The sequence below is a fragment of the Levilactobacillus bambusae genome, from assembly GCF_003124125.1.
Lineage (GTDB): Bacteria > Bacillota > Bacilli > Lactobacillales > Lactobacillaceae > Levilactobacillus > Levilactobacillus bambusae.
This window is the reverse complement of sequence record NZ_QCXQ01000002.1, coordinates 115344-157077: the sequence shown is the minus strand read 5'-3', so window position 1 is coordinate 157077 and position 41734 is coordinate 115344. Positions and strand designations below refer to the sequence as shown.

Annotated in this window: 42 protein-coding genes, 8 tRNA genes and 1 riboswitch (1 of these 51 running past the window's edge); of the genes, 41 read left to right on the top strand and 9 right to left on the bottom strand. The window is 45.1% G+C overall.

The features are described from left to right. The 3 genes from DCM90_RS10080 to DCM90_RS03545 all read left to right on the top strand — a co-directional run. A partial coding sequence (locus DCM90_RS10080) for an LPXTG cell wall anchor domain-containing protein (protein ID WP_225365955.1) occupies window positions 1–327 on the top strand: 327 nt, incomplete at its 5' end. Between the two features lie 400 nt (window positions 328–727). Then, on the top strand, window positions 728–1762 hold the full coding sequence (locus DCM90_RS03550; RefSeq protein ID WP_225365954.1) for a DUF4767 domain-containing protein: 1035 nt from the start codon (window positions 728–730) through the stop codon (window positions 1760–1762). Between the two features lie 396 nt (window positions 1763–2158). Next, on the top strand, window positions 2159–2374 hold the full coding sequence (locus tag DCM90_RS03545; protein ID WP_109249972.1) for a hypothetical protein: 216 nt from the start codon (window positions 2159–2161) through the stop codon (window positions 2372–2374). Here the strand turns inward: DCM90_RS03545 and DCM90_RS03540 are convergent. Beyond that, a complete protein-coding gene (locus DCM90_RS03540) occupies window positions 2369–2686 on the bottom strand; it encodes a helix-turn-helix domain-containing protein (protein ID WP_109249971.1) in 318 nt (105 codons plus the stop codon). The two genes, DCM90_RS03545 and DCM90_RS03540, sit on opposite strands and share 6 nt — an antisense overlap. A gap of 167 nt (window positions 2687–2853) precedes the next feature. On the opposite strand from DCM90_RS03540, the gene DCM90_RS03535 reads away from it, so the two are divergent. From DCM90_RS03535 to DCM90_RS03510, 6 genes are all read left to right on the top strand, one after another. Further along, window positions 2854–5580, top strand: a complete 2727-nt coding sequence (locus DCM90_RS03535) for an SEC10/PgrA surface exclusion domain-containing protein (RefSeq protein WP_109249970.1) — start codon at window positions 2854–2856, stop codon at window positions 5578–5580. Window positions 5581–5755: 175 nt separating this feature from the next. Then, the gene (locus DCM90_RS03530) at window positions 5756–6346 is read left to right on the top strand and encodes a hypothetical protein (protein WP_109249969.1); all 591 of its coding nucleotides are present in this window, start codon (window positions 5756–5758) and stop codon (window positions 6344–6346) included. Window positions 6347–6422: 76 nt separating this feature from the next. After that, window positions 6423–7469 carry a DUF4767 domain-containing protein gene (locus tag DCM90_RS10075; protein ID WP_225365953.1) on the top strand — a complete coding sequence of 349 codons (1047 nt, stop codon included), beginning with the start codon at window positions 6423–6425 and terminating at the stop codon, window positions 7467–7469. A gap of 20 nt (window positions 7470–7489) precedes the next feature. Then, the gene (locus DCM90_RS03520) at window positions 7490–7843 is read left to right on the top strand and encodes a hypothetical protein (RefSeq protein ID WP_109249968.1); all 354 of its coding nucleotides are present in this window, start codon (window positions 7490–7492) and stop codon (window positions 7841–7843) included. A gap of 44 nt (window positions 7844–7887) precedes the next feature. Next, the gene (locus tag DCM90_RS03515) at window positions 7888–8268 is read left to right on the top strand and encodes an MORN repeat-containing protein (RefSeq protein WP_109249967.1); all 381 of its coding nucleotides are present in this window, start codon (window positions 7888–7890) and stop codon (window positions 8266–8268) included. Further along, window positions 8258–10114, top strand: coding sequence for an acyltransferase family protein (locus DCM90_RS03510; RefSeq protein ID WP_109249966.1), 1857 nt, complete (start codon window positions 8258–8260; stop codon window positions 10112–10114). The genes DCM90_RS03515 and DCM90_RS03510 overlap by 11 nt, the downstream gene beginning before the upstream one ends. Window positions 10115–10190: 76 nt before the next feature. On the opposite strand, the gene DCM90_RS03505 is transcribed toward DCM90_RS03510, so the two are convergent. Together DCM90_RS03505 and DCM90_RS03500 are read right to left on the bottom strand one after the other, a co-directional pair. Beyond that, entirely contained in the window at window positions 10191–10730 is a 540-nt protein-coding gene (locus DCM90_RS03505) for a GNAT family N-acetyltransferase (RefSeq protein WP_109249965.1), read from the bottom strand. Window positions 10731–10811: 81 nt separating this feature from the next. Next, entirely contained in the window at window positions 10812–11237 is a 426-nt protein-coding gene (locus DCM90_RS03500; RefSeq protein ID WP_109249964.1) for a TetR/AcrR family transcriptional regulator, read from the bottom strand. 104 nt (window positions 11238–11341) lie between these two features. On the opposite strand from DCM90_RS03500, the gene DCM90_RS03495 reads away from it, so the two are divergent. After that, entirely contained in the window at window positions 11342–11653 is a 312-nt protein-coding gene (locus tag DCM90_RS03495; protein ID WP_109249963.1) for a DUF2316 family protein, read from the top strand. 53 nt (window positions 11654–11706) lie between these two features. On the opposite strand, the gene DCM90_RS03490 is transcribed toward DCM90_RS03495, so the two are convergent. Next, a complete protein-coding gene (locus tag DCM90_RS03490) occupies window positions 11707–12165 on the bottom strand; it encodes a hypothetical protein (protein ID WP_109249962.1) in 459 nt (152 codons plus the stop codon). Between the two features lie 23 nt (window positions 12166–12188). Further along, window positions 12189–12683: a methylated-DNA--[protein]-cysteine S-methyltransferase gene (locus DCM90_RS03485; protein WP_109249961.1), complete on the bottom strand. Its 495-nt coding sequence runs from the start codon at window positions 12681–12683 to the stop codon at window positions 12189–12191. Window positions 12684–12841: 158 nt separating this feature from the next. Here DCM90_RS03485 and DCM90_RS03480 point away from each other — a divergent pair, with 158 nt between their 5' ends. Both DCM90_RS03480 and recQ read left to right on the top strand, forming a co-directional pair. Further along, a complete protein-coding gene (locus tag DCM90_RS03480) occupies window positions 12842–13495 on the top strand; it encodes an NAD(P)-dependent oxidoreductase (RefSeq protein ID WP_109249960.1) in 654 nt (217 codons plus the stop codon). A 116-nt stretch (window positions 13496–13611) separates the two neighbouring features. Beyond that, the gene (gene recQ / locus DCM90_RS03475; RefSeq protein WP_109249959.1) at window positions 13612–15390 is read left to right on the top strand and encodes a DNA helicase RecQ; all 1779 of its coding nucleotides are present in this window, start codon (window positions 13612–13614) and stop codon (window positions 15388–15390) included. 75 nt (window positions 15391–15465) lie between these two features. Here the strand turns inward: recQ and DCM90_RS03470 are convergent, their stop codons facing one another. Then, window positions 15466–15654: a hypothetical protein gene (locus tag DCM90_RS03470; protein WP_165815188.1), complete on the bottom strand. Its 189-nt coding sequence runs from the start codon at window positions 15652–15654 to the stop codon at window positions 15466–15468. Between the two features lie 142 nt (window positions 15655–15796). On the opposite strand from DCM90_RS03470, the gene DCM90_RS03465 reads away from it, so the two are divergent. The 6 genes from DCM90_RS03465 (at window position 15797) to DCM90_RS03440 (ending at window position 20761) form a co-directional block, all read left to right on the top strand. Beyond that, window positions 15797–16099: a biotin/lipoyl attachment domain-containing protein gene (locus DCM90_RS03465; protein WP_109249957.1), complete on the top strand. Its 303-nt coding sequence runs from the start codon at window positions 15797–15799 to the stop codon at window positions 16097–16099. An 18-nt stretch (window positions 16100–16117) separates the two neighbouring features. Further along, the gene (locus DCM90_RS03460) at window positions 16118–17002 is read left to right on the top strand and encodes an RluA family pseudouridine synthase (RefSeq protein ID WP_109249956.1); all 885 of its coding nucleotides are present in this window, start codon (window positions 16118–16120) and stop codon (window positions 17000–17002) included. 71 nt (window positions 17003–17073) lie between these two features. After that, window positions 17074–17835, top strand: coding sequence for a DUF1003 domain-containing protein (locus DCM90_RS03455; RefSeq protein WP_109249955.1), 762 nt, complete (start codon window positions 17074–17076; stop codon window positions 17833–17835). A 178-nt stretch (window positions 17836–18013) separates the two neighbouring features. Continuing rightward, a complete protein-coding gene (locus DCM90_RS03450) occupies window positions 18014–18604 on the top strand; it encodes a GNAT family N-acetyltransferase (RefSeq protein ID WP_225365952.1) in 591 nt (196 codons plus the stop codon). Window positions 18605–18733: 129 nt separating this feature from the next. Continuing rightward, window positions 18734–19162 (top strand): hypothetical protein, encoded by a 429-nt coding sequence (locus DCM90_RS03445; protein ID WP_109249954.1) that lies wholly within the window; start codon window positions 18734–18736, stop codon window positions 19160–19162. A gap of 207 nt (window positions 19163–19369) precedes the next feature. Next, window positions 19370–20761, top strand: coding sequence for a cytosine permease (locus tag DCM90_RS03440; protein ID WP_225365951.1), 1392 nt, complete (start codon window positions 19370–19372; stop codon window positions 20759–20761). Between the two features lie 346 nt (window positions 20762–21107). Here DCM90_RS03440 and DCM90_RS03435 read toward each other — a convergent pair whose 3' ends face one another. Both DCM90_RS03435 and DCM90_RS03430 read right to left on the bottom strand, forming a co-directional pair. Next, entirely contained in the window at window positions 21108–21839 is a 732-nt protein-coding gene (locus tag DCM90_RS03435) for a DUF4811 domain-containing protein (RefSeq protein ID WP_109249953.1), read from the bottom strand. Beyond that, complete coding sequence (locus DCM90_RS03430; RefSeq protein WP_109249952.1) at window positions 21839–23326, bottom strand: MDR family MFS transporter; 1488 nt, start codon at window positions 23324–23326, stop codon at window positions 21839–21841. The genes DCM90_RS03435 and DCM90_RS03430 overlap by 1 nt, the downstream gene beginning before the upstream one ends. Window positions 23327–23495: 169 nt before the next feature. Between DCM90_RS03430 and DCM90_RS03425 the strand changes: the two genes are divergently transcribed. From DCM90_RS03425 to DCM90_RS03395, 7 genes are all read left to right on the top strand, one after another. Further along, window positions 23496–23945, top strand: a complete 450-nt coding sequence (locus tag DCM90_RS03425) for a MerR family transcriptional regulator (protein WP_109249951.1) — start codon at window positions 23496–23498, stop codon at window positions 23943–23945. Between the two features lie 452 nt (window positions 23946–24397). Next, window positions 24398–24946 (top strand): GNAT family N-acetyltransferase, encoded by a 549-nt coding sequence (locus DCM90_RS03420; protein WP_109249950.1) that lies wholly within the window; start codon window positions 24398–24400, stop codon window positions 24944–24946. 147 nt (window positions 24947–25093) lie between these two features. Beyond that, entirely contained in the window at window positions 25094–26023 is a 930-nt protein-coding gene (locus tag DCM90_RS03415; protein ID WP_109249949.1) for a cation diffusion facilitator family transporter, read from the top strand. A 19-nt stretch (window positions 26024–26042) separates the two neighbouring features. Continuing rightward, window positions 26043–26690 (top strand): metal-dependent transcriptional regulator, encoded by a 648-nt coding sequence (locus tag DCM90_RS03410; RefSeq protein ID WP_109249948.1) that lies wholly within the window; start codon window positions 26043–26045, stop codon window positions 26688–26690. A gap of 185 nt (window positions 26691–26875) precedes the next feature. Next, a complete protein-coding gene (locus DCM90_RS03405) occupies window positions 26876–27652 on the top strand; it encodes a threonine/serine exporter family protein (protein WP_109249947.1) in 777 nt (258 codons plus the stop codon). 12 nt (window positions 27653–27664) lie between these two features. After that, window positions 27665–28135 (top strand): threonine/serine exporter family protein, encoded by a 471-nt coding sequence (locus DCM90_RS03400; RefSeq protein ID WP_109249946.1) that lies wholly within the window; start codon window positions 27665–27667, stop codon window positions 28133–28135. Between the two features lie 79 nt (window positions 28136–28214). Further along, a complete protein-coding gene (locus DCM90_RS03395; RefSeq protein WP_225365950.1) occupies window positions 28215–28886 on the top strand; it encodes a phosphatase PAP2 family protein in 672 nt (223 codons plus the stop codon). A 129-nt stretch (window positions 28887–29015) separates the two neighbouring features. Here DCM90_RS03395 and DCM90_RS03390 read toward each other — a convergent pair whose 3' ends face one another. Further along, a complete protein-coding gene (locus DCM90_RS03390) occupies window positions 29016–29843 on the bottom strand; it encodes a lp_1002 family arylesterase (protein ID WP_165815187.1) in 828 nt (275 codons plus the stop codon). A 76-nt stretch (window positions 29844–29919) separates the two neighbouring features. Between DCM90_RS03390 and DCM90_RS03385 the strand changes: the two genes are divergently transcribed. From DCM90_RS03385 to rpoB, 16 genes are all read left to right on the top strand, one after another. Next, complete coding sequence (locus tag DCM90_RS03385; protein WP_165815186.1) at window positions 29920–30468, top strand: GNAT family N-acetyltransferase; 549 nt, start codon at window positions 29920–29922, stop codon at window positions 30466–30468. Between the two features lie 36 nt (window positions 30469–30504). After that, window positions 30505–30681, top strand: a riboswitch (Lysine riboswitch). A 109-nt stretch (window positions 30682–30790) separates the two neighbouring features. Then, window positions 30791–32314, top strand: coding sequence for an amino acid permease (locus DCM90_RS03380; RefSeq protein ID WP_109249943.1), 1524 nt, complete (start codon window positions 30791–30793; stop codon window positions 32312–32314). A 174-nt stretch (window positions 32315–32488) separates the two neighbouring features. Next, window positions 32489–33538, top strand: a complete 1050-nt coding sequence (locus DCM90_RS03375; RefSeq protein ID WP_109249942.1) for a tagatose 1,6-diphosphate aldolase — start codon at window positions 32489–32491, stop codon at window positions 33536–33538. Window positions 33539–33634: 96 nt separating this feature from the next. Continuing rightward, a complete protein-coding gene (locus tag DCM90_RS03370) occupies window positions 33635–34279 on the top strand; it encodes a deoxynucleoside kinase (RefSeq protein ID WP_109249941.1) in 645 nt (214 codons plus the stop codon). A gap of 274 nt (window positions 34280–34553) precedes the next feature. Then, on the top strand, window positions 34554–35840 hold the full coding sequence (serS, locus tag DCM90_RS03365) for a serine--tRNA ligase (RefSeq protein ID WP_109249940.1): 1287 nt from the start codon (window positions 34554–34556) through the stop codon (window positions 35838–35840). A 310-nt stretch (window positions 35841–36150) separates the two neighbouring features. Then, window positions 36151–36223, top strand: a tRNA-Val gene (locus DCM90_RS03360). Window positions 36224–36264: 41 nt separating this feature from the next. Next, a tRNA-Leu gene (locus DCM90_RS03355) sits at window positions 36265–36346 on the top strand. A gap of 37 nt (window positions 36347–36383) precedes the next feature. Continuing rightward, window positions 36384–36456, top strand: a tRNA-Thr gene (locus DCM90_RS03350). Between the two features lie 3 nt (window positions 36457–36459). After that, a tRNA-Gly gene (locus DCM90_RS03345) sits at window positions 36460–36531 on the top strand. 13 nt (window positions 36532–36544) lie between these two features. Then, a tRNA-Leu gene (locus DCM90_RS03340) sits at window positions 36545–36630 on the top strand. A 24-nt stretch (window positions 36631–36654) separates the two neighbouring features. Continuing rightward, window positions 36655–36728, top strand: a tRNA-Arg gene (locus tag DCM90_RS03335). 10 nt (window positions 36729–36738) lie between these two features. Continuing rightward, window positions 36739–36812: transfer RNA gene (locus tag DCM90_RS03330), tRNA-Pro, on the top strand. Window positions 36813–36854: 42 nt separating this feature from the next. Next, window positions 36855–36928: transfer RNA gene (locus DCM90_RS03325), tRNA-Pro, on the top strand. Between the two features lie 183 nt (window positions 36929–37111). Further along, window positions 37112–37579, top strand: coding sequence for a CtsR family transcriptional regulator (locus DCM90_RS03320; RefSeq protein ID WP_109249939.1), 468 nt, complete (start codon window positions 37112–37114; stop codon window positions 37577–37579). 17 nt (window positions 37580–37596) lie between these two features. Continuing rightward, window positions 37597–40077, top strand: coding sequence for an ATP-dependent Clp protease ATP-binding subunit (locus DCM90_RS03315; protein WP_109249938.1), 2481 nt, complete (start codon window positions 37597–37599; stop codon window positions 40075–40077). A gap of 300 nt (window positions 40078–40377) precedes the next feature. Then, on the top strand, window positions 40378–41734 hold the start of the coding sequence (gene rpoB, locus DCM90_RS03310; protein WP_109249937.1) for a DNA-directed RNA polymerase subunit beta. It continues 2249 nt past the right edge of the window; only the first 1357 of its 3606 coding nucleotides appear in the window; its start codon is at window positions 40378–40380; the stop codon falls past the right edge of the window.

Sequence of the window (41734 nt, the reverse complement as noted above, 5' to 3'; positions counted from 1 at the left end):
AGCAGTAGCAGTAGCAGTAGCTCTGAACCAGAAATAACTGATAGTTCTGATAGACAAACGTTGCCTGCTGCGAACACCAAACCAAGCGAATCTATGAATAGTCAGGAAACGCTAGTTATTAAGAACCGGTTGGATTCACAACTGCCTAGTTCTAAACCCATGGAAAAGCAATCAAATCAGACTACAAAAATTCCCACAAAAAAGCAGACAAGTTTACCTGAAACGGGTGAAACCAATCAAAGGTTTGTGCTAACTAGTTTAGGTTTAGTACTAGGACTTAGCCTCCTATTAGGGTGGTTGCGACAAAAAAGAAATAAATTAGGCTAAGTGAAGCAAAATCAATTTCAAAGAACTCCCAAAGTTTATTTTAGTTTTGGGAGTTTTTTTTGTGGGCACTAAATTAGAAATAATTAATGGTAATAACGTTTCGAGTCCATGAATGAATTAATTATTAATTTGGATTAGAGTTTAAGCCCTTAAAAGTTTCTGCAAAGATTTATTTAATGCGCTATTAAAGGTGTTTGATGAATAAACATACTAATTATTAATCTTTTTATTGTTAATATATGTATGCAATTACATTTTTATGCTAATATAAAAATTAGAGTAAGTTAAGGAGGAGTAAACGAATAACTTCAAAATAATTAGTAAGTTTCGTCGACATGGGTTACATAGGATTACTGGAACAATCGGTAATTTTAGTTTATAGACATAAGGAGATAGGTACGTGAAAAAACGGATTATTTTTTTAACTGCTATTTTAGGAGTAATTATGCTCTCTGCCTGTGGTAAAACAGATTCGACACATGAAAGAGCCAATCAATCAACTAGTTCTTCTAGTAGTTCAGTAGCCACGGAAGCCCCCGTAACCCCATCAACTTCATCTGAACAATCGGATGAGAATTCGAAAAATACGGGCACAACAAAAATGGATTTAAACCAAATTCAAGATGGGGACTATTCCAGTTTACAGGGAAAATGGAAACTGGAAGCCGCTGAAGCTCAGAGTAAGGATACAACAAATTCAACGCCTAATGATTTTAAGGTGACTAAGAATGAAATTACCAATGGAACCATTACTCTCAGCGATGCGGGGATAAAGTATAACGGTAACACGGAAGATGTCACTTATAATCAGGTATCAAGTACGGCAGGGAACGGATTCGGATTAGAGATAAAAACTGATGATCAAAACTCTAACCAGGTCTGTTCAGTCGAATTTTACCCAATTGGAACAACAGGTGGGTATACTTTAGATGGAGAAAAAGTCAATTCTAAAAATACAATTGTTATTTCGTCAAACTATAATTCACTGACTGAAGTATACGTTGAAGAGGAGACGAATGAAACAACAGTAAATGCATCTTGGAACGCAGCGAAAGATCAGCAATTAACTCAGTTTATGAGTCAATGGGGTCAGACAATGGATCAAGATTATGACAAATATGATGGTCGTCAGGAGCTAAAAACATCAACTGGTACAGAGTATCCAAGTGGATTAACTAAGGTCACCGTGCAAGGTCAGCAAGCTTCCATCGGATGGAGTGAGAACGGTGTGGGAAAGTATGATTATAACGTTGTTGCCATTTATAACCATGACGGAACAAAGCCACCACTGCCTAACCATATTACTTACTTTTTTGCATTCCATAATGGGCAACCGATCATTTTAGTCGATCAAAGTCGGGATGGTACACCAGATTTGGGAACGACGCAAAATGCTAAGTTAAAAGCTGGTTTTAACAGTATTGCTAAAAGCTAAGTCGGATCTATGGGGCATGTAATCTCAATTGGAGTTGTTAATAGTCAAAATATCTAATAAGGGAGTTTATGAAACTATATTGGCACCCTGTATTGTGACAATAATCCTGATTGGGGAGCTTCCAAAAGAGTTGACCGGGTCTTTTACCAATACCAGTAATAGTTTTTGGCAAGAAAACAAATACTATTTAAGTAGCAAATGACAAAGTGATATTAAGAATAAAACATACTGTGTATGATGTCGATTTCCCCACTAAATGAGTTATTAACGTGCCTAAATTAGATATTGTTCATGGACACCCGTGGAAATAAATTTCAAAAAACTACCAAAATTCATTTTAATTTTGGTAGTTTTTTTGTGTGTTATAAATGAAAAATTATTGGAGATGGATATCAAATGAAAGAAAAAATACAAACTAATTTAAAATTATTACAGGATTTAAAATTTCTAATTTACCAATTTTCCGACTACCGGGTTGATTTTTATGACTTTGGAATCTTAACGTTTCAGGTTCGTGGAACAACTATTAATTTAGACCAGATTTTAAGCCAACAAAAAAGCCATACAATTGAGGAAATTGCATGGTTAATCGTTAAAACTTATCAATTATAGGGTGACTAGCCTTAAGAGCAGTTCAGCGACTTCATGTCTTTGGGCTGGTTCAAGGTCAGTTAAGTAGTTAATTAAGTCTAAGACAGCCGGGTCTTGTAAATCGGGGAGAAGAAAGAAATCTTCAATGGTTAAATTCAGAGCCACTGCGATATCATTTAGTTTTTGAATTTTAATGTTATCTAACCGTCCTCGTTCAATTAAGGAAATCAGACTAGTTGATGACTTTGATTGTTCGGCCAGCTCTTCAATTGTCATATTCAGCGTCTTTCTACGCTGACGAATTAGTTTTCCAATTTCAACAAGATCTAGCATTAAAAGCCCTCCATAAGTCTATTTAATGCCATGTTAAATGAATTTTTTGAATGCTAACAGATTAATAAATACGTGTTTTATTAATAAAACATGTATGCAGTTATATGTTTATGGTAGAATATATGTTGTAATGGAGCATTTAAGGTAAATAAAGGAGGAATTAACGCATGACTTCAAGGATAACTAGAAAACAATATCAATATTTTTTACATACGAGTAAAAAGAATAGAATTAAAAAGAATCTTGCAGTAACTGGGACTGCAGTACTGGGATTAGGCATAGCGGTAACGTTAGCTAACCCAAATACTGCTGAGGCGGCAACAGTCAAAAATGATGCGACTAAAAAATCACAAACGGTTCAATCTAATGACCAGAAGTTAGATGATGACATTAATCAAGCCCAAGATGACGTTAATCATGCTCAAGACAATGCTGACCAAACGCAAAATGCGGCCGACAATGCTCATGACACGGCTGACAATTCTCAAGATAAGGCTGATGACGCGCAAAATAACGCCGATAATGCCCAAGACGCCTTAAACGACGCGAAGAACGACGAACAAGATGCCCAAAACGTGGCCGATAATGCCACGGATGATAATATTAACGATGCTCAAGGTGCGGTCGATGACCAACAGAATCAAAATGATCAATTAGGCCAAGACGTGGAAGACAACCAAGACAACGTCAACCATGCCCAAGATAACGTTGATGATGCCCAAAACAACGTTAACGATGCTCAGCATGAAGCTGATCAGTCTGATAACGCCGTTAATGATGCGCAAAACAACGTCGATCAGGCCCAAAATAACGTTGATAATGGCAGTGCCCAAGCCGATCAGAATTTGAGCAATGCGCAAAATGATCTAAATAACGCTAAAAACAAAGAACAACAGGCCCAGCACGATGCTGATCAATCGGATCAAAAGGTATCGGATGCGCAAAACAACGTCGATAATGCCCAAAAGGGTGTTAACGATGCCAATCAGGCCCAAAATAACGCGCAACAAAATGCAGACAATGCCAACAAGGCGCAAAACGATGCGCAAAACGCATTGGATCACGCTTATAGTCAACCGCATGAAAATCAAAACCAGATTCATATGAGTCAAGACTACATTGACGCTTTAAATGCTTATGCTAAGGCCAGCCCTAGCGATTCGAACTACCAACAAATTTTGGATAACCTGTTAAAGGCAACTCAAAATGAATGGAAGCAAAATGGTGGTTATATCTCCGACAGTCATGACCAAACGGTTAAGATTAACAGTCAAGCTGATTTGAACAAGTACATGGATGAATTAAATCAATATGCCCAACAATTGATTAATGGTGTCCGCGATCAGTTTGGCACTTCGGATGTCATCTTATCAGATGGTTCTAAGCAAGTGGGTCAAGATATGGGTGATGCTTATACTAATAATAATTGGGATATTCAAAACGGGCATGATAATACAACCAATAAGAATGTTGCACAGTCCAATGGATTGAGTCAATTAAGTGACCAAGATCTTGATTTAGTGATCAACAAGGTTATTCAAGATGGAAACTGGGGTCTTACGCTTGATGATTTCAAGAAGGCTGTCTATAACGCTATGATTAACTTGTTATTTAATGGCGAAGAATGGGATCATGCTACTAGTTTAGCCGGCAATCGTTTAGGCGCTAAAGACCAAGATGTTTACTTTGGTTTAGGGTTTAGTGAATTCCACCCAACAGGTGACACGTATCAAGGTGCCCCTCTTCAAAAGGGTCAAACCATTTTCAATGCCCTATTTAACTTCATGTATGATTATACGATTCAAGATTCATCGAAATTCGATTCCAATCCCATCAAGTCCAATGTCATTAGCCAAGATGAAATTAAGCAATTGGAAAATGATTTAGCCGCTAAGAAAACGGCCGCTAACGAGGCTAATGCTGCCTTAGCTGCGGCTAAGAGCAACACGGCGAAGGCTAACGATACGTTAACTAAGGCTAAGCAAGCCTTAACAAATGCTAAGACGGCCCAAACCAAGGCTCACACTGCGTTAACGAACGCTCAAAATGCCGTTAAATCTGCTACAGCTGCCGTTGAAGCGGCGCAAAAGGCGGCTAATGATGCGCATGCATCCATGGCTGATAGACAACAGGCCTTAGCGGATGCTAAAGTAGCTTTGAAAGCAGCTCAAGCAACTCAGGCCCAAAAACATGCCGCTTTAGATAACGCGAAAGCTAAATTAGCCACCGCTAAGCAAGCACTTAATGATGCCAAGACCCAATTGACTCAGGCAGAACAAGCGTTAAAAGATGGTCAACAAGCCTTGCGTGATAAGCAAGCGCATTTAGATGAATTAAAGAATGCCGACGCTAATTTAGCCAAGGCTAAGCAAGCTGTGGCCGATGCCCAACAAGCCTATGACGATGCCTTACGCGATGCTAAGGCGGCTCAAAACGTGGCCAATGGCGATGATGCTACCTATCAGATTTTGCAACAGTTAGCGGATAACGCAAAGAAGGCCCTAGCCGATGCCCAAGCTAAGTTAGATCAATTAGAACATCAAAAAGATATTAATGATGCAATTGACAATGCTGTTAGCGGTCAAGAATCCGCTACTGATACTGATGCTAGTTCAAATTATGATGACAACAGTAGTGCGTCAATAATTAGTAGCGATAATAAGGTGAATGGATCTAACGCTGTTTATCCTTTAGCGGAAATACCGGGGACAAAAGTCAATGGAACCGCTAGCGTTGATTTAAGTCATTCTCAAGTCGATAAGGATGTTACAGTACGTCAATTGCCTCAAACGGGTGAGAAACAGGGTTCATATCTTACCATGATGGGGATGGTTCTTATGAGTCTATTAGCTCTATTTGGTTTAGCTGATAAAAAATATCGTAAGTGGATGTAGAAAGCTAGCTAAAGCTAGGAAACAAAAGTAATTACAGTTTAAAAAAATAAGTTCGGTCCGGTTACCAGTCACTTATGATTTCAGTGTCGGATTGAAATTTGGTTTTTATAGTTAATAATGAGTTTTAAGAATTAGGATTATCGGTAAAGAATTAAACGGAATGAGGAGAATATTAATGACAAAAGATGAACTTTTGAATTACCTACTTGAAAAGCGAAGCGACACAGCGGGGGTGGCCAAAGCTAAGCAAACCTTGGCTACGGATCAAAGTAAATTAGCGAAGGGTAAGCAAAAGTTCCATAAAACGATTATTGCCAGTCTAATTATGGCAGTTTTGTTTATGTTCACGGATGAAAAGGGTGTAATGATGTTCTTTGCGGTTATAGCCGTTGCCTTCATCGGATTGAAGCTCGTTTTGTACATTATGCCTGCGAATGAAGCTATTCAAAAGGATCAGGCAGATTTGCAAACCGAATTGGATAATCCCATTTATCAAGCTGGTGCTAAAGGATTTCCAGAGAAATTCTATAATTATTCGGATGCCTTTCGCCTATGGAAATTAATCAGTGAAAATCGTGCAGGGGATCTTCAGTCCGCATTTAATCTTCTTGAAACGCAGCACTTCCAAGAAGATCAAATGTCCATTCAGGAAGAAATTAAAGGACTCCAAGAAGATATCGCAGAAAATGCACGAAAGACGGCTGCCAATTCTCGAACGGCTGCAGTTTCATCAACCATTGGGGCAATCAATTCATTTCGTAAATAGGTAAGACATTAGTCAGCATGAGCAGCTTATAAGTAGAACGTTATTTATAAGCTGTTTTGTAATGGAGGAAAACATAATGATGAAGAAAAGTGCTTTTATAGTAGGACTACTATCCCTTCTCCTACTGTCAGCCTGTGGCAATCATAATGATCAGAAGGCCACGGTATCAAGCCAAAAGACGAGTTCTAAAGCATCAGTCGTTTCTTCTAATCGTAGCCAAGTAAGTCAACAGGAATCTTCTAGTGCAGCTGCATCTTCGGTGCAATCAAATGAGAGCTCTAATGCTTCCACTAAAATGAACTTAGAGGAAATCAAAGCAGGCAACTACTCTAGTTTGCAAGGCCATTGGCGACTCAAGCAGGCGGTTGCCCAGCACAAAGATATCACTGATTCATCTGAGAGTTCATTAACCATTTCTCAGAATCGGTTAACCACCAGTCAACTAACATTAGATGCGAACGGCTTAAAGGATTCTGATGGAACTCACGCTGTGACAAAACGGATGGAAAATGGCGCGCTGGAAGAGTCACTTGCTGATGCTGCTCATGTTGCGATTAATTGGTCCGTCACATTTTATCCGGCTGGGACAACGGGTGAGTATGCCGATGCCGAGCACACTAACTCGGAAAATACAATTGTGATCTGGACTAGCAATATGTCTTCAACCGATGTCTTTGTGGAAGATAATGGCTCAGATAAGGAATCAACAACCCATGATCCGTCATGGAACGACCAAAAAGATCAAGAACTAGCGGCCTGCATGGAACAATTTGGTCACACGATGGATCAAAGTTACGAACGATATACCGGGGACCATGAATTAAAAACTTACGTTGGGGAAACGTACCCGGCTGCGCTAAAGAGTACGGTAGTCGACGGTCAAAAGGGTCAAATTGGTTGGAGTCCCACAGGAAAAGGTTCGTATGCCTATAATGTCGTGGCCGTTTACAATCACAATCCCGTACCCAAGAGTCAAATCGGCCGAATTACTTACGCCTTTGCATTTCACAATGGGCAACCCGTTGTGCTAGTCGATCAGAGTACGAATGGGGATCCAACGATGCAAGTCACCAAGAACGATAAATTAAAAACGGCGTTTGCAAACATTGCGGACAACCGTTAAACTGGAAACGAGGACATATGATGAATAAGAAAACAATTGTTTCAATTGCTGGTGTGATTGCGGTGTTGGCCCTTATTGGGGTGATTGCCTATCATAATTCAAAGAGCATGAGTGGTTCCTATACCCCAGACGCCGCTGGTGCTGCTACGACGACGTTAACGTTTAAAGGGAAGACCGTGACTGAAAATGATGGTGGATCAGTCCAGAAGGGAACGTACGAAATCGCTGACGGTGAATTGAAAATGAATTTTTCAGATCACAATATGACCGCAAATCTTGCACAGGACAAGAAATCTTTTACCATTAAATCTACGGGGAATGGGCTCATGGACCTCTTTGCGAAGGGAATTAAGTTCACTAAGTCCCAGAACTAATGGTTAGCTTCGGGTCAAGCAACCCCAAAAAATCGGAGGATGAGATGAAATCAAAGGGATTAGCAGTAATCGCCTGGCTCAGCGTAGGTCTGATTATTGCGTTGGGGATTTTTAGTCTGGCACCGACGTTTCACGGTGTAACAGATTTATCCCTTAACCAGCATAGAATTACATATCACGGTGAGGTAGCCAAAAATAAATTTAACGGTGCCGGACAGTTAACGTTTAAAAACCATGACGCCTACCAAGGCAACTTTAAGGACGGCCGATTTGATGGTCAAGGCCGGTTTACTTCGCATGAAGGCTGGCAGTTTACGGGCACCTTCAAGAAGGGAGTTCCAGTTGGCTCGGGACAGTTGCAAACCGAAGATAATAAGCAGGTATCGGGACACTTTAAGAGGGAGCGGTTTGTAAATGAGGGTTAAATGGTTTAGCTTTGTCCGGGTCGTGGGATTGACCTTAGTGCTGTCCTATCACTTCTTTCAAAATCAATACACGGGCGGCTTTTTAGGGGTGGACATCTTTTTCACCTTTTCTGGCTATTTGATTACGGCCTTGATGATTGATGAATTTGGCAAAACGGGTCAGTTTAGACTGTTTTCGTTTTATAAACGACGGTTCCGTCGCATTGTACCGCCATTATTCTTATCGGTTATTTTAGTCATGCCGTTTACGCTGCTTGTTAACCGGGATTACTTAACGAATATTGGCCGTCAGATTGCGGCAGCGTTAGGATTTACCACCAATTATTTTGAAATTCTCACCGGTGGCAGTTACGAAAATAAGTTTATTCCGCATTTATTTGTTCATACGTGGTCCTTAGCCATTGAAATGCAGTTTTACCTGGTTTGGGGACTGATTGTATTTCTGCTGGGAATTACTGTCCGACATTTTGTCCAATCACGGACTAGGGCCCTCGCCATCTTTGAAAATACGGTGTTGTGGAGTTCGCTATTATTATCCATTGCCAGCTTCGCCACGATGTTTTTACGGGCCCGGGGACTCACGGATTACTCCCAGGTGTACTTCTCAAGTATTACGCACGGTTACCCCTTCTTCGTGGGGAGCGTGGTCGGTTGTTTAGCTGGAATTAAAACGGTTCGGCCGGCCTTTGAACGAACCATTAAGAATTGGAATTTATCCGTTGCGGTGAGTGTAATGGTAATTAGTAGCGCGGCGCTGATTGGATTAGGCTGCTACCTGAAGTTTGACCACCTTCAAACGTATCAGGGCGGATTATTGTTATCAACGGTGCTTGCCGGTTTAATGATTTATGCGGCCCGGATTCTACACGAAAAAACACCTAATTCAGATGAGCCCCAGCTAATTACGTATATTGCCGATGTGAGTTACAGCGTCTACCTCTTTCACTGGCCCCTCTACGTTATTTTTTCACAGTTAATGCCTAATTTAGCAGCGGTTGCTTTAACGGTAGTGGTTTCGTTTGCTCTGTCCAGTCTTTCCTACTACGTTTTGGAACCCATTATGATCGGGCATACCGGCCGCTGGTTTAAGCATTCAGTGACCTGGAAGCAAGTCAGGGTACCGTTTATGACGGCGCTGGTATTGCTGATTGGAACGACAGCTTATGCTACTCGTCTGGCGCCTCAGATGACCACCCTTGAAAATAATCTTTGGGTGGGGGACCTCTATCAGGACGTTGACCAGATGAATATGCACCACTCAATGATTATGGCGGCTACTAAACCAACGACCCAAAAGGTCAATGGAGCCGGTCAGCCCGTTCCGGCGGGGATGCCTAAGGGAGTCTCAATTATTGGGGACAGTGTGACCTTGGGAACTCGGAGCTACCTTGGCGCCCACGTTAAGCAAAGTTCGATTGATGCAGAGGGAGATCGGACCATGGATCTAGCCTATAAGGTGATGAAGCAGGAGCAGCAAAGCGGTATTTTGCGGCAAACCGTGGTAATCTGTATTGGCACGAACGCACTGGACGATTATAAGGAACAAACCATGAATATCGTTCATGCTTTGGCGCCGGGGCACAGGCTAGTTCTCATGACTCCTTACAATGCCAAGGCGGCTCCTGATTGGAACTCTTCGAAGCTAGCGACGTATGAACGGACGTTACCCGCTAAATATCCGTACATTACCATTGCGGACTGGGAAACGGCAGCAGCAAAACATCCTGAAGTTTTTAAGGGAACTGACGGAGTACATTTTGGCGGTATTCATGCTGGTGACGTTTTGTACGCTCAAGTCGTTAATTCGGCTTTGCAACAGGCTGATAAGACGCCGTTAAAAAAGTAGCTTTACCCTTACAGATTGTGGCTAAGCAATCATGAAGTATAACAAAAAGTTGAGGCTGNNCAGCCTCAACTTTTTGTTATAATTTTTTAACTCGCCCATATAAATTTTCATCATGAAAACGACCGTCAGCCAGTCGTTCATTTTGGCGGAGAAGTCCCTCTAATTGAAACCCGGCTTTAAGGGCAACCCGGTTGCTAGCTTGATTTTCGACCGCGGCTTCAATGGTTAGGCGGTTCAGGGAGTAATCGCTAAAGCCGAGTTGGACCATGGCTTTAACGCTTGCCGTCATTATTCCGCGGCCCTGAAAGGGTTGCCCCAGCCAATAGCCAATGTCAGCAGAAGCCCGGGAATGGTTGATCTGGTTAAAGCTAATCATCCCGGCAGCTTGATTTTGAACCCAAATCACGAGGTTTAACGACTGAGCATGACCGGCCTGAACGTTAGCCAGTTTAAGAAATTGAACCTCGTCTTCCACGGACTTGAGATTTGCGACCCACGGTAAGTAGGGTGTAAAGGCCTTTCGGTTACGATCCAGGAGCGAAAATAGGGCGGGGCCGTCTAAAGTTGGACGGGGAAGAGCTAGACTGAGTTTATCGTTAACGGGGGTCATAAGCATGGGACGCACCAGCTTTCGTTTTGTTCAATAGCATACTGGAAGTTGCGTTGAAGTTCAATCGCAAATTTAAGGGCGGGCCCCTTAAACGTCGGGAATCAACTGGCGGACTAATAAAATATTTAAGACGGCGCCACTAATAATTTGGGCGCATTGCGGCTCGCATTGACTCCATCCGATTAGTTGAACCAGTAGCCGATTGTGCCAGATGGCATCTACAACCAGACGGCTCCCTGATTGATAATCGATATGGGAGAGTTGGTCGACGCTAGCTTCGAATTTACCGATGACTCGTAATAATTGGACGATGATAATATCCGTTATATCCTGGTGGTGCCGGTAAAACGTGGCCCGCGAGACCGAGGCGGCCTGGCATAACTGTTTCACGGTCAGACGTGAAAAGGGCAGGTCGGAGTGAAAGGCTTCGCACAGCGCTTTGTAAAGTTTGGCCTGGCTTTGAATGGAACGGTGATCAAGTTTAAGGGGCTTAGTGAGGTTTAATTTTACCATGCGATAAATGAGACACGAATGCCAATAATGTCTCATAACTTCCTTTCTATCCGGAATGATTGTTCCTATAATGTTGAGCATAATCAATGAAGGGGGCGTTTGGGATGTCGCTTAACCCACAGGAAATGAGCAACACGAGACGTGAATTACAAGAAAATTTTGAGTTAACGGGCCTTACGAAGGCTCAGGTGGCCTCTGACCTGGCGATCAGCGAGATAAAACTGGAGCGGTTGTTCTCACTTACTCAACGATCATTGAAAGATCCCTGGATCTTAAGGAATTATCTCATTAAAAAGGTTGAAGAAACTGGGCAACAGCCGGTGCCTTTTACTGCACTCAAGGGGGATTATCACCAATACTGGTTTTTAAACGGTCGGCAAATCGAACGGGGCAAAATGTCACGGGGCGACCAATAATAGTGCCAAAAAAGTGGCCAACTCCTTAGAAAGTACAGGGGTTGGTCGTTTACTTAACGGCTAAATTTAATGACGTAGGGGTAGTCAGGCTCAGAACTTTCACTAGCCAATAAATGAATGTAATGAATCATTGTCGCCATTTCTGGATCACCGTAAGTTAGGGTGTACCAATCAAACTCCAAGGATACGTCATTGAGGATTTCTTCAAGGTCAGCCAAAGAGATGTCACGTTGATGATCATATTGTTTAATCAGTTGTTTAATTTGAAACGTCGTTAGGGTAAACCGGCGAAGCCCCGTGGTTTTGACGGTTTTTAAAGCCCCAATGACATATTGAAGTGCATTTGGGGCAAATTCATTATAATTTGGCCGTATTTCTTTATTCATTGGGATTGGGACTAAATTAAGTAATTGCGCGAAGTGATTAGCAAACTGGTCATTGGTTTCTGAGGCAACAAGTTCTAATTCTTTTGTGTCTGGGTCCGTGGAGTATAGGTTAGTAATGATGGGCATACGCGATTCTCCTAGAAATAAACTTATAGTTGTTCAAGGTTCAGCAATTCACGCTTCAACTGTTCACCACCCCGGTATTGACCCACTTCTCCACTGCTCAAAATGACACGGTGGCAGGGGACAATAAATAGGAGGGGGTTGGCAGCGACCGCGCTGGCGACGGCTCGTACCGCGGTCGGACGGTTAATGGCGGCTGCCAGTTCTTGGTAGGAAACGGTTGTGCCATACGGAATTCGTTGGAGTTGACGCCAAACGGTACGTTGGAAGACCGTTCCGGTTATAAAGTGGTAGGGAATATCAAAGGTCTGTCGGGTTCCCGTTAGAAATTCCGCCAACTGATTTTTGACCGGGTCCAGTTCATGGTGAATGGCGGGCAGCCAATCAGCGGAATTGAGAAACTCCGTGGCTTCCGCGAGTGGGTTGTCGGGAGAACCAACAAATAACACACCTGTTTCATCTGCGATTAAGTAGTAGCGGTGGCCCTTGTGGCTCAAAACGTCGTATTTAAAAGTTGGCATTTCAGTTCCTCCCTAAATAATAAAAAGTTGTCCCCATTTTACCGCGTTTTAGCTGAAATAACGAGTGGTGAGACTAAACAGTAGCATTTCACCCGACTTCTTTTTATAATATTCTTAACGATTATTTAAACGTTAAGAAACGATATGGGGGAAATGACATGAACATTACAATCGTCGGAGCAACAGGAATGGCAGGATTATCGCTCATCGAAGAGGCCGTGCGACGGGGGCATCGGGTAACGGGGATTGCCCGATCGAGCGTTCATCTAAACGAAATTCAGGAGGAATTTTCCGAGGTGACGGTCTTACCTAAGGACGCCTTAGAGTTAACGAAAAATGACTTCTTGGATGCGGACGTCGTGATTGATGCCTTAGCGGCTGATCCGGAACATGCGGAAGTGAACCTCACGTTTGCCCAGCACTTGGTTAGTCTATTTCAAAATACCAATACCCGGTTATTCTTTATCTTAGGGGCGGGAAGCTTAGAAGTCGGTGCTGATAACCATCTCTTTGTGGATGACTTGGAAAAGGATCCCAATGCCGCCAGCTTTATTGCGATTCCTAAGGCCCAGGTTAAGGAATATGACTACCTAAAGTCAGTGACCGATGCTAACTGGTTAGGAATTTCGCCTTCCGCTGATTTTCACACGGGAATGGCCACGGATTACGTGATTGGAACCAATAACCATCTATTGCTGAACCAGAACGATGAATCAGTGACCACTTCAGGGACAATGGCTTTAGCTATTATGGATGAAATTAAATCCGACAAATTTAATAAAACCCGGATTACAATTTGTGATAAAGCGTAATCCGATGGGAGTTCCAATTTAACGAATTAAGTTAAGTTGGAACTCTTTTTTATTCCCTTGCAATTTAGGGCGGTTCCCACTACAATTGCAGAGTTAGCCAAAGAAGGAGGACCCACATGGATGCACAGGCAGTGTTAAAACAAACGTTTGGATATGAATCGTTTCGTCCCGGCCAAGCTGAAATTATTACGAAGGTTTTGAACGGGGAAAACGTTCTGGCTTTAATGCCTACGGGTGGTGGTAAGTCATTGTGCTACCAGATCCCGGCGGTTATGCTGCCTGGCATTACCCTTGTGGTGTCGCCCCTCATTGCCCTGATGAAGGATCAGGTGGACGCGGCAAACGAGACGGGAATTCCCGCCACGTTTATTAATAGTACGCTTACCTTTCCCGAAATGAATGACCGGATTAGTGCGGTCCAAGCAGGTCGGATCAAGCTGCTGTACGTTGCGCCCGAACGCTTTGAATCGCCCGCATTTATGGGGATGCTAGGCCAACTTAAAATCAGCCTAATTGCGGTCGATGAGGCCCACTGTATCTCCCAGTGGGGCCACGATTTTCGCCCCAGCTACTTACGGTTAGCGGATACGCTGGATCAAATTGCCGGTCACCCAAACGTGATTGCCTTAACTGCAACGGCAACGCCAAAGGTTGCGGATGATATCATGGATCGATTGGCAATCCCCAGAGCAAACGAAGTGAAGACTGGCTTTGCCCGGGACAACCTCGCGTTTCAAGTGGTTAAGGATCAGGCGGGCGACACGTTTATCGTGAATTATTTGCGGGCTAATCCGGAACAATCTGGAATTGTCTATTGCAGCACCCGTAAGGAAGTGGAACGGGTGGCCAGCATGCTGGCTAAGAAAAAGATCGACTGTGCCATTTACCATGGTGGGTTAGGTGAGGATGAACGCCGTCAAAATCAGGAAGACTTTCTGTTTGACCGGGTGTTCGTGATGGTCGCTACTAATGCTTTTGGGATGGGAATCGATAAGAGCAACGTTCGGTTTGTCATCCACGACCAGGTTCCGGGAAGTCTCGAAGCCTACTATCAAGAGGCCGGTCGGGCAGGCCGGGATGGATTGCCTGGCGACGCTATTTTATTGTATAAAGCCCAGGATTTAAACGTCCAGCGGTTCTTCATCGACCAATCGGAGATGGCCGATGACCTTAAGAATGCCGAGTATCAGAAGCTCCAGGAAATGAATGCGTACGCAAATACTCAGGATTGTTTACAACAGTTTATCCAGGCCTACTTTGGCGAAACGGCTTCGGCGTGTGACCGCTGCAGTAACTGCTTGGATGATCGAGAACAGCAGGATGTAACGGTGGATGCCCAGATGGTGCTTTCCTGCGTCATGCGAATGGATCAGCACTTTGGCAAGGGGATGATCGCCCAAGTTTTGACGGGGGCCCATAACCAGCGGATTGCAACCTTTCATTTTGATAAACTGTCGACCTATAATTTAATGAGCAACCGAACCCAAAAGGATGTCGGCCACTTCATTGATTATCTGACGGCTAGTGGGTTACTATCCCCAAGCGCTGGTCAGTATCCGACCCTAAGTGTCACTGCGGATGGCGCGGCCGTTTTAAAGGGCGAGCAGACCGTGATGCGGAAGGTGACGCGAAAGGTTGCCTCGCACGCTCCGGTTGCAAAGGACGAGGGTTTATTTGCCACCCTGCGTCAGTTACGGCGCAACCTTGCTGAAGAAGAGAACGTCCCACCGTTTGTTATTTTTTCCGATAAAACCTTACAAGCAATGTGCGAGGTTCTCCCGGAATCGGACGCCGAAATGCTATCCGTTAAGGGAGTGGGGGAAGCGAAGATGGCGAAATACGGCGCCCTCTTTCTCCAAGCTATTGCCACCTACCGGGAATCAGCGACAGCATAAAAATAAAAAAAGCGCCAATTATTTAGACCGATTAACCGTTGGTCCAAATAATTGGCGTTTTTATTAAGTGAAGAACTAGGCGAGGGTAATAATCCAGCCGCCGAGGCAGACTAATAGTAGGCTAACCCCGATGAAAATGGACGTTAACCAACGTCCATCTGTATCCCCTTGCTGAATAAGTCGGGCGAGGTGAATACAGAAGAAGCATAGAATAATGCCGATTGTAACGATTAGTGCGCCAGTAAAGAGATTTGAGTTCAACACCGATTCCTCCCAGGAATTAAATTTCTATTCCCATTATACGGGGCAGTATCCAAAATAACCAGAAAATGTCCCTGGTTTCTTCTTTTTGTTTTCCGTGGGATGATGGTAAAATAAAGCCATGTCATAAGCGAGGTGAACGGGAATGGATCAAAATGAATTTAGTGCAGAGGCCCTTTGGTTGTTGCCAGAGGAAAACGGTAACGTTCAAATGGGGTTAACTGCGGCCGTGAAAGAACAAGTCGGGTCGCTGAACCAGATTGAACTGTTGATGAAGCAGCACGTCCAAATGGGACAGGCCTTTTTAAGATTAACCGGGAGTTTAGCAACCGTTGAGATTGAGGCACCGATATCCGGTCGGCTCATCACCGTCAATCAAGCCTTAGTCGCCGATCCCTCCCGTTACCAGTTTGATCAGGATTCAGACTGGCTGCTTATTATTAATTAAAGTTAAGGGAGTCACAAAATGGGATATCAATGGACAGCATTAGGAACGGAACCCGTATCCGTTAAACGCTTAGCCGCTGAACACGGCGTTAGCCACCGGTTATTTTCGGATTTAAAACGAAACGGGTCCATTTTAATTGAGGACCAGCCGGCAACGTTTGATCAAGTTGTCCAACCCGGTCAGACACTCACCGTCACGTTCCCGACAGAGACGAGTGACCCTAACGTTGCGGTAAGTGACGCGGCCATTGAGGTGCTTTATGAGGACGATCATCTATTGGTCGTGAATAAACCAGCGGGGTTGAATACCGTTCCGGGGCCCGCTAACTCTACGGACACGTTAGTGAATCGAATTAAGGGCCACTGGGTTAGCCAGCAAAGCCCTAATTTGGTACCTCACATCATTACGCGGTTAGACCGATTTACCAGCGGTTTGGTCTTAGTGGCCCATGATCGATTAGCTAACAGCCTGCTAATGCAGCAACAGGGCAACCATGATATCGAGAAGACCTACCTTGCTCTGGTCGACGGGACCATAACGGCTGATCATGATCTGATTGATGCGCCGTTGGCTCAGTCACCCACGGGGTTTAACCAGATCGTGACGCCGGATGGAAAACGAGCGGTGACGGAGTACTGGGTGGTTAACCGGTTCGCTAATATGACGCTGGTCCGGGTTAAACTGCATACGGGACGGACGCATCAAATCCGGGCCCACTTTGCTAACTTGGGGCATCCGGTTGTTGGTGATGAACTATACAACGGCCCAATGGACCGGGGGATTGATCATCAGGCGCTGCATGCTTGGCAATTGGACTTGATGGATCCCTTCACTGAGTCATCCATCCGGCAAGAAGCCCCATTACCCGCAGATTTTAATCGGCTGATGCCTAACCCGGATTAAGTCGAATTGGAGTTTTTGGTCCAAGCCTGTTAGAATAAACGTACTTTATAAGGAAACTGAGGGGTTCAAAGATGTCTGATGAAACTCGGGTTAATTGTTTAGTGGATGAACATGAATATCAGGTCGATGAGGGCCTTTTTTTAGCAGATCTTGACCCCTCGATTCGAAACCGAATTAAACGGGATTATCCCCAAGCCAAGGTGAGTGACTTTATTTGCGGCCACCACCTCTTAAAATACCGGTTAGATCGGGTGGATGCGATGGTTAAGGCCGATCTTAAACAAACCGAAAAAATTAATAAGAAGCTTACCCGGGCGTTGTCAAGTGACGATTATGACATTATTGACGTCAATAAGAGTTTGGAAAAAAGTCTGACGTTTGGCCAACGGGTGTCGGATGACGTCGCTCGTTTTGGGGGGTCGTGGGGCTTCATTGCTATCTTTATCGTGGTGCTAGTCGGGTGGATGATTATTAATGGCTTGCACCTCTTTGGAATTCACTTTGATTCGTACCCGTTTATCCTACTGAACTTAGTTTTAAGCTGTGTGGCTGCCATTCAGGCCCCAATCATCATGATGAGTCAAAATCGGGCGGCTGACCGGGATCGGATGGACGCAGAAAACGACTATCACGTTAACTTAAAGTCGGAGCATGAATTACGGTTGCTGCACGCTAAAGTGGATCACTTGGCGCAGAATCAGATTCCGCATGAACTGGAAATTGAACGATTACAAATTGAAATTTTAGGTGAAATTCGGGACGAGTTAGTCCAGTTGCGGCGGGATGAGCCCGTTGATCACGGGGAGGAAGACAGCCATGAAAACCATTCTTAAGGTCGTTGGATTATTTGTTGTGGGGCTCATTATTGGAACCCGAATGGGCACGCCAACCGTTGCAAGTTCCACAGTTGATCGCTAAGTAACGGGCCTTTCATGAAAATTACGCCATTTTTTGACAAGTACATGGGAACACGGTATGATGTGCATATTGAACTGAAATGGAGGATTTTTTGTGATAATTCGTGAAGCGTCAGCTGACGATGCCGGCCAGATAGCGCCGTTAATTAATATTATTTTTGATGAAATGCAGCTTGAGGAACTCGAGGACGTTCCCACACCCGACTTATTGAAGGTCATCAGGGCCGCTTACCAGACGAAGACGTATCTGTCTGGGGAAGCTACGACCGTGGTGGCCGAGGCCGATGGTCAAGTTGTTGGGGTGGCGTTTGGCTACCCCGGAGAAAATGAAGATGCTGTTAATGACGTTTTAGAACGCCTGTCAGCGAAGAGCAAAGCTTTTACCCAGCCGTTTGAGGCCGAGTCTGAGACGAACGGTGACGAATGGTATTTAGATTCAATTGCGGTTGACCCTAACTACCAGGGACACGGAATTGGAAAGAAGCTGCTTAGAGCACTGCCAGGTTACGCAGATCGTGACGATGAAGAGGTCATTGGGTTAAACGTCGACTATGAAAATCCCGGAGCCATGAAACTCTACGAACGGGCAGGGTTTGAAGTCGTTGGAAGCCGAATGATTGGTGACCACCGTTACTTTCATATGCAAGCGGAGGTCGACCCAGAACCATTGGTTGCCACCGCGTAACAAATCAATTTAATTATATACTGGGCTGCAGCTTACACGCTGCGGCCCTTTTCTATAAACGGGTTAGTTGCGTTTGCGGCGCAAACATGTCAGAATAACAAGTATGCTATAGAGCGGAGGGACCTTATAATGAAGGATCAACTTGAATTAGGCGATGACGAATTTTCTAACATGCTATTAGTGTTGGATCAACCCGTCACTGAAGCCAATCATAAAGATTACAAATTTGAAAACGAAGAAATGCAGGAAATTGCGGATGACGTTTGGGCGATGCCGGCTTACATGACGCCAGACGATGATTTTAGCATGTTTTTTATCTTCACTAAGATTATGAGTGGGGAAACCGTGGTGGCTTTTTCGGAAGGGGAACTCGTTGGAACCGATTTTCAGCTTAGCGAACCCATGCCCACTGGTGAAGGATTAAACCGGTTGAACGAGGAACAACCTGACCGGGCCAAGGCCGTACTTCACTTTTTGAACCAAATTTCAAAGGCGGATGAAGGCAGCTGGCGGATGATTTCGGACGAAGATTTAGAGGACGCTGACGACGAAAACTAGGTTGACAGCCAGGAAAAATCTCCGTATACTTTTAGCCAAGTAATCAGTCCTTTAACTTTAGCACCGTGAGGCTAACAAGGAGACGGCTTGGTAGAAATGCCAAAAGTAGCAATACTTAGGCCCGTTCGGACTGAACGGGCCTTTTTTGCGCACTTTTTTGCGGTCGGGGGCCTGATTTGAATTTATTTCAATTGGAGCGTGAAGATAGTGGAAAAGCAAGTGAGTCAATCTGAACCAACGGGTACGGCGGAATCGTCAACGTTTGTGGTTCCAAAGGAGCACCGGAAGATGTCCGGTTGGGATATGTTTGCAACGTGGATTGGTGCCAATGCCAATAACGGAACCTGGTACATTGGGGGGGTCATTGCCGCAAGCGGATTTTTAACGGCTTCGATGACATTAGTCTGGGTCGGGATTTTATCCTACGCCTTGCTCATCGCAGCCAGTTGGATGGGCTATAAAACGGGATTGGGCGCCATGGCCCTAACCCGTTTGTCCTTCGGGGTTCGGGGCAGCTACCTAGCCTCACTGGTTAACGTGGTTCAGTTTATTGGCTGGGCAGCGGTTAATACGTTCATTGCGGCCACGTCCATTAGCTACCTCTTCCACGACCTATTCGGCTGGGCGATTTACGGACAGCCCGGAGGAACATTCGGATTGGTCGTTGGAATTGTCATTATGAGTGTACTTCATTTACTGAGCGTCTCAATGGGGGAACGGTCCGTTCAGTTAATTGAACGGATTGGGATTATTTTGGTCATTATCTTCGTTATCTGGGAGTCAATTGTCGTCTTTAAGACGGTCTCGTTGACCCAATTAATTCACTGGCAAGCCCCTCAATCACTTCGGCTTTCTCATGGTGCGGCTGCGGATGCGCTCGCTGCGTTTAACTTGGCGTGGGTGACTGCAGGAAGTGACTTTAGCCGGTTTACAACCAGTAAGAAGGGGGCAACCGCTGGGACCTTCCTAGGGGCCAACATTGGATTATTTTGGTTCGCTTTCATCGGGTTAGTTGCAACGATTGGGACGGCAATTAGTCTGAACCACTTCGATCCCAATAATTCTGATCCTAGTACCATTGCAAGTCGCCTTGGTTTGGGCGTTTTAGCCCTTCTAGTAATTGTCATTACGAGTACCACCGCAAACGCCGTTAATTTAATGTCTGCTGGTACCGCTCTGACCAACATTGTTCGGCGGTTGCCGTTAACACCAGCACTCTGGATTGTGACTTTAGCTGCCACCGCCGTGACGTTTATTCCGGTAGTTTCAGCTAGCTTCTTAGCCGTCTTTACCGTCTTTTTAGATGGGATTGGCATGTTTTTGGGTCCTGAAATTGCAATTTTTCTGGTGGATTACTTTATTATTCGGCGTGAAAAGGTGAGTTACGGGGCATTAAACCAGCGAAACGGCGCCTACTGGTATCGACACGGATTAAACCCCGTTGCCGTTGGCGCTTGGGGAATTGGAATTATTAGCTACTTAAGCTTAAAGCAGTGGGCTCCAGTCGCTCAAACGGTTGGAAGCACCTTCGTGGCTATGGCGATTACAGCGTTGGTTTATGGATGTTTAACTACCTTAAAATTAAAGAAAACCAGGTAAACAAAATAACGGGTATGGGACATTAGGTCCGCTTCGCTAAAAATACGACTCTTGCAACATGGTCCGAAAGCCTTTTATCCTTAGCAGGATGCTTTCGGACCAGTAGTTACGGGATAGGGTGTGGAACCGCTCGGTAGATCTTAAGACTTAACGGGGTCATCGAAAAATGCTGATCTTAGGCATTATTCGATGACCTGGTTAAACGCAGAGATCTGAGCGGTGGAACCCGACTAAAGACAGACCACAACCAAATAGGACAAAGGACCAAATCCGATTAAAATACAATCGAACTTGGTCCTTTGTCCTATTTGGCATGGCCTGAACGTCTTATGTTCCAGCCTTTTATTTAATATTTACCGTTTTTAATATCGTTAATTAACTGTTGAGTTGCCTTAGCTTGGTATTCAGCGGCAGCCTGCTTAGTTAGCTGTTCCCGGTCGGAAACGGACATGCTAGGATCCTTCATCATTGCCGTTTTCACTTGGGCTTCAACAAAGGCTTGGGCTCCGGCCTTCATTTTAGCCTGATAAGTTTTATCACTGGCCTTCTTTTGAAGAACCTTAGCCTGTTTAGTACTTAAAACAATGGTCTGTTTATTCACGTACAGGGTGTTTTCCCGTTTGACGTACTGGTGACCGTTCTTTAACCCCCAAAAAAGCCGTTTCATATTGGCGTTATCATACACCCAATACGTGGTCTTGGTTGTCATTTTGTTGGTCCCAGTCGTGGTTTTAACCCGGTTATGGGTTGTTACGCTAGCTTGGGTATGGCTAACCTTTTTGGCATTTGCACTCTGCTTGTAAATGTAGACTTGGTGCTTATTTGCCGTCCCAATTGGCTGATAAAGAATCATCGACATCTGTTTGGAAGGTGAAGCTGAATAAATCTTTTGGGTTTTAGTTTCAGTAATTTGGTGCATCCCGTAATGGTTATCGTCGTTTTTAATTAAGAGCACCGAGGAACCGATCATCCCAAGTAAGGCGAGTACGGCTAAAACGGTGGATAACGTCTTATTTTTAATGTAGACAAAGAACACGTATGCGAGAATGGCACAGATTGATAAAATAATCAGTAACATTAGGCTTCACCTCCATTATCAGTCGTTGACGCAGTAACTTCAACGGAGTGGGCAGTCTTATTTTTAACGAAGAAGGTCACAATTAAGGCTCCGATACAGAAAATGACGGAAACCACAAAGGCGGCCTGATAACCGTTAATGGTAGCGTTAATGAATTTATCACCGTAGGACAGGGGATTCGTTGTTAGTAAGTGGTGGGCCGGTTTTTGGGCCTTAGTGACGTCACTTAGCACGGACATCAAGATGGCGGTCCCAACGGAACTAGCAACCTGACGAATGGTGTTATTCACGGCTGTCCCGTGGCTCATTAAACTCAATGGTAGTGAGTTCATTCCGGCCGTCGTGGCTGGCATCATAACCATTCCAATTCCAAACATCCGAATGGCATAAAGAATGACAATGAACGAAGTAGCTGTGTTTCGTGTGATCCACATGAACGGAATGGTTCCAAGCGTTAGAAGGGTCATTCCAATCATGGTCAATCGACGGGCACCGTATCGGTCAAACGCCGTTCCCGTAATTGGGCTCATAATCCCCATCATGAGGGCTCCCACCAAGAGGGTTAGGCCGGAATCAAAGGCGGACATCCCCTTAACGATTTGCAAGTAGAGTGGAATCACCATTTCTGCCCCCAACATAGCCATGCTAACGGCGGAGCTAAGGATGACACTAACCGTAAATTGGCCCGACTTGAAGACGTGGAAGTTTAAGAACGGATCCTTCATTGTCATTTGACGCCAGATAAAGAGACCCACGAAGACGACACCAACGACTAAGGTTGAAATCACAACGGTACTTCCCCAGCCATCGTTTCCGGCGGTTGAGAACCCGTATAGCAGGGAACCAAATCCGATGGTTGATAAGGCAACGGAGAGGTAATCCAGGGGTTCCTTCCGGGTCTTTAAGACGTTCTTCATTAACCAAAAACTTGCGATGATGACTGCGGCAGTAATTGGAACCAACATGCCGAAAAGATCACGCCAATTATAGTTATCAATGATCCATCCGGAGAGCGTTGGACCAATCGCTGGGGCTAACCCAATGACAATTCCGGCGATCCCCATGGCAGCACCACGCTTTTCCGGTGGAAAGATGGTTAACATTAACGTTTGAAGCATGGGCATTGAAATCCCCACACCAACTGCTTGAATCAACCGCCCCGTTAATAGCACTGAAAAGCTAGGTGCGACCCAACAGGTAATGGTCCCAATTAAGAAGATTGTTAGGGCGGTAATGTAAAGCGGCTTGGATTTGAATACGGTAACCATCCAGGCACTGATAGGGATCATAATCCCATTGACTAACATAAAGCCGGTCGTTAACCATTGAACCGTTGACGTTGAAACATCGAAGGCCTTCATTAAGGTTGGAAAAGCGGTACTTAAAATCGTTTGATTTAGTACGGTACCGAATGTTCCAACTAAGAGGACAGCGATCATCAACCAGCGGTTATAAGGTTTCCCATCGACATCAACTGCATTTCCCAATTGTATCCCTCACTTTGTAAATTTAATTAACCAAAAAATGATTCGCTCTCTAATATAGTCATTTCTGTTGTGACTGTCAACAAACTTGACATAAAAGTTAGTTTTATTATACTGAGTAGCGTAAATTGAAACAATTCAACTAAAGTTTGAAGCAAGGGAGGAGTTATTGGTGCAACCGATTATTGATCGGGAAACCCGTCGCCAAATGCTAGAACAACCGGTATTAGTTGGCATTAGTGAACTCACTAAGGCGGCCAAAATTACCGTTAGTCAGTTACGCTACTGGGAAAAGAAGGGGTACATTGAACCCATTCAAGTCGCTGACGGGGCCCACCATAAGTTCGATCACACGCAGGTAGTTCGAGCAATGATTATTAATCATTTGACGAGAGAGGGATATACCTTAGCTAAGGCAGCGGAGATGGCGTTTGAGTTATCCAAACTAATCGTACCGGTTCGGGATTTTTTGGAGGACCGGCCGGTGGAGCTGGCAACTAACCGTGAACGGCCAACCTTGATTTTAGGCCCCTTCGATCCCGAACCTGATAAAATGCTCATTGCCGTCCACTATCCTGATGGCTGGAAATTTGAGCTTGACCCTCACATTCCGAAAAAGTAAGTACATTGTTTGTTCAACGGTCGGTGATATGGTACTCTAACGGTGTGGAAGATATCAGGTTCAGACAGCAAAAACTTCTCACTGCCAATCGATCTTGTGGCTGGATTGGTATCATGTTGTTGTCGTGTTGTAGTTGAAAGGTTATTCGTAACCGTTCCAAATAGCGCGAATCATTGCGCTTTGATTACTCGGGCTTAAGCTCGAGCAAGCGATCGTAAAGATAAGATGACGTGTGTTTTAGAAAAATAACGTTAAGTTTTTTTTCTACTTGTCTGGATCTGCTTCCACGCTAAAAAGTGACACCGGGTTTAAGAAGTTCCCGGTGCCATTTTTTTATGGTTTTTTCTGAAAATAAAAGTGAAAAAAGTTGAGAAAAAGTGTTGCTTTAAAAAATTTTCGTGTTAAGATAACAAAATCGTCAAAATAAAAGTTCTTAAAGGATGGTGTTATGTATGCTGCTTCGTCAAGCAACGATGGCTGATTTGCCACAAATTGAAACAATCATTAGTGATGGTCGGGACCTGTTAGCGAAACAAAATATCGATCAATGGCAAGGAACTTATCCAGATATGTCGATTTTGGTTGATGACATTGAACAGGGGTTCACAGTTGTATTAGAAGAGGATGGCGAAATTCTTGGGACGACAGCAGTCATACCTGGCGTTGACCCACTTTACGTTGATATTAACGGTGAATGGTTAACGAAGGACACCCCATACGTAGCTTTGCACCGCGTTGCAGTTTCTTCAAGGCATCACGGACGTGGGCTCGCCAATGAATTACTAACCCAGATTTTTAACCTGGTTGACCAAAGTGAAACGATTCAAAGTATTCGGATTGATACTCATCCTGATAACTTAGGGATGCAGCATGTGATCAAGAAGGCTGGGTTTACTGAGACTGGTCGGGTAAAGTTAGTTGGGGCCACTAAGAATAACGGTGACGTGGATGACTTTGCGTACGAACGGTTAGCACATCAACCAGTGGCAGCCCGAGTTTAAATTAACGTTCAAAACAGAGATTCAAGCTCTCCGCGGGGGCTTGAATCTTTTTTTAGGTGCATTTTTTTGGCGAACCAAAAAATATTGTTGAAGGATGGAAATTTTTAGTGAAGTCTGACATAATAGGAGGCGTAAGGAAGTGAGAAAATGCATGAAGAAGATCCGTTAACGGGTCGACGCTTTTTGGGTGTCACCCTTTTGAACATCGGGATTACGGGATTTGAATTGCTAGGTGGCGTTGTCTCGGGAAGTTTAGCGTTACTATCAGATGCCTTCCATAATATGGGGGATGCCGTTTCGATTGTCCTGAGTTATGTGGCTCACCGAATTAGTCAGCGGGGGGAGGACCAACAGAATACGTTTGGTTACCGCCGGGCTCAAATTTTAGCAGCACTATTAAATTCTTTCCTATTAATATTGATTTCAGCCTTTTTGGTCGTCGAAGCAATTCGCCGGTTTAGCCATCCGGAACCCATTCATGGAACCTTGATGTTCTGGGTTGCGGTCATTAGTTTAGCAGCTAACTTACTTTCGACTTGGTTATTAAGCCGGGGATCGAAGCATAACCTGAATATTCGTGCGACTTACCTTCATTTATTAAGCGACGCACTGGGTTCCGTGGCAGTCATTGTTGGAGCGGTTCTGATTGCAACGGTTCAATGGTATTGGGTAGATCCCCTGTTAACAATGGTTGTAGCGATCTATATTATGTGGGAATCCTGGCCGATTATTCGGGAGACCATTCGGATTTTAATGCAGGGAGCACCTGAACTAGATTACGATGCGATTCGGCACGATCTCCTAAGAATTGACGGGGTGACGGGGGTACATCACGTTCACGCGTGGATGATTGATGAAAACAACATCATCTTTTCGGCACACGTTAATTTACACGATCAGCCCTTGAGTAATGTTGAACCCGTGTACCGAAAGATTGAAAATGTTCTGTGTCAGGACTATCATATTAGTCATGTCACTATTCAGGCGGAGTGTCGCCGAGGCAGCGACGAACAAATGATATATGGCGAACACGATTTTCGTCAGTTTTCAGAAAGTGAAAACGCTAAAGAAAAATAATGGGTTGAGGTGAAGCAAGATGACTCCGATGAAGGAGGACTATCTTAAAATAATATTTGAACTGGGCGGAACCCATAAAAAAGTTTCCAATAAGCAAATTGCCCTGAGTCTTAACGTTGCGGCTGGTTCAGTGACTGAAATGATCAGTAAGATGACGGAAGAGGGACTGGCAGTCCACGTGCCGTACTCGGGAATCTCGTTAACTAAAAAGGGAGTTCGTGCGGCCGAGGAATTAGTCCGCAAGCATCGGCTGTGGGAAGTCTTCCTAGTAGAGAAACTGGGTTATTCGTTGGCAGACATTCATGACGAAGCGGAACAGCTTGAGCATGTGACGAGCGACCGAATGATTAACGCATTAGATGAGATGCTTGGCAATCCAACACATTGTCCCCATGGGGGGATTATTCCGGATCGTTCTGGCCACTACCACGAAGATAGCCACCAGGTACTGAATGATGCCAAGGATGGCGACATTGTTACAGTGGACCGGTTTATTGATAACCACGACCTATTGACCTACCTTGGCGAATTAAAGCTAGACATTGGTGATCAGGTCAAGGTACTAAAACATGATCCGTTTGAAGGACCCGTTACCGTCCAGAATTTAACGGATGATACGGAATTGATTGTTAGCTATAAAGCCGCCCACTATGTTTTTGTGAAGTAACATATGGGTTGAAAGCCCCGTTAAGTTCACGTTTAGGCCCGTTAGCCGGGATGATGATTCTATCATCATCCCGGCTAACGGGCCTATTTGGTTTAATTCCAGTTGGGCTCGAAAAAATTGCAGACGGGGATGAATTGATGCTCTATACTAAAGGTATAAGTTGAAGTGAAACGGGGGTCAGCCGCATGACCGAAAAAGAGCTAGATGAAAAGAGTGTACGGGATAATTTAGTTTTAAAAACGGCGTTAACGGCGGGGCGGATTATGATGGAAAACGGCTCAGAAGTTGCGCGGGTCGAAGATACAATGAAACGGATCGCCAAAAACGCTGGAATTGAACATAGCAAGATTTTTATTATGGTAACGGGAATTTTAATGTCCATCCAAGATGGTGCGGGGGCCCAAATTGAGCCCGTAACCAAGCGGACGTTTGACTTACAAAAAATTGTGGTGGTTAATGACTTGTCACGGCAGTATGCCCACCATGATATTACCTTAGATGAGTTTGCCCGTCAGCTTAACGAGCTGGATAAAAACTCGCTGTACTTTCCGTTTTGGTTACAGCTATTAGCAGCGGCCTTTGTCAGCGGCCCGCTAGAAGTCGTTTTTCGGCATAACTATAACCTCTGCGACTTTTTGATTACCTGTCTCGTTGGTGCAATTGGGTGGGCCATTTTTTACTACCTCAGTAAGTTAGTGCGCGTCCGCTTTGTTAGTGAATTTATTGCCTCGGTGGTCATTGCCGTTTTAGCGATGGTATCGGTGCACTTTGGGCTTGGGATTAATTCGGATGACATCATTATCGGAAGTGTAATGCCGTTAGTTCCCGGTGTTCCAATTACGAACGCGATGAGGGATGTCTTGGATGGTAACTTAGTTAGTGGACCCGCCCGGGCAGTGGAAGCTGGGATGTCGGCCGCTGCGATCGGCCTTGGAATTGCCATGGTCATTCAGTTTTACTAGGAGGTGGTAACCGTGGCTTTTTTGATTTCAATTGTCGCAACGTATGCGGCCACCGTATCGTTTGGGATTTTAATTAATATTCCCCGGCGGGCGTTAAACGTGAGTGGTCTTATCGGGGTTTTGGCGTGGGTGATTTACTCTGGAATTGTTCAAATCGGTGGTGGCAGTGTAACGGGAAATCTGATTGGGGCATTTGTGATTGGGGTTGCCTCTATGCAGGCTGCCCGCCACAAAAAGATGCCGGTGATTATTTTTACCATTCCCAGTTTGGTCCCCTTTGTCCCCGGTGGGCAAGCCTACCAGATGATTAAGAACTTTGCCCTAGGTAATCCGGCGGTTGCGGCCGATTATCTTCTACAAGTCGTTATGATCGCCGGGGCTCTGGCGTTCGGATTTGTTTTGTCGGAGTTAGCGAATAGCTTACAGCGGCGGTATCTGACCCGACAAAAGCTGCTTAAGCAGACCGGAATTAAAGAAAAATAAAGGTTTTAGCCCAAGTTAAGTTTCAGGCGCGTGGTATACTTTTAGTTAAGATCAATTTTTGGATGTGAGGATAGTACTTATGCAAATGATGATTAACCGTGATGCCGATCGACCATGGCGATTCTGGCTGGTAGCGGTCCTGTTTGTTATTTTAGCCGTCTCCGTTAAAATGCAGACTGGTTTTTTAAACTTTTTAGACTCAACCTTTATCTCCATGGTTCAGAAGAATCCTTCAAACATGAAGGCTGGATTTTATGCCTTTATGACGTCAATTGCGAGTCCGACGTTGGATATTATATGGGTGGTACTCATTGCCTTTTTACTTTGGGGCTTTAAGTATAAGATTCAAGCCATTTGGGCAATTTTAACGATTATTGGTGGGGATGCCGTTGCGGCAATCGTCAAGAAAATTATTGCCCGCCCCCGGCCTAGTATGCACTTGAAGGTGGATGACGGTTACAGTTTTCCTAGTGGCCACGTTTTTGGGGCTTTCCTGGTAATTGCAATTTTATGGGTCATTGTCGTTCCAATGATTCAGACCAGTTGGAAACGGATCGTCATTCAGGTACTTATGGTGATCGTTTTAATCCTCATCATGGCATCCCGGATTTACCGGGATGCGCATTACCCCTCAGATACCTTGGGTTCGGTAATGTTAGCCTATATGTGGCTGCAAATTGCGGAAGGCCTCTACGCCCGGTTTGCGCCCCGACTAGTTAATTTTCGGGTGTTGCATAACTCAAAGCTATAGGATTGACCACCAGCAATTAGTGGAAATTAATTTATAGACTGAAAAAGCGTTAGCAATTGAGTGGCTGCTCATTGCTAACGCTTTTTAGTTGCGGTGTAATAGAAAAGACACCAGGCATGTGATGACGGGTTAATCGTCCGGTTGGTTATCCCAAACGTGGTCTAACCATTCTAAGGCCAGGTTAAGCCAATGGGCAACGTGAGGTGAATTTGCTTCGGGTTCCCAAGCCGTTACCTGATTTGCCAGCGCTAATCCGTGGGGCCCATGGTCAAAAAGGTGTGCTTCAAAGGGTACCTTAGCCTGGCTCAGCGCGTTGATGTAGGCCAAGGCATTTGCAACGGGAACGGTTGGGTCATCACTGGTTCCCCAGATGAAGGTTGGTGAATTTTGTTGACTAACGTGTAGATCGGCCGCGATGGCGGTTGGATTAGCAGACCATTTTTCAATGGTGGACTGTTCCGTTGGATAACCAAGTTGGGGGCTAATGACAGGGTAGCTTAGGATGACCGCATCCGGTTTGATTTGATCGTTCGATGCGGTGGCGTCGTTTGCCAGCCACTCCGCCTGCCAGTAATCATTTTGAAGGGCCGCAATGTGGCCGCCCACTGAGAATCCGGCCGTTGCGATCCGAGCGGGGTTCAACTTCCATTCCCCAGCGTGATCCCGTAGCATTTTAATGGCGGAGGAGAGTTCAACAATCGGTTTGGGCATTAGGGGCTGACTTTCCCCTAAAAAGCTGTACCGTAAGTAAAAAGCTTGGTATCCTTGATTATAAAAGGCGAGGGCTAAGTCCTCCGCCTGAGTTTCGGGGATGTGGGTGTAAGCCCCTCCTGGCACGATAATGACGGCGGGTAATCGATTTTCAGTACTGGATGACGGATTGGTTTTATCGTGAAGGTAAGCGTGCAGACTAGCAGCACTATCCTTCAGTTTGAGCGGGTTAACAAACGTTTGCATGAAAAAACCTCCTAAACTAGATTTACCCCTATATTGTACCGCAAAGCTGCAGACGATGCGGGGAAAGAAGGCAGACATGAAAAAAATTGATACCCCTAGGCTAACTTTACGTCCCTTGGCTCAGAGTGACCTAGAGGACTTTTTTGAACTGGTTTCTAACAAGCGGGTCGCCAAAATGGCGGGATTTTCCGCGGCTCCATCCCTTGAAAATGCCGGCTATGTCATGCAACGATACCTTAATAACCCGTTGGCCATGGGGATTGAATTGAAACCAACTCGGCGTTTGATTGGGACCATTGAACTATTTGAACGAATGACGAACCATGGAATTCCGGACCAGTTTGCTTGGGATCTAGGCTATTCCTTACAGGAGGCAACTTGGGGCCACGGTTATATGACGGAGGCCGGTCATGTGTTTTTAGCACAGGCAGTCCGAGACACTCCGGTTGAGGCGATCTATGCCAGCTTTTTAGTGGAGAACGAGCGGTCCAAACACGTTTTAGAAAAGCTGGGGTTCCACTATGAAGGGGAGGTTAAGCACCCCGAATTTGCGCTTTTCGCTGCCGGTCAGCATGAGATTATTTATAAACAAACCCGGGATGAATTTTTAAAACGGATGGATTAACGTTGCAATTTTTGTCCGATCGTTTTAAACTAGAGCCAATAGAGAAGAGGCGCAGCCGACATGAGTCAATTTGTTGAGGTTTCCAGACCAATGATGCAGATTAAAAAGGGGAGGTTGCCGAAATGATTAACTTGGAAAATTAATTGTTGGGCCCTGGCCGAATAGGTCAGGGACTGTCGCAAGCAAGACTGTTTGCGGGGCGCTTTCTACGACTAGATTTCGGTGAATTAACGACCGGTTTCTTTCGCATTAGGCGGAGAAACCGGTTTTTTATTTTACCGGAAGCACAGAGAGGGTCCTTCTTTTAAAGGAGGAAGATTCAATGGTAAAGCAAGATAATGGTTCAGATGCAGCGGCCGGGCCGGAAAACGCCGAAACGGTTCACCGGGGATTAAAGTCCCGGCACCTATCGATGATTGCCCTTGGGGGATGTATTGGAACGGGGCTCTTTGTGGCCAGTGGTTCCGCCATCTCTAAGGCCGGTCCAGGGGGTGCCCTAATTGCGTACGCTGGGATGGGGATCATGGTGTACTTCTTAATGACAAGTCTCGGGGAAATGGCGACTAACATGCCGATTTCCGGCTCGTTTGCGGCCTACGCCACGAAGTATGTAGATCCCGCACTTGGTTTTGCGTTAGGGTGGAACTACTGGTTCAATTGGGCGATCACTGTTGCTGTCGATATTTCAACTACGGCATTAGTAATGAAGTTTTGGCTGCCTAATGTTCCTGGCTGGATTTGGAGTATCATCGCGTTGATTTTGATTCTGTTGATTAATGGGATGGCCGTGAGCACGTTTGGTGAAACGGAATTTTGGATGTCAGCCATTAAAGTGGTGACGATCTTTATTTTTATCGCCATTGGGCTATTAACCATCATGGGAATTATGGGTGGCCATGGTCCCGTAGGTCTCAGTAACTTTACGGTCAAACAGGCTCCGTTTGTTGGGGGCTTTCCGGCGATTCTCAGTGTCTTTGTCGTTGCTGGATTTAGTTTTCAAGGGACGGAATTAGTTGGGATTACAGCGGGTGAGTCAGAAGACCCTGAGCACAGTATTCCGAAGGCAATTAACCAGGTTTTTTGGCGGATTATTTTATTTTACATTCTGGCCATTGCTATTATTGCGGCCTTGATTCCCTATACTAGCCCTGACCTACTAGGCTCCTCAGCTTCGGACATTACGATCAGTCCCTTTACGTTAGTGTTCCAACGGGCGGGGCTTGCGGCCGCGGCTAGCGTCATGAACGCCGTCATCCTGACATCTGTGATTTCATCGGCCAATTCGGGGATGTATGCGTCAACCCGGATGCTGTTTTCGATGGCTCACCAGGGGTACGCTCCTAAGTGGTTAGCGAAGACGGGGCGGAACGGGATTCCGTACTTTGCGCTGCTGGCCACCACTCTGGTAGCCGCTGCAACGTTCTTATCAAGTATTCTCGGTCCGCAGGTTTACCTGTGGCTGGTTGCGGCCTCTGGGTTAACCGGGTTTATTGCCTGGGCCGGAATTGCCATTTCGCATTACCGGTTCCGCCGGGCCTTCGTTATGCAGGGGCACGACAAGAGTGAATTAAAATACCACGCTAAATGGTTCCCACTCGGTCCGCTTCTAGCTTTGTTTCTGTGTATTGCTGTCATTGTTGGTCAGGATCCCCAGTCGATTCTATCGGGGAACTGGCAGCAGGTGCTGGTCACTTATATTAGTGTGCCACTCGTCTTATTTTTATACGTCGGGTATAAAATCCACCACCACACGCACCTGATTCCGCTTGACGAAGTCGATGTTTCACCAATCCATGAAGATGCAGAGTTTATCCTTAAAACGGATCCTAAGTCGGATCAAGAGTAAGTTTCTTAAGTTCCCTGACCATAATTGGTAAGGGGACTTTTTTTAGGCGTAAATACTGATTTGTCAATGCTTTAGTGGTATAGTGTTGGCGTGTGGTATAATTCATAGTTGGTTTTAATTGCACTTTGTAAGCGAATTCGCCATAATGATTAAAGAAACGGAGGATGAGGTTTTATGACAAAACGTTTAACGCGGGGAAAAGTCGACCGCATGCAAAAACTTTCTGATAGCGAGGGGCAAATTAACGCCCTAGCGTTGGATCAGCGTGGTTCATTAAAGAAGATGATTCAGGACGCAATGGAACGAAATGGGAAGGCCTATAACATTCAACAGGTTTATGATTTTAAGCGGGATGTTTCTAAGGTGCTAAGTCCCCATGCAAGCGCCATTTTACTCGATGAGGAACTTGGCTTTGAGGGGATTGAAGCGAAGGATAAGAATACCGGGTTAATCATGTCATACGAAAAAACGGGGTATGATGTGGCAACGCCTGGTCGGGAACCTGAATTAATTCCCACCCAGTCAGCAGAAAACATGATTGCGAACGGGGCGGATGCACTGAAAGTCTTGATCTACTATAATCCCAACGATCCTGACGAAATTAACGATCAAAAAAAGGCATTCGCCGAGCGTTACGGGACTGAAGCCGCAGCGGCTGATATTCCAACCTTCTTTGAAATTGTGACGTATGATGATAAAATTGACGACCCAAAGGGTGCTGAGTTTGCTAAGGAGAAGCCGGAATTAGTGCTCAAAAGTGCGGCGGAATTTACTAAGCCAAAGTATCACATGGATGTTTTGAAGCTAGAAATGCCGTTTAATCCGGATTTTGTTGAGGGGATGACCCATTCAGAGGCGACGCCGGTTTATACAGAAGCCGAAGTCAGTGATTACCTCACGCAGCTGGGGAAAATCGTGACCCGGCCTTATATTTTCCTGAGTGGTGGGGTCCCCACCGATACGTTCATGGCCCAATTAAAACTGGCGGGGGAAGCTCACGCTAACTTTAATGGGGTATTAAGCGGTCGGGCCACTTGGAAGGATGGCATTGAAGTCTACGCTAAGGACGGGGAAGATGCCCTCATTAAATGGTTGGAAACGAAGGGTGTCGATAACATCAATACCATTCATAAAATTCTGAATCAGTATGCTTTACCATGGGTAGACAACTACGGTGGCAAGGATGAAATCGATGTCATTGATTTACAGGTGGTCACAGATTAAGTTAATTATTTTCTACTAGATATTGCTTTAACGGATCTCAATGGTACAATATATGGTGTTGCTTTTCGAATGACTAAATAAGGAGAGATTCACTATATGATCGTACTTGCAGGAACAATCGGTGCGGGAAAGACTAGTTTAACCAAGATGTTAGCTGACCACCTTGGTACCCCCGCATTCTATGAATCCGTTGACGACAATAAAATTTTGCCGTTATTTTACCAGGACCCTAAGAAATACGCTTTTTTACTTCAAATTTACTTTTTGAATAAGCGAATTGATAGTTTAAAGGCTTCCTACATGAATGACGCTAGTGTTATGGACCGGTCAATTTTTGAGGATTCCCTGCTCTTTCAATTAAACGCTGATCTTGGCCGTGCAACCCAGACGGAAGTTCAGATTTATGACTCGTTGGTTCAAAATATGATGGAAGAACTACCGGAAGAACCCCATAAAAAGAATCCGGACCTACTGATTGAGATCCAGGTATCGTTTGACACGATGCTGAACCGGATTAAGAAACGGGGCCGGTCGTATGAACAGATTGAAAACGATCCGACTCTCTATAACTATTACCAAGAACTAGATCAACGGTACCAACAGTGGTACGCTGACTACGATAAATCGCCAAAGATGCAAATTGATGGTGACGTCTACAACTTCGTGGAGGATCCCGAAGCTCGGGACGCAGTCTTAAAAATGATTGACGATGAAATCGTTCGGTTAGGAATTACCGCTTAGGTATTGATTGCAGCTCCACGATGAAGTATGATGAACATAATAAATAAACGCGTAAGTGCCTAAAGTAAACCTACAGAAAACCGGTGGTAGATGAGATCCGGGGTCGAAGATCCAGCACGTTAAGCGGGCAGTTAATCCTGCACGGTCGTTCCGTTATCCGTTCAAGTGTGTGGCTTTGCCATGAACTTGGGTGGTACCGCGAAGAGCCTTCGTCCCATGTGACGGGGGCTCTTTTTGTGCATTTTAGGTTATCGTAATCAAGGAGGAACTAAGAATGTTAGATATTAAATTGATTCGGCAAAAAACGGATTTTGTGAAGGAAAAGTTGGCAACTCGGAAAGTATCGGCCCAGGAAATTGATGATTTATTGGCGCTAGATGAACAACGCCGGGAACTAATTGTTAAAAGTGAAACGATGAAGGCGACGAGAAATACGGTTTCAGATGAAATTTCGCAGTTAAAACGGAATAGGGAAAATGCCGATGACAAAATTGCGGAAATGCGGCAGGTTAGCGCTGAAATCAAGCAGATTGACGAGCAGCTAAACGTTTTAAAGGACCAGGTTAATGACGGTCTTTCACGGTTGCCTAACATTCCTAACGACAACGTTCCGGTAGGGTTAGATGAATCTGGGAGTGTCGAATTAAGAAAAATCGGGACGCCACGGGAATTTGATTTTAAACCTAAGCAGCACTTTGAAATTGGGGAAGATTTAGGGATCTTAGATTTTGAACGGGCCGCTAAGGTTTCTGGCAGTCGCTTTGTTTACTATGTTGGCATGGGAGCCCGGTTAGAACGGGCGGTATACAATTTCTTCCTGACCGAAAATTCTAACGCCGGATTTAAGGAAGTTTTGCCACCCTACATTGTTAACTCTGATTCAATGTACGGGACCGGCCAATTCCCGAAGTTTACTGAGGATGTCTACCAGGTAAACGGTGAGGATATGACCCTAATTCCTACCGCTGAAGTACCATTAGTTAACTTTTTCCGGGATAACGTCATTCCAGAAGAGGATCTGCCGGTTTGGTTTACCGCACTGTCCCCAGCCTTCCGGAGTGAAGCGGGAAGTGCGGGGCGTGATACCCGGGGCCTCATCCGGTTACACCAGTTCAATAAGGTTGAAATGGTCAAATTCTGTAAGCCGGAAGACTCATGGGATGAATTAGAAAGTCTCACTAAACAGGCTGAAAGTCTATTGCAAAAACTTGGGTTGCCATACCATGTCATTACGTTGACCACTGGCGATATGAGTTTTACGGCCGCAATGACCCATGACCTAGAAGTCTGGATGCCAGGGCAAGACCAGTACCGGGAAATTTCCAGTTGTTCGAATACGACTGATTTCCAAGCACGTCGAGCTCACATTCAGTACCGCGATGATGATGGCAAACTTCAATTTGTCCACACGTTAAATGGTTCTGGATTAGCCGTGGGGCGGGCCGTCGCTGCCATTTTAGAGAATTATCAAAATGCCGATGGTTCCGTTACCGTCCCTGAAGCCCTCGTGCCCTACATGGGGGGAGTTAAAACCATTACCAAGGCAGATCAAAAATTTTAAAAACTGATTAAACATGCATGGATAGCCAAATGAATTTAGCTCTCTATGTCAACAAGCCCGTAAAAGCCAGGTGATCCTCACCGACTTTTGCGGGCTTGCTTTACTTTATTTTTAAAACGGAATAAAAAAATTGGATTTAGACTAGTATTTTAAGAGCAGTTAGGGTATGATGTTAAGTGTTGTCGGGTAATAGATATTCAGCTAACGAATATTTATTCGAAAAACTTCAAAAAGTTATTGACAGACAATGAACGAGATGATATATTTAAATAGTTGTTTCGAACGATAATTAATCGTTTGGTAAGCATATGGAGGATTAGCTCAGTTGGGAGAGCATCTGCCTTACAAGCAGAGGGTCACAGGTTCGAGCCCTGTATCCTCCATGGAACGTCCTACTTAAGGGGACGTTCAGGTAATAGGTCATGCGGGCGTGGCGGAACTGGCAGACGCGCAAGATTTAGGTTCTTGTGTCTTATGACGTATGGGTTCGAGTCCCTTCGCCCGCATCCTACCGAATAGGTAGTTTAATATCAAAACACATTTGCCGACTTAGCTCAGTAGGTAGAGCACTTCACTAGTAATGAAGGGGTCGGGCGTTCGAATCGTCTAGTCGGCATATGCGGAAGTAGTTCAGTGGTAGAACATCACCTTGCCATGGTGGGGGTCGCGGGTTCGAATCCCGTCTTCCGCTTTGTATCACCCTTGCCGGGGTGGCGGAATTGGCAGACGCACGGGACTTAAAATCCCGCGGTCAGTGATGACCGTACCGGTTCAAGCCCGGTCCTCGGCATTTAACTGAATAGTTAAATTTTTTGCACCCATAGCGCAATTGGATAGAGTGTCTGACTACGAATCAGAAGGTTGTAGGTTCGACTCCTACTGGGTGCATTTTTTATTTCGGGAAGTAGCTCAGCTTGGTAGAGCACCTGGTTTGGGACCAGGGGGTCGCAGGTTCGAATCCTGTCTTCCCGATCGCACTGGATATCCAGCGCATTCGACATCAGTTTAGATGATCGGGAAATAGCTCAGCTTGGTAGAGCACCACGTTCGGGACGTGGGGGTCGCAAGTTCAAATCTTGTTTTCCCGATAGAATGCAAATAAACGTCACAACCGATCAGGATGAATTCTGATCGGTTGTTTTAGTCTCCCATCCACCTTACAATGGAGCTAAGCGGAGTACTTTGCGTAAATACTTTGCTTTTGGTTCAAAACTTCGTATAATATTGAATGACATTTAGTCAATATTAGTCAAAAGTGAGGGGGAATCAAAATGGAGGATCAAAATATTTCGGATATGATTGAATCCTATTTGAAACAAATTTTGATGGATACAAAACGGGTCGAAATCCGACGGTCAGAGGTTGCTGATCAGTTTAACGTGGTTCCCTCCCAGATTAACTATGTGATTAAGACCCGGTTTACCATCCAAGATGGCTATGTCGTTCAGTCCAAGCGTGGTGGCGGAGGATATATCCGCATCGAAAAGGTCAAACTGCTCGATAATTTAGAGCACATTGATGCGCTGATTGAGGCGGTCGGACAGTCCATTTCCTACCATGATAGTGTAGCGGTTATTCGCAGCTTATATAATGATGGAACCATTAACCGACGGGAAGCTAATATTATCTTGGCGGCTATTGACAAAAATGCTGTGTCGGTGGATAATCGCGCGCAGGAAGATCGGACTAGGGCACAAATCCTAGTCGAAATATTGAACCACTTATGTTACGAAAGTTAAGAAAGTGAGGACCTGCAATGGATAACTTATTTACCCCGAGTGCCAAACGAGTATTGGTTTTAGCTCAGGAACAAGCCAAGTACTTTAAGCATCAGGCCGTGGGAACTGAACACCTTCTTTTGGCACTGACCATTGAAAAGAACGGGATTGCGAACAAGGTACTCCAACAATTTTCGGTGACAGAAGATGATGTTCGTGAAGAAATTGAACAATTTACGGGATATGGTAATTTAACTGACGTTGATAAGGATACGTACTTACCTTATTCGCCTAAGGCCAAGGAAATTTTAGCAATTGCTGGTGACGAGGCCAAACGTCTAGGCGCCGCTAAAATTGGCACGGAGCATATTTTATTAGCTCTCCTAAGTGATGACAGCCTCTTATCATCCCGAATTTTAATGAGTCTCAACTTAGACTTAGACCAAACTCGGAAAATTATCTTACGTAAGTTGGGAATTGCTGAAACACAAACTCGGCGTCGAGATTCCCGGCAGGCGAAGACTAAGGCGGGCACGCCAACGCTTGATTCGTTAGCCCGTGACTTAACCCAACTAGCCCGAGATGGTCGCATGGATCCAACCGTTGGCCGGGATAGCGAAGTTAAACGGGTAATTCAAATTTTATCCCGCCGGACTAAGAATAATCCTGTCCTACTAGGTGAACCCGGAGTCGGAAAGACTGCAATCGCTGAGGGGCTAGCCCAGCGGATTGTAGCGGGTGATGTTCCGGAAGATATGCAAGATAAGCGATTGATGATGCTTGATATGGGATCGCTAGTTGCGGGAACTAAGTATCGGGGTGAATTTGAAGACCGGTTAAAAAAGGTTATTGATGAAATTTATCATGACGGGCATATTATTCTCTTCATTGATGAGTTGCATACGTTAGTTGGAGCTGGTGGTGCAGAAGGTGCCATTGACGCTTCTAACATCTTAAAGCCGGCACTTGCTCGTGGCGAATTACAGACAATTGGAGCCACCACGTTAGATGAATACCAGAAGTACATTGAATCTGACGCAGCGTTAGCCCGTCGGTTTGCCACCGTAATGGTTGATGAACCTAGCGAGGATGAGGCCGTTGCCATTCTTAATGGACTTCGCTCACGGTATGAAGATCACCACCATGTTAATATCACAGAGGATGCTGTGGCCGCCACAGTGAGACTATCAAGCCGGTATATCTCTGACCGGTACCTGCCTGATAAGGCGATTGATTTAATGGATGAAGCTGCGGCTAAGGTCCGAATTGATCATTTTGAAGCAGCCCCAGTTAACGGGCCTGAACAGCAACTTGAGCAATTAGTAGCTGAAAAGGAGACGGCCATTGAGAACCAAGAGTTTGAACGTGCGGCCGACCTGAGAACTCAGGAAATGGCACTACGGGATCAAATTAAGCAGGCTCAAGAAGACGAAGCATCCTCCGAGTCTGAGGAAGATCAATCCTATGACTTAAACGTTACTGCGGAAGACGTAGCTGAGATCGTATCTGAATGGACGGGCATTCCGTTGACGCAATTGAACCAGTCACAGGCTGATCGGTTGGTCAATCTCGAGGGTGAACTTCACAAACGGGTAATTGGGCAGGACGAAGCCGTTTCGGCAGTCTCCCGGGCCATTAGACGGGCTTACGCGGGACTTAAGAATCCTAACCGACCAATTGGTTCCTTTATGTTCTTGGGCCCAACGGGGGTCGGGAAAACGGAATTGGCTAAGGCGCTTGCACAGGACATGTTTGGCAGCGAAGATAACATGATCCGGGTCGATATGAGTGAGTACATGGAAAAGTACTCAACTAGCCGGTTGATTGGTTCGGCGCCTGGTTACGTGGGTTACGATGAAGGCGGACAGTTAACCGAACAAGTTCGACAAAAGCCATACTCAGTGGTTCTGTTTGATGAAGTTGAAAAGGCACATCCCGATGTTTTCAACCTTTTGCTCCAGGTCTTGGATGACGGGTACCTGACGGATTCGAAGGGGCGCAAAGTTGATTTCAGAAACACGATTCTCATTATGACTTCTAACTTAGGGGCTACCCAACTGCGGGATGAAAAGACCGTTGGGTTTGGTGCCGAGGACCTGTCTAATAATTATGAAGCGATGAATAAGACAATTCGAGAAACCTTGAAGAAGTCGTTTAGACCTGAATTCTTAAACCGAGTGGATGAAATTGTAGTCTTCCATTCCCTGACAAAAGAACAACTTCATCAAATTGTTAAACTGATGACGCAGGAAATTGTTGATCGATTAGCGGAACAGAACGTTAAGCTCAAGGTTACACCGGCTGCGATTGATAAAATCGCGGCGGCGGGCTTTGATCCAGAATATGGGGCACGGCCAATTCGACGGGCACTCCAAACTGAAATTGAAGATCGGTTAAGCGAATCACTCTTAGATGGGACGATTCACGAGGGGGATCGCGTTACCGTTGGAGCATCCCATGGTAAGGTAACGGTATCCAGTAAGACGCCTCAACCTAAAGAACCGGTCGCTAGCCACTAAAATATCGTTGCTAAAAGTCACCCCGTGGGGTGGCTTTTTTATTGCATGAAGTTCTGCAAAAGCACTTGACGATCGTTCAAAAGGTGTGTATGATAGCACCTGTATGCAACCGTGAATTGAAATGAACTAAGCGGATCTATTGTCCCGTGGGGTTCTTATAAAACCAAAAGTAAGATCATGATCTTATTTTTGGATTTTTTTTGCCAAAATTCGGATGATTTAAGTTAAAAAAAGCATTTGTAATCAAAATGTAATATTCGATGAGGCCAATTCGCAGAATATTTTGGAGAGGTGAACAACTTGGCAGGACACTTAGTAAGATACGGAAAACACCGTACACGTCGTAGTTACTCACGTATTAAAGAAGTCCTTGACTTACCTAACCTGATTGAAATTCAGTCGAATTCCTACAATTGGTTCCTCGACGAAGGTTTACGTGAAATGTTCGACGACATTATGCCAATCGAAGATTTTCAAGGAAACCTTTCATTAGAATTTGTTGATTATCAGCTGTTAGAACCTAAATATACCACTGATGAAGCTCGTGAACATGATGCGAACTATTCAGCACCACTACACGTGACGCTTCGGTTAACTAACCATGAAACTGGCGAAATCAAGTCTCAAGACGTGTTCTTTGGCGACTTCCCGTTAATGACTGAACAAGGGACGTTCATTATTAATGGTGCAGAACGGGTTATTGTCTCACAACTTGTTCGTTCCCCAGGTGTTTACTATAAAGAAGAAACCGACAAAAATGGTCGGGTTATTTATGGCGCAACCGTGATTCCTAACCGGGGTGCCTGGATGGAATTTGAAACCGATGCGAAGGATGTTTCGTACGTTCGGATTGACCGGACCCGTAAGATCCCAATTACCGAATTAGTTCGAGCATTAGGTTTCGGATCTGATGATGAAATTTTAGATATCTTGGGCGAAAACGACAGTTTACTGTTAACCCTTGAAAAGGATATCCATAAGAATAGTGACGATTCCCGGGTTGAAGAATCCTTAAAGGATATCTACGAACGGTTGCGGCCAGGTGAGCCTAAGACGGCTGAATCCTCCCGTAACTTATTGACGGCTCGTTTCTTCGATCCTAAGCGTTATGATATGGCTCCCGTGGGTCGTTATAAGACTAACAAGAAGCTAAGTTTAAAGACTCGGCTGCTTGGATTAACCCTGGCTGAAACGTTGGCTGATCCAGATACTGGGGAAGTCATTGCGCAAGCCGGTACCGTTGTCGATAACGATGTGATGAAGACCCTAGGTGCCTACCTAGACCGCGACGACTTTAAGATGGTGACTTTCCAACCTTCTGATGAAGCCGTCGTTACGGACCCAATGACGATTCAAGTCGTTAACGTTCAATCTCCTGAAGACCCAGAAACGGTCTTACCGATTATCGGAAACGGGAACATTGATTTGAAGTGGAAGCACATCACACCTGCTGATATTATTGCTTCCATTAACTACTTCTTTAACCTTCAAATGGGTATCGGTTCAACCGATGATATTGATCACTTAGGTAACCGTCGGATTCGTTCCGTTGGTGAATTGCTGCAGAACCAGTTCCGGATTGGTCTTTCCCGGATGGAACGGGTGGTTCGTGAACGGATGTCTATTCAAGATGCCGACACGGTTACTCCGCAACAAT

What these genes read in the sequence shown, in the direction of transcription:
- DCM90_RS03545 (WP_109249972.1), top strand. Translation starts at nt 2,159, where the DNA reads ATGAAAGAAAAAATACAAACTAATTTAAAATTATTACAGGATTTAAAA.
- DCM90_RS03540 (WP_109249971.1), bottom strand. Translation starts at nt 2,686, where the DNA reads ATGCTAGATCTTGTTGAAATTGGAAAACTAATTCGTCAGCGTAGAAAG.
- DCM90_RS03535 (WP_109249970.1), top strand. Translation starts at nt 2,854, where the DNA reads ATGACTTCAAGGATAACTAGAAAACAATATCAATATTTTTTACATACG.
- DCM90_RS03530 (WP_109249969.1), top strand. Translation starts at nt 5,756, where the DNA reads ATGACAAAAGATGAACTTTTGAATTACCTACTTGAAAAGCGAAGCGAC.
- DCM90_RS10075 (WP_225365953.1), top strand. Translation starts at nt 6,423, where the DNA reads ATGATGAAGAAAAGTGCTTTTATAGTAGGACTACTATCCCTTCTCCTA.
- DCM90_RS03520 (WP_109249968.1), top strand. Translation starts at nt 7,490, where the DNA reads ATGAATAAGAAAACAATTGTTTCAATTGCTGGTGTGATTGCGGTGTTG.
- DCM90_RS03515 (WP_109249967.1), top strand. Translation starts at nt 7,888, where the DNA reads ATGAAATCAAAGGGATTAGCAGTAATCGCCTGGCTCAGCGTAGGTCTG.
- DCM90_RS03510 (WP_109249966.1), top strand. Translation starts at nt 8,258, where the DNA reads ATGAGGGTTAAATGGTTTAGCTTTGTCCGGGTCGTGGGATTGACCTTA.
- DCM90_RS03505 (WP_109249965.1), bottom strand. Translation starts at nt 10,730, where the DNA reads ATGCTTATGACCCCCGTTAACGATAAACTCAGTCTAGCTCTTCCCCGT.
- DCM90_RS03500 (WP_109249964.1), bottom strand. Translation starts at nt 11,237, where the DNA reads ATGGTAAAATTAAACCTCACTAAGCCCCTTAAACTTGATCACCGTTCC.
- DCM90_RS03495 (WP_109249963.1), top strand. Translation starts at nt 11,342, where the DNA reads ATGTCGCTTAACCCACAGGAAATGAGCAACACGAGACGTGAATTACAA.
- DCM90_RS03490 (WP_109249962.1), bottom strand. Translation starts at nt 12,165, where the DNA reads ATGCCCATCATTACTAACCTATACTCCACGGACCCAGACACAAAAGAA.
- DCM90_RS03485 (WP_109249961.1), bottom strand. Translation starts at nt 12,683, where the DNA reads ATGCCAACTTTTAAATACGACGTTTTGAGCCACAAGGGCCACCGCTAC.
- DCM90_RS03480 (WP_109249960.1), top strand. Translation starts at nt 12,842, where the DNA reads ATGAACATTACAATCGTCGGAGCAACAGGAATGGCAGGATTATCGCTC.
- recQ (WP_109249959.1), top strand. Translation starts at nt 13,612, where the DNA reads ATGGATGCACAGGCAGTGTTAAAACAAACGTTTGGATATGAATCGTTT.
- DCM90_RS03465 (WP_109249957.1), top strand. Translation starts at nt 15,797, where the DNA reads ATGGATCAAAATGAATTTAGTGCAGAGGCCCTTTGGTTGTTGCCAGAG.
- DCM90_RS03460 (WP_109249956.1), top strand. Translation starts at nt 16,118, where the DNA reads ATGGGATATCAATGGACAGCATTAGGAACGGAACCCGTATCCGTTAAA.
- DCM90_RS03455 (WP_109249955.1), top strand. Translation starts at nt 17,074, where the DNA reads ATGTCTGATGAAACTCGGGTTAATTGTTTAGTGGATGAACATGAATAT.
- DCM90_RS03445 (WP_109249954.1), top strand. Translation starts at nt 18,734, where the DNA reads ATGAAGGATCAACTTGAATTAGGCGATGACGAATTTTCTAACATGCTA.
- DCM90_RS03435 (WP_109249953.1), bottom strand. Translation starts at nt 21,839, where the DNA reads ATGTTACTGATTATTTTATCAATCTGTGCCATTCTCGCATACGTGTTC.
- DCM90_RS03420 (WP_109249950.1), top strand. Translation starts at nt 24,398, where the DNA reads ATGCTGCTTCGTCAAGCAACGATGGCTGATTTGCCACAAATTGAAACA.
- DCM90_RS03415 (WP_109249949.1), top strand. Translation starts at nt 25,094, where the DNA reads ATGCATGAAGAAGATCCGTTAACGGGTCGACGCTTTTTGGGTGTCACC.
- DCM90_RS03410 (WP_109249948.1), top strand. Translation starts at nt 26,043, where the DNA reads ATGACTCCGATGAAGGAGGACTATCTTAAAATAATATTTGAACTGGGC.
- DCM90_RS03405 (WP_109249947.1), top strand. Translation starts at nt 26,876, where the DNA reads ATGACCGAAAAAGAGCTAGATGAAAAGAGTGTACGGGATAATTTAGTT.
- DCM90_RS03395 (WP_225365950.1), top strand. Translation starts at nt 28,215, where the DNA reads ATGCAAATGATGATTAACCGTGATGCCGATCGACCATGGCGATTCTGG.
- DCM90_RS03390 (WP_165815187.1), bottom strand. Translation starts at nt 29,843, where the DNA reads ATGCAAACGTTTGTTAACCCGCTCAAACTGAAGGATAGTGCTGCTAGT.
- DCM90_RS03385 (WP_165815186.1), top strand. Translation starts at nt 29,920, where the DNA reads ATGAAAAAAATTGATACCCCTAGGCTAACTTTACGTCCCTTGGCTCAG.
- DCM90_RS03380 (WP_109249943.1), top strand. Translation starts at nt 30,791, where the DNA reads ATGGTAAAGCAAGATAATGGTTCAGATGCAGCGGCCGGGCCGGAAAAC.
- DCM90_RS03375 (WP_109249942.1), top strand. Translation starts at nt 32,489, where the DNA reads ATGACAAAACGTTTAACGCGGGGAAAAGTCGACCGCATGCAAAAACTT.
- DCM90_RS03370 (WP_109249941.1), top strand. Translation starts at nt 33,635, where the DNA reads ATGATCGTACTTGCAGGAACAATCGGTGCGGGAAAGACTAGTTTAACC.
- serS (WP_109249940.1), top strand. Translation starts at nt 34,554, where the DNA reads ATGTTAGATATTAAATTGATTCGGCAAAAAACGGATTTTGTGAAGGAA.
- DCM90_RS03320 (WP_109249939.1), top strand. Translation starts at nt 37,112, where the DNA reads ATGGAGGATCAAAATATTTCGGATATGATTGAATCCTATTTGAAACAA.
- DCM90_RS03315 (WP_109249938.1), top strand. Translation starts at nt 37,597, where the DNA reads ATGGATAACTTATTTACCCCGAGTGCCAAACGAGTATTGGTTTTAGCT.